The sequence below is a fragment of the Streptomyces sp. NPDC088400 genome, assembly GCF_044753355.1.
Lineage (GTDB): Bacteria > Actinomycetota > Actinomycetes > Streptomycetales > Streptomycetaceae > Streptomyces.
This window is the reverse complement of sequence record NZ_JBIVMZ010000006.1, coordinates 57,672-115,342: the sequence shown is the minus strand read 5'-3', so window position 1 is coordinate 115,342 and position 57,671 is coordinate 57,672. Positions and strand designations below refer to the sequence as shown.

The window sequence follows — 57,671 nt, the reverse complement described above, 5'->3', positions numbered from 1 at the left end:
TGATGTCCCGGCCGCCCACCGGCGGCTGCGCCAGATCGTGGAGGAATACGAGCCGATCGAAGTCCTGATCGGCCTGCCGCGCTCCCTCAACGGGGGCGAGGGACCGGCCGCCGCGAAGGTACGTCTGTTCGCACAGGAAGTGGCGCGGGGGATCGCGCCCCTGTCCGTACGACTGGTCGATGAGCGTATGAGCACAGTGACGGCGAGTCAGGGATTGCGCGCTTCGGGGGTGAAATCCAAGAAGGGCCGGTCCGTGATCGACCAAGTGGCGGCGGTCGTCATCCTCCAGAGTGCACTGGAGGCCGAAAGAGCCTCTGGCGAAGCCCCGGGCGAGGGCGTCTAAGTGGTCATCTGATCGCGATACGGTAACGTTCCGCGCGATGTGGTGTTCGAACAGCTACCGCACAGCAAAGAGGCGAAACGGAACCCGGCCCTCGCGATCGGTGCCCGCTGCCTCGCGGCCCAAGGGGATCGATGACTGACTATGGCCGGGGCCCCGGCTCCGAACCGTGGCACCCAGAAGACCCCTTGTACGGGGAGCAAGGGTGGGGAGCGCAGCAGGCCGTGGACGGCCACGCTCCCTACGGCGGGCAGCCACAGCAGCAGTACGCGCAGCAGCCGCAGACGCAGGCGCAGTACGGGGGTGTTCAGGACCCGTACCAGCAGCAGTACCAGCCGCAGCAGCCTCAGTACGGCGACCCGCAGCAGCAGTACGACGAGCAGCGGCACGGCGGTCAGCAGCTCGGCGGACAGGGGCAGTACGCCCCTCACCAGTACAGCGATTCCCAGTACGGCGATTCCCAGTACGGCGATCCCCGGTACGGCGATCCGCAGCAGCAGCCCCAGTACACCGATCCCCAGCAGCAGCCGCAGTACAACGACCCGCAGTACAACGGTGGTTGGGACACCGGCCAGCAGGCCACGATGCCGTACGCCGGGCAGCCCGCGCCCCCGTACGACGACGGCCGGCAGGGCGGTGCCTACGGAGAGAACCAGGACTTCTACGGCACGCCCGACGCGTATCCGCCGCCCCAGCCGCCCACCCAGCGCCGGGCCGAGCCCGAGCCGGAGCCGGCGAACGAGTGGGACGACGAGCCGCAGAAGGAGACCCACCCCTTCTTCACGGACGACGGCCGCGACGACGGCGAGGATGACGCGGACCCGGGTGAGGACGGCAAGGGCAACGGCCGGGACGGCCGGGGCAAGACCAAGAAAAAGAAGAAGAGCCGCAACGGCACCGCGTGTCTGATCCTTTCCGTGGTGCTCGTGGGTGGCGTCGGTGGCGTCGGCTATGTCGGCTACCAGTTCCTGGCGGAGCGGTTCGGCCCCGCCCCGGACTACGAGGGCGCCGGATCCGGCGAGGTCCAGGTGAAGATCCCGCAGGGGGCCGGCGGCTACGAGATCGCCGCGATCCTGGTGAAGAACGATGTGATCAAGAGCCAGCGCGCGTTCGTCGCCGCGCAGAAGGCCAACCCGCGGGGCAATGCGATCCAGGCGGGCGTCTACCTGCTCCGCAAGGAGATGTCCGCGGCGAATGCCGTAAAGAAGATGCTCAGCCCCAGCAGCCGCAACGCGCTGATCATCCCCGAGGGCACCCGCAACACGGACATCTACAAGTTGATCGACAAGCGGCTGGGGATCAAGAGCGGCGAGACCGCGGACGTCGCCAAGGCGCAGGCGAAGAATCTGGGTCTGCCGAGCTGGGCCAACGACAACAAGGCCATCAAGGATCCGCTGGAAGGTTTCCTGTACCCGGCGAGCTATCCGGTCCAGAAGGGCATGAAGCCGGAAGCCCTCCTCAAGGACATGGTGTCCCGGGCCAAGGCCGAGTACAGCAAGCAGGATCTCGAGGCGGAGGCCACGAAGCTGGGGCTGAAGTCCCCGCTCCAGCTCATCACCGTCGCGAGCCTGATCCAGAAGGAAGGCAAGTACAAGCACGACTTCGACAAGGTGTCGCGGGTCGTCTACAACCGCCTGAAGCCCGACAACACGGAGACCGTCGGACGCCTTGAGTTCGACTCCACCGTCAACTACATCAAGGCGACCAGCAGGCTGGACATCGGCGCGGTCGATGATCTGCGACGGCTCAAGGATCCGTACAACACGTACGACATCAAGGGACTCACCCCCGGGCCCATCTCCAATCCCGGATCGGAAGCCCTGCACTCGGCGCTCAATCCGACACCCGGTCCCTGGTACTACTTCGTCTCGGTGACCGAGGACAAGACGCTGTTCGCCGAGACCAACGAGGAGCACGAACTGAACCGGCAAGAGTATGAGAAGGAAAGCAAGAACAAGTGAGCGCACGCAGGCGAGCGGCGGTCCTCGGATCGCCGATCGCGCACTCCCTCTCCCCGGTGCTGCACCGTGCCGCGTACGGGGAACTCGGCCTCGGCCACTGGTCGTACGACCGCTTCGAAGTGGACGAGGCCGGGCTCCCCGGCTTCTTCGCCGGACTCGACGACTCGTGGGCCGGTCTGTCGTTGACCATGCCGCTCAAACGGGCCGTCATCCCGCTGCTCGACGAGGTCACGGACACCGCGGCCTCCGTCGAGGCGGTCAACACGGTCGTCTTCGGTGACGACGGACGGCGCACGGGAGACAACACCGACATCCCCGGCATGATCACGGCGCTGCGTGAGCGGGGGGTGGAGCGTGTCGAGTCCGCGGCGATCCTGGGCGCGGGCGCGACCGCGTCGTCCGCCGTCGCCGCGCTCGCCCGCGTCTGCACGGGGCCGGTCACCGCTTATGTGCGCAGCGAGGCGCGCGCGGACGAGATGCGCGGCTGGGGCGAACGGCTCGGCGTGGATGTCCGGATCGCCCGGTGGGAGACGGCGGAGCAGGCGCTGCGCGCCCCTCTCGTGATCGCCACCACCCCGGCCGGGACGACCGACGGCCTCGCCGCCGCCGTCCCGGACACGGTCGGCACACTCTTCGACGTGTTGTACGAGCCCTGGCCCACCACCCTTGCCGCCGCCTGGTCGGCCCGCGGCGGCGCGGTCGTCTCCGGCCTCGATCTGCTGGTGCACCAGGCGGTTCAGCAGGTCGAGCAGATGACGGGCCGCTCGCCCGCACCGCTCGCGGCGATGCGCAAGGCCGGGGAACAGGCCCTCGAAGCCCACTGAGATGTCTTGGACATCGTCCGCCCACTGGACCGGAGGCCGGTTCGCGGTGTCGGCCGTGGGAGGATCGGACATGGCGGGCCAGGGCCGCGCACCCGGTCGCGCCATTGCAGTTCCAGGCGCGAGTATCGAGGAGCACCGTTGAGCAGGTTGCGCTGGCTGACCGCGGGGGAGTCGCACGGACCCGCACTCGTGGCGACGCTGGAGGGTCTTCCCGCCGGTGTGCCCATCACCACGGAGATGGTGGCGGACCACTTGGCCCGGCGGCGTCTCGGCTACGGTCGCGGCGCGCGGATGAAGTTCGAGCGGGACGAGATCACCTTCCTCGGCGGCGTACGGCACGGCCTGACCATGGGATCGCCCGTCGCGATCATGGTGGGCAACACCGAGTGGCCCAAGTGGGAGCAGGTCATGGCGGCCGACCCGGTCGACCCCGCCGTCCTGGCCGAGCTGGCCCGTAACGCTCCGCTGACCCGGCCCCGGCCCGGTCACGCCGATCTCGCGGGGATGCAGAAGTACGGCTTCGACGAGGCACGGCCGGTCCTGGAGCGCGCCAGCGCCCGGGAGACCGCCGCGCGGGTCGCGCTCGGCGCCGTGGCGCGGTCGTACCTGAAGGAGACCGCCGGGATCGAGGTCGTGTCCCACGTGGTCGAACTGGCCGCGGCCAAGGCCCCGTACGGCGTGTACCCGACCCCGTCCGACGTGGCACGGCTCGACGCCGACCCGGTGCGCTGCCTGGACGCGGACGCGAGCGAGGCGATGGTCGCGGAGATCGACCAGGCCCACAAGGACGGCGACACGCTCGGTGGCGTGGTCGAGGTGCTGGCGTACGGCGTGCCGGTCGGGCTCGGCTCGCACGTCCACTGGGACCGCAGGCTCGACGCACGGCTCGCCGCCGCGTTGATGGGCATCCAGGCCATCAAGGGCGTCGAGGTCGGTGACGGCTTCGGTCTGGCGCGCGTCCCCGGTTCGCAGGCGCACGACGAGATCCTGGCGACCGACGAGGGAATCAAGCGCGCCTCCGGCCGCTCCGGCGGCACCGAGGGCGGGCTGACCACGGGCGAACTGCTGCGCGTACGGGCCGCGATGAAGCCGATCGCGACTGTGCCCCGCGCGCTGGCCACCGTGGATGTGGCCACCGGCGAGGCGGCGCAGGCGCACCACCAGCGCTCCGACGTGTGCGCCGTGCCGGCCGCCGGGATCGTCGCCGAGGCCATGGTCGCGCTGACTCTCGCGGACGCGGTCGCCGAGAAGTTCGGCGGCGACAGCGTCGCGGAGACGCGCCGCAACGTCCGCTCGTACCTCGACAACCTCTCGATCCGGTGAGCGGGCCGATGAGCGGGCCGATTCCGACGGACGGGCGGACGCTGTGAACGGACCCGTCGTCGTACTGATCGGCCCGATGGGCGTCGGCAAGACCACCGTGGGCGAGTTGCTCGCCGAGCGTCTCGGCACGGGCTTCCGCGACAGCGACGCCGATATCGTCGCCGCCCAGTCCAAGCCGATCGCGGACATCTTCGTGGACGAGGGCGAGCCGCACTTCCGCGCGCTGGAGCGGGAAGCGGTACGGGTGGCGGTCGCCGAGCATCCCGGCGTCCTGGCACTCGGCGGTGGCGCCGTCCTGGACGAGTCCACCCGCGAGCTGCTCACCGGGCTGCCCGTCGTGTTCCTGACCATGGAGGTCGGCGAGGCGGTCAGGCGTGTCGGGCTGAACACCGCCCGCCCGCTGCTGGCGGTCAACCCCCGCCAGCAGTGGAAGCTGCTGATGGAGGCCCGGCGCCATCACTACACGGATGTGGCCCGGGTGGTCGTCACGACCGACGACCGCACCCCGGAGCAGGTCGCCGAGGCCGTCCTCGACGCGCTGGGGCTGAAGCACGTCCCGGGTGCGGAACCCGAAGAAAATCCCGGCAAGGAGAACCTCGCATGACGGACCAGGCAGTCACCCGTATCCAGGTCGGCGGCACGGCCGGACACGACCCGTACGAGGTGCTGGTCGGCCGGCAGCTGCTGGGGGAGCTGCCCGCTCTCATCGGCCCGCAGGCCCGGCGCGTCGCCGTCGTACACCCGGAGGCCCTCGCCGGCACGGGTGAGGCGCTGCGCCAGGACCTCGCGGACCAGGGGTACGAGGCCGTGGTGATCCAGGTGCCCAACGCGGAGGAGGCCAAGACCGCCGAGGTCGCGGCCTACTGCTGGAAGGCGCTCGGCCAGACCGGTTTCACCCGCACCGACGTGATCATCGGGGTCGGCGGCGGAGCAACCACCGACCTGGCCGGATTCGTCGCGGCGAGCTGGCTGCGCGGAGTGCGCTGGATCGCCCTGCCGACGACCGTGCTCGCCATGGTCGACGCGGCGGTGGGCGGCAAGACGGGCATCAACACGGCCGAGGGCAAGAACCTCGTCGGCGCCTTCCACCCGCCCGCCGGGGTGCTCTGCGACCTCGCGGCGCTGGACTCGCTGGGTGTCCATGACTACGTCAGCGGTATGGCCGAGGTCATCAAGGCCGGGTTCATCGCGGACCCGGTCATCCTGGAACTGGTCGAGGCCGACCCCGAGGGCGCCCGTACGCCCTCCGGTCCGCACACCGCCGAGCTGATCGAGCGCTCCATCCGGGTCAAGGCCGAGGTCGTCTCCAACGACCTCAAGGAGTCCGGTCTGCGCGAGATCCTGAACTACGGCCACACCCTCGCGCACGCCATCGAGAAGAACGAGCGCTACAAGTGGCGGCACGGCGCGGCCGTCTCCGTCGGCATGGTCTTCGCCGCCGAACTGGGCCGTCTCGCCGGGCGACTTGACGACGCGACCGCCGACCGGCACCGTGCCGTCCTGGAGTCGGTCGGGCTGCCGTTGACCTACCGCGGCGACCAGTGGCCCAAGTTGCTGGAGACCATGAAGGTCGACAAGAAGTCGCGCGGCAACCTGCTGCGCTTCATCGTGCTGGACGGGCTCGCCAAGCCGACCGTGCTGGAGGGCCCCGACCCGGCCGTACTGCTCGCCGCGTACGGGGAGGTGTCGGCGTGACCCGACGGGTCTTCGTCCTCAACGGGCCCAATCTGGGCCGGCTGGGCTCGCGTGAGCCGGACGTCTACGGCGCGACCTCGTACGCCGGTCTGGTGGACGCCTGCCGGACGATCGGCAAGGAGCTCGGCTTCGACGTCGACGTACGCGAGACGAACGACGAGGGGGAGCTGATCCGCTGGCTCCACGAGGCCGCGGACAGTTCGATTCCGGTCGTTCTCAACCCGGGCGCGTTCACGCACTACTCGTACGGGATGCGGGACGCGGCGGCGCAGCGCACGGCGCCGCTGATCGAGGTGCACATCTCGAATCCGTACGCACGCGAGGAGTTCCGGCACACTTCGGTGGTCGCGGCCGTCGCCAGCGGCACGGTCGCGGGCTTCGGAATCGGTTCGTACCGGCTGGCACTGCGTGCCCTCGCGGAGGAACTGACTGGCTGACCGGGCACGCTGAGAGGTCCCCGGCCGTTCCCACTGTGGCGGCCGGGGGCGGTACCGTTCGGTAATGCGCGGCCCGGGTCGTGTCGCCGCGGGGGCATCGTCAGCGTGACGTCCCTTGCGACGACCGGCACTTGGGGCCGCGGACCAGCGTCAGTCGCACGAGACGGAGTGGCACCGGATGCAGCACGCAGTGGGGGCTCCGTTGCCGCCTTCCCAGGGATCCGGGCACGGGTCCGGCGGGTGGGCGCCACAGGGATCGCCGTCCGGCCCGCAGGGAGGCCCGGGGTCTCTTCAGGGACAAGGGCAGTCGGCCCCGATCTGGACCGGATCGTATCCGGCGCAAGGCCGGCATCCCGGACAAGGACCTGGTCACGGGCCCCAACACGGGCCTGCCCAGGGGCATTCGCAGGGGCCCGGTCCCGGGTCTCATCCGGCCCCTGGACCGCACCAGCCCTCTGGGCCGCCGCAGCACCAGCCTTCCGGGCCGCCTCCGTACCGGTCTCCAGGACCGTCTCAGCACCAGCCGCCGGGTTCGCACCAGCCTCCTCCCGGGCCGCACCCGGTGCCGCATCCCGCCGCCGGGCCGCCTCACCCGGGGTCCGCGCCCCGGCACGCGCCCGTGCCGCCGCCGGGGCCGCCGTCCGGGCCGCCGCCCGGGGATTCCACCGGGCACATCCAACTGCCGCCCGGCGGCCCGGTTCCCATACCCGCCCCGCCTCCTGCCGAAGGGGGCACCGGCGCGGCGACGCTCGCCGTCCTGCTGATCGGCCCGGCGGGCGCCGGGAAGACGACCGTGGCCCGCCACTGGGCGCAGAGCCGGTGTGTGCCCACCGCGCACATCAGTCTGGACGACGTCCGCGAATGGGTCTGCTCCGGGTTCGCGGACCCGCAGACCGGGTGGAACGAACACTCCGAGGCCCAGTACCGGCTGGCCCGCCGCACCTGTGGCTTCTCCGCGCGGAACTTCCTGGCCAACGGCATCTCCTGCATCCTGGACGACGCCGTCTTCCCCGACCGCCCGGTCGTCGGGCTCGGCGGCTGGAAGCGCCATGTCGGCCCCGGCCTGCTGCCGGTCGTGCTGCTGCCGGGGCTGGAGATCGTGCTGGAGCGCAACGCCGAGCGCAGCGGCAACCGCCGGCTCTCCGACGAGGAAGTGGCCAGTATCCACGGCCGGATGGCCGGCTGGTACGGCTCGGGGCTGCCGATTATCGACAATTCCAAGTACGACGTGGAGACCACCGCCCGGGTGCTCGACGAGGTACTGGCCCGCGCCCTCGCGAGCCCGCCGAGCTGGTAATCACCGCCCGGCCGTTGTCCTGCGCGCCCCCTGGGCGCGCTGTTCGGCGGCCCGCGCGCACACCCCGGTCGGACGCGCTGAACCGGCCGGGTGACTCCGCCGCTCATACGATCGGTTCATGTCAGACGTGTATGCGGCCCGCCGCGCGAGGCTGCGCGACCGGTGCTCCGCGGCGGGCGATGCGGCGGCCCTGGTCTCCCGCCCCGCCAACGTCCGCTACCTCGCCGGAGGCGCTCCGCCCGGCGCCGTACTGCTGCTCGGTCCCGACGAGGACACGCTGCTCTGCCTCCGTACGCCCATGGGCGACACCGACGGCGAACGGCTCGACGAACAGCTGCGGGTGACCGTGCTGTCCAGTACCACGGGCGACCCCGCGGTCGCCGCCGCCGGTGTCCTCGCCCCGTCGGCCGCCGAGTCGCTCGCCGTCGAGGAGCACCATCTGACCGTCGCCCGGCACCGGGCCATCGGCTCGGTCGCGCCCCGGCTGCGTCTGCGGGACCTGGGGTGCGCCGTGGAGCAGCAGCGGATCGTCAAGGACGAGGAGGAGATCGGCTGTCTGCGGATCGCGGCCGAGATCGCCGACCAGGCGCTGGGCGAACTGCTGGAATCGATCCTGGTCGGCCGGACCGAACGGCATCTCGCGCTGGAGCTGGAACGCCGGCTCGTCGACCACGGCGCGGGCGGCCCCGCCTTCCCGACCGTCGTCGCCACCGGGCCCAACGCGGGACGCCGCGGGCACCAGCCGTCGGACCGGCGGGTCGAGGAAGGCGATTTCCTCTCCGTCGGTCTCGGTGCCGACTATCGCGGATACCGGTGTCTCATCGGCCGTACGTTCGTCATCGGGACCTCGCCGTCGGACTGGCAGATCGAGCTGTACGAACTGGTCTTCGCGGCACAACGGGCAGGTCGGGAGGCGCTCGTGCCGGGCGCCGGGTACCGCGACGTGGACCGCGCGACCCGGCAGCCGCTGGAGGCCGCGGGGTACGCCGAAGGGCTCGCACCCCGTACGGGACACGGTGTCGGACTCGAAATCGACGAGGACCCGCAGCTCGCCCCCGCGGCCATGGGTAAACTGGACGCTTGTGTGCCGGTCACCGTCGGACCGGGGGTCCACCTCCCGGGCCGGGGCGGTGTCCGGATCGATGACACGCTCGTCGTCCGCCCCGAGGCGGACGGCGGACCCGAGCTACTCACCATCACGACCAAGGAACTGCTCGCGCTCTAGATCCTGTCCCACAGGAATCGGCGCGTACCCTCGGTCGTCCACCAGCTTCAGTCCAGGAGATTCCGCAACCGTGGCTTCCACGAACGACCTCAAGAACGGCCTGGTGCTCAAGCTCGACGGGGGCCAGCTCTGGTCCGTCGTCGAGTTCCAGCACGTCAAGCCCGGCAAGGGCCCGGCCTTTGTGCGCACCAAGCTGAAGAACGTGCTCTCCGGCAAGGTGGTCGACAAGACCTTCAACGCCGGCGTGAAGGTCGAGACGGCCACCGTTGACCGCCGCGACATGCAGTTCTCGTACATGGACGGCGAGTACTACGTCTTCATGGACATGCAGACGTACGACCAGCTCATGGTCGACCGCAAGGCCGTCGGTGACGCCGCCAACTACCTGATCGAGGGCTTCACGGCCAGCGTCGCCACCCACGAGGGCGAGGTTCTCTACGTCGAGCTGCCCGCCGCCGTGGAGCTGGTCATCCAGCACACCGACCCGGGCGTCCAGGGCGACCGCTCGACCGGTGGCTCCAAGCCGGCCACGCTGGAGACCGGTTACGAGATCGGTGTCCCGCTCTTCATCACCACCGGTGAGAAGATCAAGGTCGACACCCGCTCCGGCGAGTACCTCGGCCGGGTGAACAGCTAACCGTGGCTGCCCGGAACAAGGCCCGCAAGCGCGCCTTCCAGATTCTCTTCGAGGCCGACCAGCGCGGGGCGTCCGTGCAGACGGTCCTCGCGGACTGGATAAGGCATGCCCGGTCCGACGACCGTCAGCCGCCTGTCGGTGAGTTCACCATGGAGCTGGTCGAGGGGTACGCGGAGTACGCGGACCGGATCGACGACCTCATCACCACCTACTCGGTGGGCTGGACGCTCGACCGCATGCCGGTCGTCGACCGGAACATCGTGCGGCTCGGCGCGTACGAGCTGGTGTGGGTGGACGAGACCCCGGACGCCGTGGTGATCGACGAGGCCGTTCAGCTCGCCAAGGAGTTCTCCACCGACGACTCCCCGTCCTTCGTGAACGGCATGCTCGGCCGGTTCAAGGACCTCAAGCCGAGTCTGCGCCGCGGCTGACATCCCAGGGGCCCGCAGTGGGCCCCTCAGGCTCCCGAGGCCCGGCTCCGGCCGACGCTCGGCTCGCCAGGCCCGAGGCAGAAGACGAATGGTCTTCTGCCTCGGGCCTGGCGCGTTCCGGCGCGTTCACCCAGCGCCGACGGCCTGGGGTGAACGCAGCGGAGGGTGAACCCGTGTGCGACGGGTCCACCCTCCGAGGTGACGTTTCTGCTTGGTCCTCTGTGCTGCCGGGCCCTGCTCAGCCCTCGTCGTGCGAGACCGCACGGCGGGCGTCCGCGTCCAGGACGCCCCAGCTGATCAGCTGTTCGGTCAGGACCGACGGCGACTGGTCGTAGATGACGGCCAGGGTGCGCAGGTCGTCCTGGCGGATCGACAGCACCTTGCCGTTGTAGTCGCCGCGCTGGCTCTGGATCGTCGCCGCATAACGCTGGAGGGGGCCCGCCTTCTCCTGCGGCACATGGGCCAGCCGCTCCAGGTCGAGGACGAGCTTCGGCGGCGGCTCGGCGGCTCCGCCGGGCGTCGTGCCGGGAAGGAGCTCCTGCACGGGGACCCCGTAGAAGTCCGCCAGCTCGGCGAGGCGCTGCACCGTGACCGCACGGTCGCCGCGCTCGTACGAACCGACCACCACGGCCTTCCAACGCCCTTGGGACTTCTCCTCCACGCCATGGAGCGAGAGGCCCTGCTGGGTGCGGATGGCGCGGAGTTTGGCCCCGAGCTGCTTTGCGTATTCGCTGGACATATAGCTCCCCGGACGAAGTCTGGTAACTCACTGTGAGGTTACGCAGCGTTACGTGGATGCGTCAAGCCGAGGGGGTCGGACCGTGGCCGGGACGGCTTCCCACAGCGCCTCCATACCGCCTCCATGCCGCCTCCGTACGGATGCCGCGGCCCCGCCGGGACCGCCGCCGTTCGGCCTTCCGGCAAGGGCGGTGGCAAGCGGTCCGGTGAGCCCCTGCTAGCCTGGGCGGCGTAATCTCGACGTCCTTTAAGATCCGTCCCGTGAGGCGGAGAAGGAGGTCCGTTTCGTATGGACACAGGTAACGCAGGCAGCCTCGACCGTTCGGCAGCCGGCTCCGACGCGGCACGCCCCGTTCTGGAGGCTCCCGACATCGCGCGGGTTCTGACCCGTATCGCGCACGAGATCGTCGAACGCGCCAAGGGCGCCGACGATGTGGTGCTGCTCGGCATTCCCACCCGCGGTGTCTTCCTGGCCCGCAGGCTGGCCGGGAAACTCGCGGACATCACCGGCCGCTCGATCCCGGTCGGCTCTCTCGACATCACCATGTACCGCGACGACCTGCGCCTGCGGCCCGCCCGCGCGCTGGCCCGTACCGACATCCCGGCCGACGGCGTCGACGGACGTCTCGTGGTCCTCGTGGACGACGTGCTCTTCTCCGGCCGTACGATCCGGGCCGCCCTCGACGCGCTCGGCGACATCGGCCGCCCGCGGGCCGTGCAGCTCGCCGTCCTGGTCGACCGGGGCCACCGCGAGCTGCCGATCCGCGCCGACTACGTCGGCAAGAACCTCCCCACGTCCCTGCGCGAGACGGTCAAGGTCCAGCTCGCCGAGGAGGACGGCCGGGACACCGTGCTGCTCGGCCTCCAGCAGCCCGCCGCGTCCGGCGAGCAGTAGCGAGCACGTCCGTACGCCACCGAGCCCGTACGGACACGTCTGCGCGCCCGCACGCCCGCACCCTCACCACACCGGAGCACTCTCCAGATGCTGCGCCTCCCGGGGGCAAGCCCCCGCACACCCGGCCACCTCATCTCCGCCGCCGATCTCAGCCGAGACGAGGCCGTGCTGATCCTCGACACCGCCGAGGAGATGGCGCGGGTCGCCGACCGGCCCATCAAGAAGCTGCCGACGCTGCGCGGCCGTACCGTCGTGAATCTCTTCTTCGAGGACTCGACCCGGACCCGGATCTCCTTCGAGGCCGCCGCCAAGCGGCTCTCGGCCGATGTCATCAACTTCTCCGCCAAGGGTTCGTCCGTCTCCAAGGGCGAGTCGCTCAAGGACACCGCGCTGACCCTGGAGGCGATGGGCGCCGACGCCGTCGTGATCCGGCACGGCGCCTCCGGAGCCCCCTACCGGCTCGCCACCTCCGGCTGGATCGACGGCGCCGTCGTCAACGCCGGTGACGGCACCCACGAACACCCCACCCAGGCCCTGCTCGACGCCTTCACGCTGCGGCGCCGCCTGGTCGGCGCGGACGCGGGCATCGGGCGCGGGCTCGACGGACGGCGCGTCACGATCGTCGGTGACGTACTGCACAGCCGGGTCGCCCGCTCCAACGTCCTGCTGTTGCACACGCTCGGGGCCCAGGTCACGCTGGTGGCCCCGCCCACGCTCGTGCCGATCGGAGTCGAGCGGTGGCCGTGCGAGGTCAGCTACGACCTGGACCGGGTACTGCCCACGTCCGACGCCGTGATGATGCTGCGGGTCCAGCGCGAGCGGATGAACGCCGCGTTCTTCCCGACCGAGCGCGAGTACTCCCGCCGCTACGGGCTGAACGGCGACCGTATGGGCCGGATGCCCGAGGACTCCGTCGTGATGCACCCCGGCCCGATGAACCGGGGCATGGAGATCACCGCCGACGTCGCCGACTCCGACCGCTGCACGGCCGTCGAGCAGGTCGCCAACGGCGTCTCGACCCGCATGGCCGTGCTCTATCTGCTGCTGGGCGGCAACGAGCCCGCCGTCACCGCCCCGCGTACCGAAACCGGCCGCACCGAAACCGCGCGCACCGAATCCGCCCGCACCGAGGAGAACAAGTAACCATGAGCAAGATCCTTATCCGGGGCGCGAAGGTGCTCGGCGGCGAGGTGCGGGACGTCCTGATCGACGGGGAGGTCATCGAGGCGGTGGGCACCGGCCTGGAGGCGGGTGACGCCACCGTCGTGGAGGCCGCCGGCCAGGTCCTGCTGCCCGGTCTCGTCGATCTGCACACCCATCTGCGCGAGCCCGGCCGCGAGGACTCCGAGACCGTCCTGACCGGCACCAAGGCCGCCGCAGTGGGTGGCTTCACCGCCGTCCACGCCATGGCCAACACCTTCCCGGTGGCCGACACCGCCGGTGTGGTCGAGCAGGTCTGGCGGCTCGGCCGCGAGTCCGGCTACTGCGACGTACAGCCCGTCGGCGCCGTCACCGTCGGCCTGGAGGGCAAGCACCTCGCCGAGCTGGGCGCCATGCACGACTCAGCCGCGAAGGTGCGCGTCTTCTCCGACGACGGCAAGTGCGTGGACGACGCGGTGATCATGCGCAGGGCGCTGGAGTACGTGAAGGCGTTCGACGGAGTCGTCGCCCAGCACGCCCAGGAGCCCCGGCTCACCGAGGGTGCCCAGATGAACGAGGGCATCGTCTCGGCCGAACTGGGTCTCGGCGGCTGGCCGGCCGTCGCCGAGGAGTCGATCATCGCCCGCGATGTCCTCCTCGCCGCCCACGTCGGCTCGCGCGTCCACATCTGCCACCTCTCCACAGCCGGTTCCGTCGAGCTCGTGCGCTGGGCGAAGTCCAAGGGCTGGAACGTTACTGCTGAGGTCACCCCGCACCACCTGCTGCTCACGGACGAACTCGTACGGTCGTACAACCCCGTCTACAAGGTGAACCCGCCGCTGCGCACCGAGGCCGATGTGATGGCCCTGCGCGAGGCCCTGGCCGACGGCACGATCGACTGTGTCGCCACCGACCACGCGCCGCACCCGCACGAGGACAAGGACTGCGAGTGGGCCGCGGCGGCCATGGGCATGGTCGGCCTGGAGACGGCGCTCTCGGTCGTCCAGGACACGATGGTCGACACCGGGCTGCTGGACTGGGCGGGCGTCGCCGACCGGATGTCGTTCCGTCCGGCGCGTATCGGCCGGCTCGACGGCCATGGCCGTCCCGTCTCGGCAGGCGAGCCCGCCAACCTGACCCTGGTCGATCCGGCATACCGTGGAGCCGTGGACCCCGCGGGCTTCGCCTCCCGCAGCCGTAACACCCCCTACGAGGGGCGTGAGCTGCCGGGACGCGTGACCCATACCTTCCTGCGGGGCCGTGCCACGGTCGTCGACGGGATTCTGGCGTGACAAGTGCGAAGCTCTACCTCCCCCTGGCCGCCGAGCAGAAATCGGCGGATGTGACCGACTGGGCCGCCCGGATCGGCTGGGTGGTCGGTCTGCTGCTGTTCATCGCGTTCGTGTACTGGCTGATGCGCCAGGGCTGGAAGTGGCGCGGCTCCCTCCAGTCCGGCCTGCCCGAGCTGCCGACCGCGCCCGAGGCGCCCGGCGAGGCCAGGCTGAGCTTGGCGGGCCGCTACCACGGCTCCACGACCGCCGGACAGTGGCTCGACCGCATCGTGGCCCATGGCCTGGGTGCCCGCAGTAAGGCGGAGCTGACGCTCACCGACGCGGGCCTGGAGGTCGTACGCCCCGGAGCGAACGACTTCTTCATCCCGGCCGCTCAGCTGCGCGAGGCCCGGCTCGACAAGGGCATCGCCGGCAAGGTCCTCGCCGAGGGCGGGCTGCTGATCGTCACCTGGCAGCACGGAGACACGCTGCTCGACTCCGGTTTCCGCTCCGACCGCCACGCCGAGCACACCGCCTGGGTCGGAGCCATCAACGACATGACCCCATTGACCACGACGGAAGGCCCCGCACGATGACCACCTCCACCCGGGGAACCGCCCAGCACAAGGCGTCTCCCGCCGTACTGGTCCTGGAGGACGGCCGCAGCTTCCGCGGCCGTGCCTACGGGGCCGTGGGGGAGACCTTCGGCGAGGCCGTGTTCTCCACCGGTATGAGCGGCTACCAGGAGACCCTCACCGACCCGTCGTACCACCGCCAGGTCGTCGTGATGACCGCTCCGCACATCGGCAACACCGGCGTCAACGACGAGGACGCCGAGTCGCATCGGATCTGGGTCTCCGGCTATGTCGTACGCGACCCCGCGCGTACGCCGTCCAACTGGCGCTCCCGGCGTTCGCTGGACGACGAGCTGTCCTCGCAGGGCGTCGTCGGCATCAGCGGCATCGACACCCGCGCGCTCACCCGCCATCTGCGCGAGCGTGGCGCGATGCGGGTCGGCATCTTCTCCGGCGATGCGGTCGCGGACGACGCCACGCTGCTGACACGTGTCAGGCAGGCCCCCGAGATGTCCGGCGCCGACCTGTCCGCCGAGGTCGCCACCGAGCAGGCGTACGTCGTCCCCGCGATCGGCCCGAAGCGCTTCACCGTCGCCGCGCTCGACCTGGGCATCAAGGGAATGACCCCGCACCGGATGGCCGAGCGCGGCATCGAGGTGCATGTCCTGCCCGCCACCGCCACCCTCGACGAGGTGTACGCGGCCGGGCCCGACGGAGTCTTCCTCTCCAACGGCCCCGGCGACCCGGCCACCGCCGACCTCACCGTCGTCAAGGGCGTGCTGGAGCGCGGCACCCCGCTCTTCGGCATCTGCTTCGGCAACCAGCTCGTGGGCCGGGCCCTCGGCTTCGGCACGTACAAGCTGAAGTACGGCCACCGGGGCATCAACCAGCCCGTGCAGGACCGTACGACCGGCAAGGTCGAGGTCACCGCGCACAACCACGGATTCGCCGTCGACGCCCCGCTCGACCGGATCTCCGACACCCCCTACGGCCGCGCCGAGGTCTCCCACGTCTGTCTCAACGACAACGTGGTGGAAGGGCTCAGGCTGCTCGACCGGCCGGTCTTCAGCGTCCAGTACCACCCCGAGGCGGCCGCGGGCCCGCACGACGCCGCGTACCTGTTCGACCGCTTCGTAGAGCTCATGGAGGCCCAGCGTGCCTAAGCGCACCGATATCCAGTCCGTCCTGGTCATCGGTTCAGGACCGATCGTCATCGGCCAGGCCGCTGAATTCGACTATTCCGGTACCCAGGCCTGCCGCGTCCTCAAGTCCGAGGGCCTGCGCGTCATCCTGGTCAACTCCAACCCCGCCACGATCATGACGGACCCGGAGATCGCCGACGCCACCTACGTCGAGCCGATCACCCCCGACTTCGTCGAGAAGATCATCGCCAAGGAGCGCCCCGACGCGCTGCTGCCCACCCTGGGCGGCCAGACCGCGCTCAACACCGCGATCTCGCTCCATGACGCGGGCACCCTCGACAAGTACGGCGTCGAACTGATCGGCGCCAATGTCGAGGCGATCAACAAGGGCGAGGACCGCGACCTCTTCAAGGAGGTCGTCCGGGCCGTCCACGCCAAGATCGGCCACGGCGAGTCCGCGCGCTCGGTCATCTGCCACTCGATGGACGACATCCTGGCCGGGGTCGAGACGCTCGGCGGCTACCCCGTCGTCGTCCGGCCCTCCTTCACCATGGGCGGCGCGGGCTCCGGCTTCGCGCACAACGAGGAGGACCTGCGCCGGATCGCCGGCCAGGGCCTGATGCTCTCCCCGACCACCGAGGTGCTCCTGGAGGAGTCCATCCTCGGCTGGAAGGAGTACGAGCTGGAGCTGATGCGCGACAAGCACGACAACGTCGTGGTCGTCTGCTCCATCGAGAACTTCGACCCGATGGGCGTGCACACCGGTGACTCGATCACCGTCGCTCCCTCGATGACGCTCACCGACCGCGAGTACCAGACCCTGCGGGACATCGGCATCGCCGTGATCCGCGAGGTCGGCGTCGACACCGGCGGCTGCAACATCCAGTTCGCCGTCAACCCCGACGACGGCCGGATCATCGTCATCGAGATGAACCCGCGGGTCTCCCGCTCCTCCGCGCTCGCCTCCAAGGCCACCGGCTTCCCGATCGCCAAGATCGCCGCCCGGCTCGCCGTCGGCTACACGCTGGACGAGATCCCCAACGACATCACCGAGAAGACACCGGCGTCCTTCGAGCCCACGCTCGACTACGTCGTGGTCAAGGTGCCGCGCTTCGCCTTCGAGAAGTTCCCGGCCGCCGACGCCAGCCTCACCACCACCATGAAGTCGGTGGGCGAGGCCATGGCCATCGGCCGCAACTTCACCGAGGCGCTCCAGAAGGCGCTGCGCTCGCTGGAGAAGGCGGGCAGCCAGTTCGACTTCACCGGCGAGGCGGGCGGTGCGGCCGAGAAGGACGCGCTGCTGGCGACCGCCGCTGTCCCCACCGACGGCCGGATCAACACCGTCATGCGGGCCATCCGGGCGGGGGCCACCCCTCAGGAGGTCTTCGACGCGACGAAGATCGACCCCTGGTTCGTCGACCAGCTGTTCCTGATCAAGGAGTACGCGGACGAGCTGGCCGGCGCCGCCGAGCTCTCGCCCGACCTGCTCGCCGAGGCCAAGCGGCACGGCTTCTCCGACGCCCAGATCGGCGGCATCCGGGGGCTGCGCGAGGACGTCGTCCGCGAGGTCAGGCACGCCCTGGGGATCCGCCCGGTCTACAAGACGGTCGACACCTGCGCCGCCGAGTTCGCGGCGAAGACGCCGTACTTCTACTCCTCGTACGACGAGGAGAGCGAGGTCGCGCCGCGCGAGAAGCCCGCCGTGATCATCCTCGGCTCGGGGCCCAACCGGATCGGCCAGGGCATCGAGTTCGACTACTCCTGCGTCCACGCCTCCTTCGCGCTCAGCGACGCCGGCTACGAGACCGTGATGGTCAACTGCAACCCGGAGACCGTCTCCACCGACTACGACACCTCCGACCGGCTCTACTTCGAGCCGCTCACCCTGGAGGACGTCCTGGAGATCGTGCACGCCGAGACCCTGGCGGGACCGATCGCGGGCGTCATCGTGCAGCTCGGCGGGCAGACCCCGCTGGGCCTCGCGCAGGCGCTCAAGGACAACGGCGTACCGGTCGTCGGCACGCCCCCCGAGGCGATCCACGCCGCCGAGGACCGCGGCGCCTTCGGCCGCGTCCTCGCCGAGGCCGGTCTGCCCGCGCCCAAGCACGGCACCGCCACCACCTTCGCCGAGGCCAAGGCCATCGCCGACGAGATCGGCTACCCGGTGCTCGTACGGCCGTCGTACGTCCTCGGCGGACGCGGTATGGAGATCGTCTACGACGAGGTCAGGCTCTCCGCGTACATCGCCGAGTCCACCGAGATCAGCCCCAGCCGGCCGGTCCTGGTGGACCGTTTCCTCGACGACGCGATCGAGATCGACGTGGACGCGCTCTACGACGGTACGGAGCTGTACCTGGGCGGCGTCATGGAGCACATCGAGGAGGCCGGTATCCACTCCGGCGACTCGGCGTGCGCCCTGCCCCCCATCACGCTGGGCGGCTTCGACATCAAGCGGCTGCGCGCCTCGACCGAGGCGATCGCCAAGGGCGTCGGGGTCCGCGGCCTGATCAACATCCAGTTCGCGATGGCCGGGGACATCCTGTACGTCCTGGAGGCCAACCCCCGCGCCTCCCGTACGGTCCCCTTCACCTCCAAGGCGACCGCCGTACCGCTCGCCAAGGCCGCGGCCCGGATCTCCCTGGGCGCCACCGTCGCCGAACTGCGGGCCGAGGGCCTGCTGCCCGCCCGGGGCGACGGCGGCACCCTGCCGCTCGACGCGCCGATCTCCGTCAAGGAGGCCGTGATGCCGTGGTCGCGCTTCCGCGACATCCACGGCCGCGGGGTGGACACCGTCCTCGGCCCGGAGATGCGCTCCACCGGTGAGGTCATGGGCATCGACTCGGCCTTCGGCACGGCGTACGCCAAATCGCAGGCCGGGGCGTACGGCCCGCTGCCCACCAAGGGCCGCGCCTTCATCTCGGTGGCCAACCGTGACAAGCGTTCGATGATCTTCCCGGCGCGCGAGCTGGTCGCCCACGGCTTCGAGCTGTTCGCCACCTCCGGCACCGCCGAGGTCCTCAAGCGCAACGGCATCAACGCCACGCACGTACGGAAGAACAGCGAGGGCGAGGGCCCGAACGGCGAGAAGACCATCGTCCAGCTGATCCATGACGGCGGGGTCGACCTGATCGTCAACACTCCGTACGGCACCGGCGGCCGCCTCGACGGCTACGACATCCGTACGGCGGCCGTGGCGCGCGGCGTCCCGTGCCTGACGACGGTCCAGGCGCTGGCCGCCGCCGTCCAGGGCATCGACGCCCTCAACCACGGCGAGGTCGGGGTCCGTTCCCTCCAGGAACACGCGGAACATCTGACCGCGGCCCGCGAGGACTGAGCAGCCGAAGCCCGAAGGGGGACACCGAGACCGGTGTCCCCCTTCTCATGAGGAAAGCAATCAACTCCATGTACAGAATCTTCTTCAGGCTCGTCTTCCGGCGGATGGATCCGGAGCAGGCCCACCACCTGGCCTTCCGGTGGATCCGGCTCGCCGCCCGTATCCCCGTGCTGCGTACCTTCGCCGCCGCCGTCCTCGCCCCCCGGTACGAGGAACTGCGCACCGAGGCGTTCGGACTGCGCATGCACGGCCCCTTCGGCCTGGCCGCGGGCTTCGACAAGAACGCCGTGGCCATCGACGGCATGTCCATGCTCGGCTTCGACCACATCGAGATCGGCACGGTCACCGGCGAACCGCAGCCCGGCAACCCCAGGACGCGGCTCTTCCGGCTCGTGGCCGACCGCGCGCTGATCAACCGGATGGGGTTCAACAACGAGGGCTCCGCGTCCGTCGCGGCCCGCCTGGGCGCCCGCAGGCCGGTCTTCAGGACGACCGTCGGCGTCAACATCGGCAAGACCAAGGTCGTCCCGGAGAGCGAGGCGATCGGCGACTACGTCCTCTCGACGGAGCGGCTGGCCGGCCACGCCGACTACCTCGTGGTCAATGTCAGCTCGCCCAACACCCCGGGACTGCGCAGCCTCCAGGCCGTCGACCAGCTGCGACCGCTGCTGACCGCCGTACGGGAAGCCGCCGGCCGTACCGTCACGGACCGCCGCGTACCGCTCCTGGTCAAGATCGCGCCCGACCTCGCGGACGAGGACATCGACGCCGTCGCGGACCTCGCCGTCGAACTGGGCCTGGACGGCATCATCGCCACCAACACCACCATCGCCCGCGAGAGTCTCGGCCTGGCGTCGGACCCGGCCCTGACCGCCGAGACCGGCGGACTGTCGGGCGCGCCCCTGAAAGCGCGCTCGCTGGAGGTCCTGCGGCGGCTGTACGCGCGCGTCGGCGACCGGATCACCCTGGTCGGGGTCGGCGGCATCGAGAACGCCGAGGACGCCTGGCAGCGCATCCTCGCCGGCGCCACGCTGGTCCAGGGCTACAGCGCCTTCATCTACGAGGGGCCGTTCTGGAGCCGCGCGATCCACAAGGGGCTCGCGGCCCGGCTCGGCACGAGTCCGTACGCCACCCTCGCCGAGGCCGTCGGCGCCGACACCCGGAAGGTGACCTCATGACCACGCCCAGGAAGCCTCAGGAACCCTTCGGGGCCAGGCTGCGGCACGCCATGGACACCCGTGGTCCGCTCTGCGTGGGCATCGACCCGCACGGCTCGCTGCTCACGGACTGGGGCCTGGGCGACGACCTCGCGGGCCTGGAGCGTTTCACCCGTACGACGGTGGAGGCCCTGGCCGACCGGGTCGCCGTACTCAAACCGCAGTCGGCGTTCTTCGAACGCTTCGGGTCGCGCGGCATCGCCGTACTGGAGAAGGCCGTCGAAGAGGCGCGGGCGGCCGGGGCGCTGGTCCTGATGGACGCCAAGCGCGGCGACATCGGTTCGACGATGGGCGCGTACGCGGCGACCTACCTGGACCAGGACTCGCCGCTGTTCTCGGACGCGGTCACGCTCTCCCCGTACCTCGGCTTCGGATCGCTGCGCCCCGCGCTCGACGCGGCCGCCGCCTCCGGCTCGGGTGTCTTCGTCCTGGCCCTCACCTCCAACCCGGAGGGCGCCGAGGTGCAGCGTGCCACCGCGGCCGACGGCCGGTCGCTCGCCCAGCTGATGCTCGACCACATGGCCGCCGAGAACGCGGGCGCCACCCCGCTCGGTCCGGTCGGCGCGGTCGTCGGCGCCACCCTCGGCGACGCGGGCGTGGATCTCGCGATCAACGGGCCGCTGCTCGCCCCCGGCATCGGCGCGCAGGGCGCGACCCCGGCCGATCTGCCCGGGGTGTTCGGCGACGCGGTCGGCAACGTGGTTCCGAGCGTCAGCCGGGGTGTTCTCCGTCACGGTCCGGACATCAGTGCCCTCCGGGCGGCGGCGGAGCGCTTCGCGGACGAGGTGCGGACGGCGGTCGGCGGCGCGTAGGGAGCCATTCGCGGTGTCTCGCGGGGTTTCATGGTGCTTTTGCCGATGTGACAGGAGGGTTTCGGGGGTGCTTCGCGGGGAGTCCGCCGACGCGTCACGAGGCTTTCGGAGAGGCGTTTCGGCCCCGGAGATTGGACCGATGGCTGGGTTCCTGTCCAAAAACTTGGGCAAAATGACCAAAATGTCGTCCCTCAGCGATGCTGACCAGGACTTTTCGTCTGTTCTCGCTGACTCCGGCGGACTTGGCCGCTAGTCTCCGTCGAGAGCCAACGTGCAGTGCGTTGCCCGTTGCTCGCCTGGTGTGGGCCGTTCAGGTTCCTCACCGGTCCGTATCCGACAGATCGACATCCGAGGTGACGTAGGCGTGGCTCTTCCGCCCCTTACCCCTGAACAGCGCGCAGCCGCGCTCGAAAAGGCCGCCGCGGCTCGCCGGGAGCGGGCCGAGGTCAAGAATCGACTCAAGCACTCCGGCGCCTCCCTCCATGACGTCATCAAGCAGGGCCAGGAGAGCGACGTCATCGGGAAGATGAAGGTCTCCGCCCTGCTCGAGTCCCTGCCCGGCGTGGGCAAGGTCCGCGCCAAACAGATCATGGAACGGCTCGGGATCTCCGAGAGCCGGCGTGTGCGGGGCCTTGGCTCCAACCAGATCGCCTCCCTGGAGCGCGAGTTCGGCGGCAGCGGCGCCTGACGTTCCCGGGCACTCCCGGGAACCTGGATAATCGCTGCATGGCAGCAGAGGTACGACCGCGGCTGACCGTGCTCTCCGGCCCCTCCGGGGTCGGCAAGAGCACGGTCGTCGCGCATATGCGCAAGGTCCACCCCGAGGTATGGCTCTCGGTGTCGGCCACCACCAGAAAGCCGCGCCCCGGCGAGCGCCACGGCGTCCAGTATTTCTTCGTGACCGACGACGAGTTCGACAAACTGGTCGCCAACGGTGAACTGCTGGAATGGGCGGAGTTCGCGGGCAACCGCTACGGCACTCCGCGGCAGGCTGTTCTCGACCGCCTGGGGGCGGGCGAGCCCGTGCTGCTGGAGATCGATCTCCAGGGTGCCCGGCAGGTCAAGGAATCGATGTCCGATTCCAGGCTGGTCTTCCTGGCGCCCCCGAGCTGGGACGAGCTGGTGCGCCGGCTCACCGGCCGGGGCACCGAATCACCCGAGGTGATCGAGCGCCGGCTGGAGGCCGCGCGGGTGGAACTGGCAGCCGAGTCGGAGTTCGATACGACCCTGGTCAACACCTCGGTCGAGGACGTCGCGCGTGAGCTGCTAGCCTTGATGGCAGTTGCATGATCTTTTGTGGGTTATTTCTGAATCCAGAATCCCGCGATCCGTAGTTCGCAGTCTTCGTAGTTTTCGTAGTTTTCGTAGTTTTCCCTGAATTTTCTTCGGAAGGCCAGAGAGTGTCCTCTTCCATCACCACGCCCGAGGGCATCATCAACCCCCCGATCGATGAGCTGCTCGAGGCCACGGACTCGAAGTACAGCCTCGTGATCTACGCGGCCAAGCGCGCGCGGCAGATCAACGCGTACTACTCGCAGCTCGGTGAGGGCCTGCTCGAGTACGTCGGTCCGCTGGTGGACACCCACGTTCACGAGAAGCCGCTCTCGATCGCTCTGCGCGAGATCAACGCGGGTCTGCTGACCTCCGAGGCCATCGAGGGCCCGGCCCAGTAGGCGCTCCTCTCGTCGGCGCCTGCGTTCGTACGTAGGCGGGGCGTATGTTCCTCATCCAGGCCTGGCAGCGCGACTGCCGGGCCTGTGGTGTGTCATGGGTGATGTGCGAAACGTTCGATTCGAGACGTACAGAGACGTACAGAGACGTACTGAGATGTACGAGGGGGAGACGCGGTGGACAAGTCGGAGAAGTCTCAGAATCCGAAGCCGGAGAAGCCGAGGGTCGTGCTGGGGGTCGCGGGTGGGATCGCCGCGTACAAGGCGTGCGACCTGCTGCGACGGCTGACCGAGACCGGCCATGACGTACGGGTCGTACCGACCGCGTCGGCGCTTCAGTTCGTCGGAGCGGCCACCTGGTCGGCGCTCTCCGGGCACCCCGTCTCCACCGAGGTCTGGACCGACGTCCACGAGGTGCCGCACGTACGGATCGGGCAGTCCGCCGATCTGGTCGTCGTCGCCCCCGCCACCGCCGACCTGCTCGCCAAGGCGGCGCACGGACTTGCCGACGACCTGCTCACCAATACGCTCCTCACGGCCCGCTGTCCGGTCCTCTTCGCACCGGCCATGCACACCGAGATGTGGGAGCACCCCGCCACCCAGGAGAACGTCGCGACGCTGCGCCGCCGGGGAGCCGTTGTCATCGAGCCCGCCGTCGGCCGGCTCACCGGCGTCGACACCGGCAAGGGCCGGCTGCCGGACCCGGCGGAGATCTTCGAGGTCTGCCGCCGGGTGCTGGCGCGCGGTACGGCCGGGCCGGACCTGGCGGGCCGCCAGGTCGTGATCAGCGCGGGCGGCACACGCGAGCCGCTCGACCCGGTGCGCTATCTGGGAAACCGCTCCTCCGGGAAGCAGGGGTACGCCCTGGCCCGTACGGCGGCGGCCCGGGGCGCGCGGGTCACCCTGATCGAGGCCAATACGGGGATGACGGACCCCGCGGGCGTCGACGTGGTCCATGTGGGGACGGCCGTACAGCTGCGTGAAGCCGTGCTGAAGGCGGCGGCACGGGCCGACGCCGTGGTCATGGCGGCCGCGGTCGCCGACTTCCGGCCCGCGGTCTACGCGGAAGGCAAGATCAAGAAGCGGGACGGCGAGGAGCCCGCGCCCGTCGCACTGGTCCGCAACCCGGACATCCTCGCCGAGATCTCGGCCGAGCGGGCCCACCCCGAGCAGGTGGTCGTCGGCTTCGCGGCGGAGACGGACGACGTCCTCGCCAACGGCCGGCAGAAGCTTCGGCGCAAGGGATGCGATCTCCTGGTCGTCAACGAGGTGGGGGAGCGGAAGACCTTCGGCGAGGAGGAGAGCGAGGCGGTCGTGCTCACGGCGGACGGCGGCGAGACGCCGGTGGCGCACGGGCCCAAGGAGGCGCTCGCGGATGTCGTCTGGGATCTGGTGGTGCCGAGGCTCGGAGACGTGAATCCGGAGACGTGACCTCTGGGACGTGCACCCGGATACGTGCCCCCCGGGACCTGAACTCGGTGCCCCGGACTCCGGCACGTGAACGAGTGCACACGGTGCGATTCCCAACCGGCACGGTCGATCCGCGCGGCGCGGGTCTTGAACACCGGGCCGACCTGGTGTGAACAGTTCGTTACGCCCTGGTCCGCCCCTTCGGTACATTCCACCGGTCTCCGCCGCCCTGTCTCCTCGGGACGGCCGTCCCGCTGCCCTTGGGGCGACTGCTCCGGAGCCTCGGGGCAGCCGCCCCAGTCCCTCGGAGCAGCCGCTCCGGCGCCGGGCCGATCGCCGTCATTCGCTGTTATTCGGCGTGGGTGGGTTCTGGCCAGGGCGGATGCTCGTATCGCATAATGCAGGTCCGCGGGCGGCGGGACTCCCACAGATCGAGACACTTCGCCCCGTCACCGCGCACGACCGATAAAGTGGTCGAGGATCGTCGCGGGGCTGCAGCCCCCCGCCGGTCCGCCAATGATCAGCCAGCAGCCGCTGCAACCACAGGGAGCGATGTGTCCCGCCGTCTGTTCACCTCGGAGTCCGTGACCGAAGGTCACCCCGACAAGATCGCTGACCAGATCAGCGACACCATTCTTGACGCGCTCCTTCAGGAGGACCCGGCCTCCCGGGTCGCCGTCGAGACCTTGATCACCACTGGACTTGTGCATGTCGCCGGTGAGGTGACCACCAAGGCCTACGCACCCATCGCCCAGCTGGTGCGGAACAAGATCCTCGAGATCGGTTACGACTCTTCGAAGAAGGGCTTCGACGGCGCCTCCTGTGGCGTCTCGGTGTCCATCGGCGCGCAGTCCCCCGACATCGCGCAGGGCGTCGACACGGCGTACGAGAAGCGCGTCGAGGGCGACGAGGACGAGCTCGACAAGCAGGGCGCCGGCGACCAGGGCCTGATGTTCGGCTACGCCTGCGACGAGACGCCCGAGCTGATGCCCCTCCCGATCAACCTGGCGCACCGGCTCTCGCGCCGCCTCTCCGAGGTCCGCAAGAACGGGACCATCCCGTACCTGCGCCCGGACGGCAAGACCCAGGTCACCATCGAGTACGACGGTGACAAGGCCGTCCGCCTCGACACGGTCGTCGTGTCCTCGCAGCACGCCTCGGACATCGACCTGGACTCGCTGCTCGCCCCCGACGTGCGTGAGTTCGTCGTCGAGCACGTCCTCAAGGAGCTCGTCGACGAGGGCATCAAGCTGGAGACCGAGGGCTACCGCCTGCTCGTCAACCCGACCGGCCGCTTCGAGGTCGGCGGCCCGATGGGCGACGCGGGTCTGACCGGCCGCAAGATCATCATCGACACGTACGGCGGCATGGCCCGCCACGGCGGCGGCGCCTTCTCCGGCAAGGACCCGTCGAAGGTCGACCGCTCGGCGGCGTACGCGATGCGCTGGGTCGCCAAGAACGTCGTGGCCGCGGGCCTGGCCTCGCGCTGCGAGGTCCAGGTCGCGTACGCGATCGGCAAGGCCGAGCCGGTCGGTCTCTTCGTCGAGACCTTCGGCACCGCCACGGTCGACACCGACAAGATCGAGCAGGCCATCGCCCAGGTCTTCGACCTCCGCCCGGCCGCGATCATCCGCGACCTCGACCTGCTCCGCCCGATCTACGCCCAGACGGCCGCTTACGGCCACTTCGGCCGTGAGCTCCCGGAATTCACCTGGGAGCGCACGGACCGCGTGGAAGCGCTGCGCAAGGCCGCGGGGGTCTGAGCCACCCGGTTCTTCCCACGCATCGCGTCTCACTCAGGGCGCCGATCGCGTCGATCGCCATACGGAACGGCCCCGGACCGCACGACGGTCCGGGGCCGTTCCGTATGCGCCGGAGTCCGGTGGGTGGCCGGGGTGTCAGTGCGGTCTGGTAGTTATGAAGCTGTGAGCAGCGATGACAGGCAGCCCGAGGATCCCGCTGGTGGCGGGCCTGAGCAGCTTGCGCTGATTCGGGAGACCGTGCGGACGGCCAAGGTGCCGCGGGCGAAGCCGAGGACGTGGCGGGGGGCCGCGCTGGCCGGGGAGTTGCCGGTGGCGCGGGTGGTGGTGAACAAGGGGGTGCTGCATCTTGACCAGTTCTTCGACTACGCCGTGCCGGAGGAGCTGGACGAGGCGGCCCAGCCCGGGGTGCGGGTGCGGGTGCGGTTCGGGGCCGGGGCGCATCAGGTGCGGGGCGGGAGGCGCGAGGGCGGGCGGCTGATCGACGGGTTCGTTGTCGAGCGGCGGGCCGAGTCCGACTACGCGGGGCCGCTCGCCGCGCTGGCGGACGTGGTGTCGCCCGAGCCGGTGCTCAGCGCCGAGCTGCTGGGTCTCGCCCGTGCCGTCGCCGACCGGTACGCGGGCAGCCTGGCGGACGTCTTGCAGCTCGCGGTCCCGCCGAGGAACGCGCGCGCGGAGTCGAAGCCCTCTCCGGAGCCGCTGCCGCCCCCACCCGCACCCGAGGTGGGGACGTGGGAGCGGTACGGGAACGGGGCGGCGTTCCTGGCCGCGCTCGCCGGGGGCGGGGCGCCGCGGGCCGTGTGGACCGCCCTCCCCGGGCCGTACTGGGCGGGCGAGCTGGCAGCGGCGGTGGCGGCGACGCTGGCGTCGGGGCGGGGCGCGCTCGTCGTCGTACCGGACGGGCGGGTCGCCGCGCGGGTCGATACCGCGCTCACGGCGCTGCTGGGCGCGGGACGGCACGCGCTGCTCACGGCGGAAGCGGGCCCCGAGAAGCGGTACCGGCAGTGGCTCGCGGTACGGCGCGGTGCGGTGCGGGCGGTCGTCGGGACCCGCGCGGCCATGTTCGCGCCCGTCCAGGACCTGGGGCTCCTCGCCATCTGGGACGACGGCGACGGCAGCCACAGCGAGCTGCACGCACCCCAGCCGCACGCCCGCGAGGTGCTCCTGCTGCGTGCCGCGCACGACAAGTGCGCCTTCCTGCTGGGCAGTACGGGATGCACGGTCGAGGCGGCGCAGCTGGTCGGGACGGGCTGGGCGCTGCCGCTCGCCGCGGGCCGGGAGCAGGTGCGTACGGCCGCGCCGCTGGTACGTACCGTCGGCGACGGCGAGCTGGCGCGGGACGAGGCGGCGCGCGTGGCCCGGCTGCCCAGTCTGGCCTGGCAGGCCGTCAGGGAGGGGCTGAAGAGCGGACCGGTGCTGGTACAGGTGCCCCGGCGCGGCTATGTGCCCCGGCTGGCCTGCGAGCGCTGCCGTACGCCGGCCCGCTGCCGCCACTGCGCGGGACCGCTGGAGGCGCCCCGCGAACGCGACCTGCACTGTGCCTGGTGCGGTCGCGGCGAGCACAGCTGGCACTGCGCGGAGTGCGGGAACACCCGGCTGCGCGCACAGATCGTCGGGGCGCGGCGCACGGCCGAGGAACTGGGCCGGGCCTTCCCCGCCGTCCCGGTCCGTACGTCGGGAGGGGACCATGTGCTCGACTCCGTGCCGGACCGCCCCGCGCTCGTCGTCAGCACCCCCGGGGCCGAGCCGGTCGCCGAGGGCGGCTATGCGGCCGCGCTGCTGCTCGACGGCTGGGCGATGCTCGGGCGCCCCGACCTGCGCGCGGGGGAGGAGGCCCTGCGGCGCTGGATGCAGGCGGGCTCCCTGGTGCGCGGACAGAGCGAGGGCGGCACGGTGGTGGTAGTCGCCGAGCCGACTCTGCGGCCGGTCCAGGCACTGGTGCGCTGGGATCCGGTGGGCCACGCCCAGCGCGAGTTGGCCGAGCGGGCCGAGCTGGGATTCCCCCCGGTGTCCCGGATGGCGGCGGTGATGGGCCGCGCGGACGCGGTGAGTACGTTCCTGGCCGCCACCGAACTGCCGGGCGACGCCGAGGTGTTGGGGCCCGTACCCCTACCGGTCACGGACCCGGGCAGACCCCGCAGGCAGGGCGATCCACCACCGGGGGAGCGCTGGGAGCGGGCCCTGCTGCGGGTTCCACCGGGCAGCGGAGCGGCGCTGGCGGGTGCGCTGAAGGCGGCGCAGGCGGGGCGGCTGGCCCGGGGCGGCGGCGATCCGGTACGGGTGAGGATCGACCCGCCGGACATCGGCTAGGAGCATTCGGCTGGGAGTGTGCTGAGGATCTTGGCCGGATCAGCGAGCGGCCAAGGGGCCCGTCCCTCCCTCCCACCGGTGGGCCGCCCCCGTCCAGTTGGGTGGGAACGGCCCTCGTACCGACGGGGAAGCGGTCAGCCGCCCCGCGGACCCGGAAAGACCCCCGGGCGGGGTTCCTCGCGCAGGGAGTGCGGGTTCGCCGTCGGCTGCGGCGGCATGGACCGGGCGGCCGGGACCGCCGGGACGGCGCCGGGCATGGCGGACAGGGACGGGCGGGGCGTGGTGGTGTCGTGCGGGCGGTCCTGCGGGCGTTCCGAATCGGCCGCCGTGGGCTGCTGCGCGGCCCGCCGGGTACCGTAACGCCGGTGCACCGCCTGCTTGGTGACCCCCAGCGCCGAGCCCACCGCGTCCCACGAGAAGCCCAGCGAGCGGTCGAAGTCCACGGCCGCCGTCACCAGGGTCTCGACGCTGTCCCGGAGTTCCTGTGCGAGGCGTACGGTCGGAGCGGGGGCCCTGCCGTAGACGACGAAGCCCGTGGACGGGCCCGATCGGCGGGGGCGGTAGACGTTGCCCAACTGGGCGGTGAGGGTGCGCAGCGCATCCACCTGCCGCCGTACCCGCTCGATGTCCCGCACCAACAGGTGCAGACTTGCCCGGGCTTGTGCGTCGTGGGTTGCGTGGTCGGCCATGAACAAGCCTCTCGAACCGGCGTTGAAAGGGATCGGGCCGCACCGATGGCGCCCGTGTTGGTCAATCTCTCTTGACAACGCGCCACCCGGCGTTGTGGTCACGCTGCGGGGCGTATCCGTACCCGCGCGGGGCGCGCGGGCCGTCGTACGCCCCCTGCGGTGCCGCCCCATAGACTGGTGCGCTGCCTGATCACCGCACACGGCATCACCGTGCGCAGGAGCATCACAACGCGTACGTGCACCACAATCCGTACGCGCACCACAGCCGTACCCCGCACCACAGCCGTACCCGCATCACCGCACGTAGCGGCCCGAGATGTCACCAGCCCGAGAAGCACGCCACCAGTCCGAGAGGCAGTCAGTCACCGATGAAGCTCGTCTTCGCCGGCACCCCCGAGGTCGCCGTACCCGCCCTGGACGCACTGATCGCCTCCGACCGGCATGAGGTCGTCGCCGTCGTGACCCGGCCCGACGCGCCCTCGGGGCGTGGTCGCAGGCTCGTCGCGAGTCCGGTCGCCCAGCGCGCGGAGGAGGCCGGTATCGAGGTGCTCAAGCCGGCGAAGCCGCGCGAGGAGGACTTCCTGGCGCGGCTGCGCGAGATCGGGCCGGACTGCTGTCCGGTCGTCGCGTACGGTGCCCTGCTGCCGAAGGTCGCCCTCGACGTGCCGGCCCGTGGCTGGGTGAACCTGCACTTCTCGCTGCTGCCCGCCTGGCGCGGTGCCGCTCCCGTCCAGCACGCCGTCATGGCGGGCGACGAGATGACCGGCGCGGCCACCTTCCAGATCGAGGAAGGGCTGGACTCCGGTCCGGTGTACGGGGTCCTCACCGAGCATGTGCGGCCCACCGACACCAGCGGCGACCTGCTGACCCGGCTGGCCTTCGCGGGCGCGGGGCTGCTCGCCGCGACCATGGACGGGATCGAGGACGGCACTCTGCTCCCCGTACCGCAGCCCAGCGAGGGTATCTCCCTCGCACCCAAGATCAACGTCGAGGACGCGCAGGTGGACTGGGCGGCGCCCGCGTTGCGCGTCGACCGTGTCGTCCGCGCCTGCACCCCGGCGCCCGGTGCCTGGACCGTGTTCCGCGGGGAGCGGCTCAAGCTGGTCCAGCTGGCGCTGCTGCCCGACCGTACGGAGCTGGCGCCCGGCGAGCTGGCCGTCGGCAAGAACAATGTTTATGGCGGGACCGGTTCGCACGAGGTCGAGCTGCTCTGGGTCCAGCCGCAGGGCAAGAAGCCGATGCGCGCCGCCGACTGGGCCCGCGGGGTGCGGATCGCCCCGGGCGAACGGCTCGGCTCGGCGGACGTAGGCTGAGAAAGAACGACTCTTCTCACCGCGGAGCACCTTTGAACGAGCAGGCCCGTCGCCGTCCCGCCAAGCCGTACCGCCGCCCCAAGAAGGATCCCGTGCGGATCCTCGCCTTCGAGGCGCTCAGGGCCGTCGACGAGCGGGACGCGTACGCGAATCTCGTCCTGCCGCCGCTGCTCAAGAAGGCGCGCGAGAGCAGCGACTTCGAGGCACGGGACGCCGCCCTCGCCACCGAGCTGGTGTACGGGACGCTGCGCCGCCAGGGCACCTACGACGCGATCATCTCGGCGTGCATCGACCGGCCACTGCGCGAGGTCGATCCGCCGGTGCTCGATGTGATCGCCCTCGGCGCGCACCAGCTGCTGGGGACGCGGATCCCGACCCACGCCGCGGTTTCGGCGAGTGTGGAGCTGGCCCGGGTGGTGCTCGGCGACGGACGGGCCAGATTCGTCAACGCCGTCCTGCGGAAGATCGCCCAGGACGATCTGGACACCTGGGTGGAACGGGTCGCTCCGCCGTACGACGAGGACGCCGAGGACCATCTCGCGGTCGTCCACTCGCACCCCCGCTGGGTGGTCTCCGCGCTCTGGGACGCGCTGGGCGGCGGCCGCGCCGGTATCGAGGACCTCCTCGAAGCCGACAACGAACGGCCCGAGGTCACCCTGGTCGCCCGCCCCGGCCGCTCCACCACCGATGAGCTGATGGACGCCGTGGGCGAGGACTCCGGTCTGCCGGGCCGCTGGTCGCCCTATGCCGTACGGCTCGCCGAGGGCGGCGAACCGGGCGCGCTCGACGCCGTACGCGACGGGCGGGCCGGAGTCCAGGACGAGGGCAGCCAGCTCGTCGCGGTCGCCGTCGCCAACGCGCCGCTCGACGGGGCCGACGCCCGCTGGCTCGACGGATGTGCGGGGCCCGGCGGCAAGGCGGCGCTGATGGCCGCGCTGGCCGCCGGACGCGGCGCCTCCCTGCTCGCCGCCGAGAAGCAGCCGCACCGGGCCCGGCTCGTCGAACGCGCGCTGGCCGGCAACCCCGGCCCGTACCAGGTGATCGCCGCCGACGGCACCCGGCCGCCCTGGGCCCCCGGCTCCTTCGACCGGGTCCTGGTCGACGTCCCCTGCTCGGGTCTCGGCGCGCTCCGGCGCAGGCCGGAGGCGCGCTGGCGGCGGCGGCCCGAGGACCTGGAGGGCTTCGCGCCGCTTCAGCGAGGCCTGCTGCGCGAGGCGTTCGACGCCGTACGGATCGGTGGCATCGTCGGGTACGCGACCTGTTCGCCGCACCTCGCCGAGACCAGAGTGGTCGTGGAGGACGTCCTCCAGGGACGCGGCGGCCCGGCGGTCGAGGCGGAATGGGTCGACGCCAGGCCGCTGATGCCGGGCGTACCGGCGCTGGGGGACGGGCCGGACGTCCAGCTGTGGCCGCATCTGCACGGTACGGACGCCATGTATCTGGCGCTGCTGCGCCGTACCGCCTGACTCCCGCCCCCGGGTTGCCCGGCCCTCGCCCAGGCAAGTCGAGGGCCGTGAAAACGCGCGGATCGCACGAAGGAAACGCGCGGATTGCACGAACTGTTCCGTTCCCGCGCGGCATTGGTACGTACCGAGAGCAGCTCGGCGGTCAGGAACGGTCAGGAAGTGGCCCCGAGCATGGCAGGCTTGGCACATGGCTCAGATCAACCCCAGCATCCTGTCCGCCGACTTCTCCCGACTCGCCGAGGAGGCGAAGGCGGTCGACGGCGCGGACTGGCTCCATGTCGATGTCATGGACAACCACTTCGTGCCCAATCTGACTCTGGGTGTGCCGGTGGTCGAGGCGCTCGGACGGGCGACGGACACCCCGCTGGACTGCCATCTGATGATCGAGGACCCGGACCGCTGGGCCCCGCAGTACGTGGAGGCGGGCGCCGGTTCCGTGACCTTCCATGTGGAGGCCGCGGCGGCGCCCGTACGGCTCGCGCGGGAGATCCGGGCCAAGGGCGCCAAGGCGTCCATGGCGCTGAAGCCCGCGACGCCCATCGAGCCGTACGAGGACCTGCTCCCCGAGCTGGACATGCTGCTGATCATGACGGTGGAGCCGGGCTTCGGAGGCCAGGCCTTCCTGGACATCATGCTGCCCAAGATCCGGCGTACCCGGGAGATGATCTCCAAGCACGGTCTTGAGCTGTGGCTCCAGGTCGACGGCGGGGTCTCGGCCACCACCATCGAGCGGTGCGCGGAGGCCGGCGCCGATGTCTTCGTCGCCGGTTCCGCGGTGTACGGAACGGACGATCCGGCCGCCGCGGTACGGATGTTGCGCAACCAGGCGACCGAGGCCACCGCCTCGGCCTCCTGGGCCTGCGGTCACTGAGCCGAGAGGCCCGCTGGCCACCGAGTCGAGGCCGGCGCCGGTGAGCGCCGACAGGGCGGGGCACCGGCTCGGTGACGGGATGGCCGGAGAGTCGGCCGCCCGGCCGGTCGGAGAGTCGGCCGGTCGGCGAGTCGGCGGCCCGGCGGCGACCGGGCCGGCCGCCGAGACGCACAGTGCGCCACAGGAACATGAACGGGGCCCAACCGGGCTGATCAAGGACCGCCGCATCTGACAGGATGAACAGCGAGTCCAGAGTGTGAACAGAAGTGAGGAGATCGCGGTGTCTGGTATGTCGGCAGGTCGGCCAGCCCTGCGGATGGGACCCGCGGAGCTGGTGCAGGCGGCGGCCATGGCCCGCCGCTTCTACCTTGAGGGAAAATCCAAGATCCAGATCGCCGAGGAGTTCGGCGTCAGCCGCTTCAAGGTGGCCCGGGTCCTGGAGACAGCGCTGGAACGTGACCTCGTGAGGATCGAGATCCGGGTCCCCGCCGAACTGGACGCGGAGCGTTCGGACGCGCTGCGTGCCCGTTACGGCCTGCGGCACGCGGTCGTCGTCGAGTCGCCCGCCGAGGGCGCGGACGAGTCGCCCGACCCGGAGAACCTCGGCGAGGTCGCCGCCGATCTGCTCGGTGAGCTGGTCGTCGAGGGCGATGTGCTGGGACTGGCCTGGGGCCGCTCCACCATCCACATGGCGGCCGCGCTCGACCGGCTGCCGCCCTGCACGGTCGTCCAGCTCACGGGCGTGTACGACGCCGGCACCGCCGAGCGCGGCTCGGTCGAGGCGGTACGGCGTGCCGCCCAGGTGTCCGGGGGAGAGGCGCACCCCATCTACGCCCCGATGCTGCTGCCCGACCCGGCGACCGCCGCCGCGCTGCGCAACCAGACCGGTATCGCGCGCGCCTTCGAGTACTTCGACAAGGTCACCGTCGCCGCCGTCTCCATCGGTTCGTGGGAGGCGGGTATCTCCACGGTGCACGACATGATCACCGAGGAGGAGCGGACCCACTACGCCTCGCTCGGCGTCGCGGCCGAGATGTCCGCGCATCTCTTCGACGCCGAGGGCCGGCGGGTGGGCCGCGATCTGGGCGAACGGTGCATCACGGTCGAGGCCGACCGGCTGCGCCGTATCCCGGAGGTCGTGGCGATCGCGGGCGGGCTGCGCAAGGCGGAGGCTATCGGGGCCGTCCTGCGCTCCGGACTCGTCACCAGCCTGGTCACCGACACCGCGGCGGCGGACTTCCTGCTGACGGAGTTCACCCCGGGACCCCGGCCCGCGCTGGAACGGTGCGACCCGGACGCGGTCTGAACCGTCGTCAGCGGTGTGAACGGGATGCCGACCGACTGACCGACCGTCGTACCGTCCCGGCGGGGGCGGTCCGTCGGTCTTGGAGTATCGCACCAGGGCACCCCTCCTGAGCTGGAGGTTTCTCCCGGGGCGGGTTCCAGGCAGGGCATGGGACACTGAAGTACGTGCGGTTTCCCCGGCTCCACCGACCGGGGCCAACTCCGATCGACTGGGAAGTTCAGCACGTGCGTTTCCTCAATGACTTGCAGCCCCCGTACGACTTGACGTACGACGACGTGTTCATGGTGCCGAGCCGCTCGGCCGTGGGTTCGCGCCAGGGCGTGGACCTCTGCGCCGGCGACGGCACCGGCACCACCATTCCGCTCGTCGTCGCGAACATGACCGCGATCGCGGGCCGCCGGATGGCCGAGACCGTCGCCCGGCGCGGCGGGCTCGTCGTCATCCCGCAGGACATCCCGATCGAGGTCGTCGCCGAGGTCGTCTCGTGGGTCAAGACACGCCACCTCGTACTCGACACCCCGATCGTGCTCGCCCCCACCCAGACCGTCGGTGACGCGCTGTCCCTGCTGCCCAAGCGGGCGCACGGCGCGGGTGTCGTGGTCGACGGTGACCACCGGCCCGTCGGTATCGTCACCGACCACGACCTGACCGGCGTCGACCGCTTCACCCAGCTCTCCGAGGTCATGTCGAAGGACCTGCTGCTGATCTCCGCGGACATGGACCCGGGGGAGGCGTTCAACACGCTCGACAACGCCAACCGCAAGCTCGCCCCGGCCATCGGCACCGACGGCAGCCTGGTCGGCGTCCTCACCAGGAAGGGCGCCCTGCGCGCCACCCTCTACACGCCCGCCACCGACGCGGACGGCAAGCTGCGGATCGCCGCCGCCGTCGGGATCAACGGCAATGTCGCGGACAAGGCCCGGCAGCTTCTGGACGCGGGCGTCGACACGCTCGTCGTCGACACGGCGCACGGGCACCAGGAGTCGATGATCGCCGCGGTCAAGGCGGTCCGCGGGCTCGACCCGAAGGTGCCGATCGTCGCGGGCAACGTCGTCGCCGCCGAGGGCGTACGCGATCTCGTCGAAGCCGGTGCGGACATCGTCAAGGTCGGTGTCGGACCCGGTGCCATGTGCACCACGCGCATGATGACCGGGGTAGGACGCCCGCAGTTCTCGGCCGTCATGGAGTGTGCCGCCGAGGCGAAGAAGTACGGCAAGAACGTGTGGGCCGACGGCGGGGTCCGGCACCCGCGCGATGTCGCCATGGCGCTCGCCGCGGGCGCGTCCAACGTCATGATCGGCTCCTGGTTCGCCGGTACGTACGAGTCCCCCGGCGACCTCCAGCAGGCAGCCGACGGACGGCTGTACAAGGAGTCCTTCGGCATGGCCTCGGCCCGCGCCGTACGCAACCGTACGAGCGAGGAGTCGGCCTACGACCGGGCCCGCAAGGCGCTCTTCGAGGAGGGCATCTCCACCTCGCGGATGTTCCTCGACCCGGCCCGCCCGGGCGTCGAGGATCTGATCGACCAGATCATCGCGGGGGTGCGGTCGTCCTGCACCTACGCCGGGGCGAACTCGCTGGAGGAGTTCGCCCAGAAGGCGATCGTCGGCGTCCAGAGCGCCGCCGGATACGCCGAGGGCCAGCCGCTGCACGCCAGTTGGAGCTAGGCAGTGTTTGAGAAGTCCTGTCTCTCACTGCCGTCTGCCGCACAGCGGACGGCAGTGTGGCGACAGAACTCGGGATGACATATTCCGATCTGAAAAGAAGCAGGCATGAGTGCGTCAGGACGGGGTACACGCTCCCCGCACTGACAATGAAGCAGGGGAGGCCGAAGTGTCCACGGCGAGCACGGTCCCGACCGACAGAACGCGGTACGGAAACCAGCAGCGGGCCGAGGCGGCGGAGCTGGAGCTTCCGTATGTCGAGTGCCCGGCGGAAATGGCACCCAAGGACGCGCGGGAGATCTCGAAGCTCTTCTTCGCCCGGCTGACCGAACTGGAAGAAGGCACGCACGAGCACCAGTACGTGCGTAACACCCTGATCGAGCTGAACCTGGCTCTGGTCCGCTACGCGGCCACGCGGTTCCGGAACCGCGCCGACCAGATGGAGGACATCGTCCAGGTCGGCACCATCGGCCTGATCAAGGCGATCGACCGCTTCGAGCTCAGCCGCGAGGTGGAGTTCGCGACCTTCGCCGTCCCGTACATCGTCGGCGAGATCAAGCGTTTCTTCCGGGACACCAGCTGGGCCGTGCACGTGCCCCGCCGGCTCCAGGAGCTGCGGATCGACCTGGCCAAGGCGACCGACGAGCTGTCCCAGCGGCTGGACCGCGCGCCGACCACCGCCGAACTGGCCGAACATCTCGGTCTGGACGAGGACGAGGTCATCGAGGGCGTCGTCGCGAGCAACGGCTACACGGCCGGTTCGATCGACATGCCGACGGACGACACGGCACAGTCCCCGGCGCCGCTCGCCGACCGGCTCGGCGCACCGGACGCGGGCATGGAGGCGGCGGAGAACGTCCAGGCTCTGAAGCCGCTCATCGAGGAACTCGACGAGCGTGAGCGGCGGATCCTGCGGATGCGCTTCGGCGACGAGATGACCCAGTCGGAGATCGGCGCCGAACTGGGCGTGTCCCAGATGCATGTATCCCGGCTGCTGTCACGGATCACCGGGCGGCTGCGGGAAGGGCTGCTGGTGGTGGAGTGACACCGGCGACGGAGTAGGACCGAGACGTACGCCGAGACGTATGGAGCCGTACACCTACGGTGATGGACGGAGGGGGCGGACCGCATTGCGCGGTACGCCCCCTCCGTAGGTCGTTACGCCCGTCGTCCGTACGGAAGCTGTTTGTACGGAAGTTGAGCCCGCCCGCGCCACCGTGCTTCATACGCTTCACACCGGGGCAGGCACGGAGGCCGTCGACCGCTGCCAGACCGCGCGCACCCGTTTGCCGTCCGGCAGTGGTCCGACCTCGACATGACCGGCCAGCCTCAGCACCAGTGGCCAGCCGAATCCGCCGCCGCCATCGAAGTCGGGCGTGCGTGCGACCGGCAGTTCGGGACTGGCGTCGTCCATCTCCACCGCCAAGGTCTCGTTCTCCGCGGTGAGCCGGAGCCGCCACCATCCCGGCGTGTGCCGGATGGCGTTGGTGACGAGTTCGGAGACGACGAGCAGCACTGCGTCCAGGTCGGCCCAAGGACAGTGCTGCGAGAGGAAGTCGGCGGCGGCTCCGCGGGCTGCCGCACTATTTCCGTACGGCGAGTCCACGACCACCACGTGCGGTTCGTTGCTCATCACTGGCTCGTTTACCCCGTTGTCCGACTTCCATCGGCTTTCAGCATCAGCCATCGGTATCGGCCTCATCGTGCTGTTGGACGTACCCGCGCATGACACCGGGCCGGCCCCCGTCACCGGCCGGCCGTGGTCTTCGGTACGGTCGGCTGGATTGACGGATTGGTGTCAGTCCCCGCTGGGCAGTGAGCAGGGAAAGTCGTGTCATGAGCACGACTATCTCTCCCGTAAGGAGGTCGACCATGCACGTCCGTCAGTTGACCAGCGGGCTCGCCGCCGCCCTGGCTGTGACGTTCTCGCTGATGAGTGGCCAGGCCGTGGCTGCTCCGTCCGCGCACGCGGACGCCGACAGAGCATTGGCCGCTCGGGTGGTCACCTACGATGCCGGCGGTTCCGCGGAGTTCAAGTCCGCGGTCGACCGGGGCGCGGAGATCTGGAACGAGAGCGTCGACGCTGTCGAACTGCGCCCGGCCGCGGCCGGGCAACGCGCCAACATCCGGGTCCTGGCGGACGACGGCTGGCCCCGCGCCATCACCACCTCGCTGGGCAACGGAACCGTCTACATCGGACGGCAGGCGGTGGACGAGGGCCACAACACGATCCGCATATCGTCCCACGAACTGGGCCACATCCTGGGCCTGCCGGACCGCAAGCCCGGCCCCTGCTCAAGCCTGATGTCCGGTTCCAGCGCGGGCACCTCATGCACGAACCCCTACCCGAACACGGTCGAGAAGGCCGAGGTCGAGGGGTACTTCGATGCCGCTTCCGCGCGGACGACCGGAGCAGCGCCGCTCAACGCCATGATCGTGCACTGACACGCGGCGCAGGCCCGAGCGGGAGTTGACCGTACGCCCCGGAACGCGGATCGCGTTCCGGGGCGTACGCGGCTCCGACCGGGGCCGGGCACGGGTGGACGCGTCGCGGCCGGTCCCCGTACGGTCAGACGCCCGCCGCCCGCGCCGCCACGAACACCTCGGCCGCCACATCGGCCAGTTCGGCGGCATCGCGCGTGTGGCTCTGGAGATCCAGCAGGAACTCCGGCACACCCGACTCGACATGCGCCACGAGGTCCTCGACGATCTGCGCCACGCTGCCCTGGAAGGGCTGTCGGCCCTCGCCCTCGTACGGCTTGGCGCTGTACTGCGCGTTGACGCGAGCACAGGCGTGGAGCGGCCGGTCGCGACCGCGTTCGGCCGCCAGGTCCTGGATCCGCCGCCACTGTTCGGTCAGCTGCGCGGCGCCCATGGCCACCGGCATCCAGCCGTCCGCCCGGTCCACCAGGCGACGGGTGGCGCGCGGGCTGTTGGCGGGCAGATAGACCGGGATGGGGCGGGCCGGCTTGGGGCCGACCGCGGCAGCGGTGATGGTGGTCAGCTCGCCCTCGTACGAGACGGGGTCGGGGCCCCAGACGGCCGCGCAGACGTCCAGCAGCTCGTCCAGGACCGCGCCGCGCTTCTCGAACGGGGCGACGGAGGCGGCGGCGTACTCGTCCAGCGACCAGCCCGTGCCGAGGCCGGCGATCACCCGGCCGCCGCTCGCCGCGTCCAACGAGGCCAGCGAACGGGCCAGTTGGAACGGTACGTGCAGCGGCGCGACCAGGACGCTGGTGCCGAGCCGGGCCCGCTCGGTGGCCGCGGCGGCGAGCGTGAGTGTCACCAGCGGGTCGGCGACACCGCGGTACTGCTCGGGCCAGGCCAGCCCCGGTACGCCGTAGAGACCCTGGGTGGGGGCCTCGGGGAAGAGAATGCGTTCGAAGACCCACAGGCTCTCGTATCCGGCCTCCTCCGCGGCCCGCGCCACGGTGGCGACATCGCGGCCGATGTCGTGATGCTTCATCTGCGGAAGACCGAGCCCGAGTGTGACCGACATGCGTGCACTCCTTCGTGCGGACGGATGAGAGTACGTGCGGAACGGTGGGGGAGGCGGAACGGTGGGGGAGTAGCCGAGCAACTACCCTATGCCTACTGGTTGTTGATTGCTCAACTGCCCTGGTCGTGTCGGGCGCGGATCCGGCCGCCACGGCTGATTCACGTCGGCCGGCCTCCCGGCGGTCCGGTCGCTGTCGGGCCGACCGCCGTGTCGGCGGACGGGAGTGGCGCGATCCGGTCGCCCGGGCGCTACCGTCCTGCCCTCTCGCGGCGCTACCGTCTCTGCCCCCCCCTCGCGCTAACGCCCCTGTTCCTCGTTCTTGTCGTACGCGGAGGTACCGGAGTCCAGCAGCGGCTCCTGCCCGTCCTTCATGTGCGCCGGCGCGAACGCGCGCAGCACGTGATAGCCGGTGATCACCACGATCGTGCCGAGCGCGATACCGCTGAGCTCGAAGTTGTCGGTGATCTTCAGGCTCACGCCGCCGATCCCGATGATGATGCCCGCGGCCGTCGGCACCAGATTCAGCGGATTGCGCAGATCCACCCCGGCGTTGGTCCAGATCTGCGCGCCGAGCAGGCCGATCATGCCGTACAGGATGACGGTGATCCCGCCCAGGACTCCGCCGGGTACAGCGGCCACGATCGCCCCGAACTTGGGGCAGACGCCGAAGAGCAGGGCGAAGCCCGCGGCGGCCCAGTAGGCGGCGGTGGAGTAGACGCGGGTCGCGGCCATGACGCCGATGTTCTCGGAGTACGTGGTGTTGGGCGGGCCGCCCACGGCGGTGGAGAGCATCGAGGCCGCGCCGTCGGCCGCGATCGCGGTACCCAGCCGGTCGTCCAGCGATTCGCCGGTCATCTCGCCGACGGCCTTCACATGCCCGGCGTTCTCCGCGATCAGCGCGATGACGACCGGCAGCGCGACCAGGATCGCCGACCACTCGAAACTCGGGGCGTGGAAGTCCGGCAGACCGATCCACTCCGCCTTGCCGACGCCCGACAGATTCAGCCGCCAGTGATCGACCGCTTCGGCGCCGCCCGCCGGCGAGTGGATCCGGCCGAAGAGCCGGTCGAAGAGCCAGGAGATCCCGTAACCGAAGATCAGCCCGAGGAAGATCGCGATCCGCGACCAGAAACCACGCAGGCAGACCACGGCGAGCCCGGTGAAGGCCATCACCAGCAGGGCCGTCCACTGGTCCTGCGGCCAGTACGTCGAAGCCGTCACCGGCGCCAGGTTGAACCCGATCAGCATGACGACCGCGCCCGTGACCACGGGTGGCATCGCGGCGTGGATGATCCGGGCGCCGAAGCGCTGGACCGCGAGTCCCACCAGGAAGAGCGCGAGGCCGACGACCAGTACCGCGCCGGTGACCGTCGCGCTGTCACCGCCGGAGGCCCGGATAGTGGCGGCCACGCCGACGAAGGAGAGCGAACAGCCCAGGTAGCTGGGCACCCGGCCGCGGGTCGCCAACAGGAAGATCACTGTCGCGACGCCGGACATCATGATCGCGAGGTTGGGGTCCAGGCCCATCAGGACCGGGGCGACGAACGACGCCCCGAACATTGCCACCACATGCTGGGCGCCGAGGCCGATGGTACGGGGCCAGGACAGCCGCTCGTCGGGGCGGACGACGGCGCCTGGGGCGGGGGTACGCCCGTCGCCGTGCAGAGTCCAGCGCACGCCGAGCTTCATGAGGGGGCTCCACTTCTGGGGTTGCCGCCGGGGAGGGACCGGCGCTGCCACAACCGGTGCCGTCACCATCCGCGCCATCACGGCTGGTGCCACGAAGACCGGATCGACAGGGCTCCGTGGCCGAGGCTCCTTGGCCGAAAAAGATCAGCGCAATCGTAGGTGGCCCCGACGGCCACGCGTCGAGCCGGGTCCCGGTCCCGTGCCGTGAGGTCTCGTCCGTGCCCCCACCACGCCGCCGGAGGTCATGCCTCCGGTGCTGGCGCCGGCGTGCTCCGCGCCTCGGATTCGGCGGGCCTCCTGTCGCCCGTACGCAGCACCCCGGCGCCCACCATCAGGCCGCAGGCGAGCAGCGTCACCAGCCCGAAGGACACCACCAGCGAGGTCGCGTCGGCGACCGCGCCGATCGCCGAGGGGGCGATCAGCCCCGAGGTGTACGTGATGGTGGCGACACCCGCGATGGCCTGGCTCGGGTTCGGCCCGGCCCGGCCCGCCGCCGCGAAGGCGAGCGGTACGACCACGGCCACGCCGAGGCCGAGGAACCCGAAGCCGCCCATGGCGACCGCCGGATGGGGCGCGGCGACGACCAGTATTCCGCCCAGCACGGCCAGCACTCCGCCCGTCCGTACGGTCCGTACGGCACCGAACCGGTCGATCACCCGGTCACCCGCCAGCCGGGCGATGGCCATGGTGAGCGCGAAGGCGGTGGTCGACGCGGCGGCGAGACCGGGCGAGGTGTGCAGGACATCCCGCAGATAGACCGCCGACCAGTCGAGGCTCGCGCCCTCCGCGAAGACCGCGCAGAATCCGACGGCCCCGATGACCAGCGCGGACTTCGGCGGCAGCGCGAACCGGGGCGGCGCTTCCTCCTCGGGTGCGCTGCGCAGGTCCAGGACGCCCTGGCAGGCGATCAGGCCCAGCACCGTGAGTACCGCGGCCGCGAGCAGATGGTGCAGCCGCGCGTCACTGCCCAGATGCGCGGCCAGGGTGCCGGCGGCCGATCCGATCAGCGCGCCCGTACTCCACATGCCGTGCAGGCTGGACATGATCGACTTGTCGAGGCGGTTCTCGATCTCCACCCCGAGGGCGTTCATCGCCACGTCCGCCATGCCCGAGGTGGCCCCGTACACGAACAGCGCGGCGCACAGTGTGGCGAGATTCGGCGCCAGGGAGGGCAGAGTCAGCGCGAGGGTCCACAGGGCGAGCAGGCCGCGCAGCGCGGTGCGCGCCCCGAAGCGGTGGCTGATGGCGCCGGCCAGCGGCATCGCCACCGAGGCGCCGATCGCGGGGAAGGCCAGCGCGAGCCCGAGCTGTCCGGCGCTGACCCCGGCGTGGTCCTGGATCCAGGGGATACGGGTCGCGAAGCTGCCGGTCACCGCTCCATGCACACAGAAGACGGTGGCGACGGCGATCCGGGCGCCGCGCAACCTCCGCTTGTCGTAGCTCACTTCAGCCGACATCCCGTCCCGTCCTCCCCGAAACCCCGAAGTCCGCACCCCGGACTCCGCACCCTTGGCGCGCCCTTGCGCGGCGCTGGAGTAAATTATCAGGAACCCTGCCTGATAAATAGACCGCAAGGTTGTCGAAGGCGCCAAGAGTGATCTGGAAGGATTCCGGTATGGCCGCATCCCCGAGCACCGCCCGGGCCATCAACGACCGGCTGGCCCTCGGGTTCCTCCAGAGCGAAGGCCCGTTGACGGCAGGGCAGTTGAAGTCCCTGACCGGGCTCTCCCGCCCCACTGTCGCCGATCTGGTGGAACGGCTCCAGGGATCGGGGCTGGTCCGGGTCGTCGGAGCGGCGGGCGACCGGCGCCGCGGCCCCAACGCCCGGCTGTACGGGATCGTCGCGGACCGTGCCCACCTCGCCGCCCTCGATGTGCGTACCCACAGCGTCTCCGTCGTCGTCGCGGACCTGCTCGGCGCCACGCTCGCCGAGGCCGCTCTGCCCATCGGGAGCGACACCGCCACGGAGGCCGCCGTCGAACAGGCCGTGGCCCTGCTGGAGCGGACGGCCCGGACGGTCGGAGCGGTGCCGCTGCACAGCGTGGGCGTGGGCGCGCCCGGTCTGGTCGATCCGGTCACGGGTGAACTCCGCGCAACCGCCGGACTGCCCGCCTGGCACCGGCGGCTCGTCGCCGCGCTCCAGGAACGGCTGCCCGCCGCCGTCCTGGTGGAGAACGAGACCAACCTCGCGGCCCTCGCGGAACAGCGCCTCGGCGCGGCCCGGGGCCAGGACACCTTCGTCCTGCTCTGGCTCGGCCATGGTGTCGGCGCGGCTGTCGTGCTCGACGGCAGACTCCGCCGGGGCGCCTCGGGCGGCGCGGGCGAGATCGGCTTCCTGCCGGTGCCGGGTACCTCGCGGCTGCCGTCGGCGGTGTCCTGCGACGGCGGTCTCCATACCCTGGTGGGCTCGGTCGCCGTCGGTGAACTCGCGGAGGAGTACGGCCTTTCGGCGACACCTGTGGCGCAGGAACCGCCCTCGGCGGCCCTCGTGCGCGCCGCCGTCTCGAAGGTGACCGCCGTCCCCGGGGCAGAGGCGGCGGAGGTCCTCGGCGAGGACGGGCGAGACGGTCAGGGGGCGCAGGCCGGAGCCTTTCTCGATGCCCTCGCCGACAGGCTGGCCATAGGCACGGCGGCGGTCAGCGCCGTACTGGACCCCGGCCGGATCGTGCTGGCGGGCGAACTCGGACACGCGGGCGGCGAGGTGCTGGCCCGCCGCGTCGAGGACCGGCTGGCCGCGATGTCACCGCTGCGTACGGAGGTCAGGGCCGGGACGCTGGGCGGCGCGGCCGTCCTGCGGGGCGCGCTCCTGACCGCGCGGGAGGCGGCGCAGGACGAGCTGTTCGCTCCGGAGACGTGAGACGTGAGACGTGAGACGTGAGGCATGAGGCGTGACGCGTGAGGGGCCCGTACCATCCGCCCGGCGCCCGTACCGCTCGCCCCTCCTCGCCGGCCCTGTGAGACAGGCCACACCCCCCACTCGGATGGCCGACGATCAGCCGTGGCACACTGGGCGGGTACCAGAAGCAGCGCACTCCGGGGTCGGTGTAATTCCGAACCGGCGGTTATAGTCCGCGACCCGTCCACCTCCAGTGGCCGGTTGACCAGGTGAGATTCCTGGACCGACGGTGAAAGTCCGGATGGGAGGCAGTGCGCGGCGGGCCGTCATCGGTACGCCGCCGTGGATGGATCGTCCTTCGACGATCCGGATCTTCGGCCTCGGCGTCCCCTTGTGCGTTCCCGTTTTCTCTGTCGTCATCGACAGGCCCCGGAGTCCGTGCCCGAAGAGGCAGGAGGACCCGGTGGCCACCGAAGCGGAAGTCGTAACCGACGCCGACGCCATGCGCCGAGCCGTCGCGCTGGCCGCTCGCGGACTCGGCTCCACCAGCCCCAACCCGGTCGTCGGATGCGTGATCCTCGACGCCGCGGGCCGGCCCGCCGGAGAAGGATTCCACCAGCGCGCGGGCGGCCCCCACGCCGAGATCCACGCCCTGCGCGCGGCCGGCGAACGGGCCCGTGGCGGCACGGCGTACGTCACCCTCGAACCCTGCGACCACACCGGCCGTACCGGCCCCTGCTCCCAGGCGCTCGTCGACGCCGGCCTCGCCCGGGTCGTGTACGCCGTCGCCGATCCGACCCCGCAGGCCACCGGCGGCGCCGGCACGCTGCGCGCGGCCGGAATCACCGTCGAGCAGGGCCTGCTCGCCGCGGAGGCCGACGCGGGCAACACCGCCTGGCTCACCTCCGTACGGCGCGGCCGCCCCCACGTCCTGTGGAAGTACGCGGCCACCCTCGACGGCCGGGTCGCCGCCGCCGACTCCACCAGCCGCTGGATCACCTCCGCCGAGGCCCGCGCCGATGTCCACCGGCTGCGCGCCGAGGCCGACGCGGTCGTGGTCGGTTCCGGCACCGCGCGTACCGACGATCCGCATCTCGCCGTACGCGGTGTCGAGGGCGCCGTCCAGCCGCTGCGCGTCGTGGTCGACACCGAGGCCACGGCGGTACGGGCCGGCGCCCGGATCCTGGACGACGCCGCGCCCACCCTGATCGCCGTCGCCGAGGACGCCGACGCGGGCCATCTGGACGATGTCGTACGGCCGCCTCGTACCGATGTCGTACGACTGCCCCGCGCGGCCCGCGGCCTGGACATCCCCGCCCTGCTGGCCGCCCTGCACGAGCGCGGCGTCCGCTCCGTACTCCTCGAAGGCGGCCCGGCGCTGGCCGGTTCCTTCGTCGCCGCGGGAGCCGTCGACAAGGTCGTCGGCTATCTCGCCCCCGTCCTGCTCGGCGCCGGCCCCGCGGCTCTCGCCGACGCCGGAATCACCACGATCGGCGAGGCGTTGCGGCTCCGTATGACGGAGACCGTCCGGATCGGCGCGGACCTGCGGATCACCGCGACCCCCGAACCCGCCGCGTCCGGCTCGGCTGCCGAAGCCGCGTCCGAACCCGGCACGCACGTCCCTGCCACGCATATCTCTGCCACGCATGTCCCTGCCACGAAGGAGCGTTGAGTGTTCACCGGAATCGTCGAAGAACTGGGTGAGGTCACCGCCGTCGAGGACCTCGGTGACTCCTCCCGCTTCCGCCTCCGCGGGCCCGTCGTCACCGAGAACGCCAAGCACGGCGACTCGATCGCCGTCAACGGTGTCTGTCTCACGGTCGTGGACTTCGCGGACGGTGAGTTCACCGCGGACGTGATGGCCGAGACGCTCGACCGCTCCAGCCTCGGCGCGCTGGAGACCGGCTCCCGGGTCAACCTGGAGCGGCCCATGGCCGTAGGCGGCCGGCTCGGCGGACATATCGTCCAGGGCCATGTCGACGGCACCGGCACCATCGTGGAGCGCAAGCCGTCCGAGCACTGGGAGATCGTCAGGATCTCGCTCCCCGCCGCGCTGACCCGCTATGTCGTGGAGAAGGGCTCGATCACCGTGGACGGTGTCAGCCTCACGGTCGTCGACGCCGGGCCGGACTACTTCACCATCAGCCTCATCCCCACCACCCTCGGGCTGACCACCCTCGGTATCAAGGGCCCCGGCGACCCGGTCAACCTCGAAGTCGACGTCATCGCGAAGTATGTCGAGCGGCTGCTCGGCGCCCGAGCCGAGGAGTCCGCCCAGTGACTGCCCTGACCTGGCTGAACGGTGAGGCCTTCACCGCCTTCGGTCAGCACATCCTGTGGTCCGACATGATCGGCAACATCATCGGTCTGGCCGCCCTCGCCCTCGGCTGGCGGCGCTCCATCCTGACCTGGCCCGCCCAGCTCCTGTCCGGCGTCATCCTGGTCGGCGCCTATGCCTCCGCCCAGCTCAGCGGCGGCGTCGGCAAGCAACTGCTGGTCATCGGCGTGGCCCTGTGGGGCTGGCGCCAGTGGCAGCGCGGCAGGCAGCAGGCCCAGGACGGCTCGATCGCCGTACGGTTCGCCAGCCGGCAGGAGCGCGGGGTGCTCCTCGGCGGTACGGTCCTGGGCACCCTGGCCGTCGGCGGCCTGTTCACCGCCGTCCCCGAACTGTCCTGGAACCCCTGGCCCGACGCCTACATCTTCGTCGGCACGCTCGCCGCGATGGTCGCCCAGGCCCGGGGCCTGGTCGAGTTCTGGTTCGCCTGGCTGCTGGTCGACCTCGTCGGCGTACCGCTCGCGTTCAGCAGCGGCCTCGTCTTCTCCGGCTTCGTGTACGTGATCTACCTCGCCCTCGTCCTGTGGGGGATGCGCGACTGGTGGCTGCGGTCCCGCGCCGCCGCCGTGCCCCTGGAAGGAGCAGCAGCATGACCGCACTGCCCACGTGGTACTCCACCGACAACGTCGAGGACCTCTCCCTCGACCCCGTCGAACAAGCCATCCGTGACATCGCCGCAGGCCGCCCGGTCGTCGTCGTGGACGACGAGGACCGGGAGAACGAGGGCGACCTCGTCGTCGCCGCCGAAAAGGCCACCCCCGAGATCATCGCCTTCATGATGAGCGAGTGCCGCGGACTGATCTGCGCCCCGATGGAGGGCGCGGAGCTGGACCGGCTCGAACTCCCGCAGATGGTCGACCGCAACACCGAGTCGATGCGCACCGCCTTCACGGTCTCCGTCGACGCGGCGCCCGACCACGGCGTCACCACCGGAATCTCCGCCGCCGACCGGGCCACCACGCTCCGGCTGCTCGCGGCGGGCGACGCGGGGCCGGGCGATTTCGTCCGGCCGGGACATGTCTTTCCGCTGCGTGCCAAGCCCGGCGGTGTGCTCGTACGCAACGGTCACACCGAAGCGGCGGTCGACCTGGCGAGGCTCGCCGGTCTGCGCCCGGCCGGCACGATCGTGGAGATCGCCGGCGAGGACGGCGTGATGCTGCGACTGCCCGAACTGATCCCGTTCGCCCGCAAGCACGGCCTGACGATCATCTCGATCGAGGATCTGATCGCCTACCGCCGCGGCTCCGAGCCGACCGTCCGCCGCGAGGCCGAGGTCCGGCTCCCCACGGCCCACGGGGAGTTCACGGCGTACGGCTACCGCTCCACGGTCGACGGCGTCGAGCATGTCGCCCTCGTCCACGGGGACATCGGTGACGGAGAGGACCTGCTGGTGCGGGTCCACTCCGAGTGCCTCACCGGCGACATCTTCAGCTCGCAGCGCTGCGACTGCGGGCCCCAGCTCCAGGCATCCATGGAACGCGTCACCGAGGAGGGCCGCGGCGTCGTGGTCTATCTGCGGGGCCACGAGGGCCGCGGCATCGGGCTGCTGTCCAAGCTGCGCGCGTACGAACTCCAGGAGCGCGGCCACGACACCCTGGACGCCAACCTGGAGCTCGGCCTGCCCGCCGACGCCCGCGACTACGCGGCCGGCGCGCGCATCCTCGACGACCTCGGCGTGCACAGCCTCCGGCTGATGACCAACAACCCCGACAAGACCACGGCGCTCGTCCGGCACGGCCTCCGGGTCACCGGGCGTGAGCCGATGCCGGTCAAGGCGGGGGAGCACAACCTCCGCTACCTGCGCACCAAGCGCGACCGGATGGGCCACGACCTGCCCTGGCTCGACGCGGCCGTCGGCGTGTCCGCCTGCGGCAACCAGTAGGAGCCGTACGGCCGGTGAGGGCCGTACGACGAGCAGGAACCGTACGACCAGTTACACGGGCCGGCCCCGTACCCCGTACGACCAGCACCACCCGTAAGCAATACCGGACGAGAACAGCAAGGCGAGGACTGACGTGAGCGGCAAGGGCGCACCCGAACTGACCGTGAAGAACTGCGGAGACCTCCGGGTCGCCGTCGTCGCGGCACAGTGGCACGAGAAGATCATGGACGGTCTGGTCGACGGCGCTCTGCGCGCCCTGCGGGAGCTCGGCATCGACGAGCCGACCCTGCTGCGCGTGCCCGGCAGCTTCGAGCTCCCGGTCGTCGCCAAGGTGCTGGCGGGACGCGGCTACGACGCCGTCGTCGCCCTCGGCGTCGTCATCCGGGGCGGCACCCCGCACTTCGAGTATGTGTGCCAGGGCGTCACCCAGGGACTCACCCAGGTCTCGGTCGACACCGGCGTCCCGGTCGGCTTCGGCGTGCTGACCTGTGACACCGAGCAGCAGGCCCTGGACCGGGCCGGTATCGAGGGCTCGCACGAGGACAAGGGCCACGAGGCGGTCACCGCCGCGGTCGCCACCGCGACCACCCTGCGCACCATCGCCGAACCCTGGCGCTGAAGCCTGCCCACCGTCACCCTCCGCCCACCGTCACCCATCGCGGGAGGCGCTTCGCGCCCCCGTGACACCGCCGCGTAAAGTGAGCGCCACCATGTCCAAGAAGACGTTCGAGGAGCTCTTCACCGAGCTCCAGCAGAAGGCCGCCAACGGCGACCCCGCCACCTCCCGTACCGCCGAGCTGGTGGACAAGGGTGTGCATGCCATCGGCAAGAAGGTCGTCGAAGAGGCGGCCGAGGTGTGGATGGCCGCCGAGTACGAAGGCAAGGAAGCCGCCGCCGAGGAGATCTCCCAGCTCCTCTACCACCTCCAGGTGATGATGGTCGCGCGCGGAATCTCCCTCGACGACGTGTACGCCCATCTCTGAGCCCGCCCGTACGCCTTCGTACATCCGCCGTGGACACACTCCCCGCGACACCCGAATCCGTGCCGCCGCCGACGCGTCGGCACGCATCAACACCCCTACGCACACCTCACCCCTACGCACAAAGGAATCCGCCCTCATGCTGCGCATCGCCGTTCCCAACAAGGGTTCACTGTCCGGACCTGCGTCGGCGATGCTCCATGAGGCCGGTTACCAGCAGCGCAAGGAGTCCAAGGAACTCGTCCTGGTCGACCCGGACAACGAGGTCGAGTTCTTCTACCTCCGCCCCCGCGACATCGCGATCTACGTGAGTTCCGGCAAGCTCGACATCGGCATCACCGGCCGCGACCTCCTGCTGGACTCCGAGGCCGAGGCCGAGGAGATCCTCCCGCTCGGCTTCGCCCGCTCCACCTTCCGATACGCCACCAAGCCGGGCACCGCCGGCGGCGTCGAGGAGTTCGACGGCATGACCGTCGCCACCTCCTACGAGGGCATCGTCGCCCAGCACCTCGCGGACAACGGCGTCAACGCCTCCGTCGTCCACCTGGACGGCGCCGTCGAGACCGCCATCGAGCTGGGGGTCGCCCAGGTCATCGCCGATGTGGTGGAGACCGGCACCTCTCTGCGCAACGCGGGCCTCGAAGTCATCGGTGAGCCGATCATGAAGTCCGAAGCGGTCGTCATCCGCCGCACCGGCGCCGGCACCGACGAGCCGAAGGTGCAGCAGTTCCTGCGCAGGCTCCAGGGCGTCCTCGTCGCCCGTACGTACGTGATGATGGACTACGACTGCCGCGCCGAGCACCTGGAGCGCGCCGTCGCCCTCACCCCGGGGCTGGAGTCGCCGACCGTCTCCCCGCTGCACGACAAGGGCTGGGTCGCCGTCCGCGCGATGGTCCCGTCCAAGGAGGCGCAGCGGATCATGGACGATCTGTACGAGCTGGGCGCCCGCGCCATCCTCACCACGGCCATCCACGCCTGCCGCCTCTGACGCCCTCCGCCGACGTCCCGAGAGACCGAGAACTCATGTCTGCCCCCGCGCCTCAGCCCGGACCGCCCGCGCTTCCGGTCACCTTCCGGCCGACCCGTACCCGGATCGTGCTGCTGACCGTCGGCTCGGTCATGTTCGTCGTCATCACAGCCGTCGCCCTGATGCTGGACAAGCTGAACGCGGGGGAGCGGACGAGCTTCGTCTTCACGGCCCTGCTCTTCCTCGGTGTGCTGGTGATGCTCGCGCGTCCCAAGGTCGTCGCCGACGACACCGGGGTGACCGTGGTCAATATCACCCGGAGCCGGCGGCTGGACTGGGCCGAGATCCTGGGGGTCAATCTGCGCTCCGGCGATCCCTGGGTCTTTCTCGATCTCAGCGACGGCAGCAGCCTGCCGGCCCTGGGAATCCAGCCGGGTATCGCCAGGGCGCAGGCCATCCGGGACGCCCGCGCCCTGCGCGCGCTCATGGAATCGCGCGGCACCGGTGACGCCGCCCGCGACCGTGCCGACGGCGTCTGACCGCCCGTGACGACGGTGCCCGACCGACCGTTCCGTATGCCCTTCTGTGCGGCAACTGCCGCACAGGGCACTGCCCTGTCCGCCGTGTCTTGATTACTCTGGTGGCGGAGGCGCCGAGAGCGCCCCGCTCCGCATGCGATGGCCGGTACCGGCCCGCGGGGCACACTGCGACCCAAGGAGTGACTCCCTCCAGCAATGGACGGATCGTCCGGTAGTACCTGCGCCGCCCCCTTCGAAGAGGCGGCGGCATGACCATCCCCCTTCTGCTGCTCGCCGCAGCGTTCCTTCTGATCCTCGCCAACGGCTTTTTCGTGGCAGCCGAATTCGGCCTGGTCACCGTGGACCGTCCGGACGCCGAGCGGGCCGCCGCGGCGGGTGACCGCCGCGCCCGTACCGTCGTCAAGTCACTGCGGGAACTGTCCTTCCAGCTCTCCGGCACCCAGCTGGGCATCACCATCACCTCGCTCGTGGTCGGCATGCTCGCCGAACCCGCGCTCGCCCAGCTGCTGGACGGCCCGCTGTCCGCGACCGGGATGCCCGAAGGGGTCGTCTCCGGAATCGCGGTCGTGATCGGCATGCTGCTCGCGTCCGCCGTCCAGATGGTGATCGGCGAACTCGTCCCCAAGAACTGGGCGGTCTCGCGGCCGCTCCAGGTCGCCCGCTTCGTGGCGGGCCCGCAGCATCTCTTCGCCACCGTGTTCCGGCCGGTGATCACGCTGCTCAACACCGTCGCCAACCGGCTCGTACGGCTCTTCGGCGTGGAACCGACCGACGAGCTCGCCTCCGCCCGTACCCCCGGTGAACTCGTCTCCCTGGCACGCCACTCCGCGCGGGCGGGCACCCTCGAACAGGACACGGCGGATCTGTTCGTACGGACCCTCTCGCTCGGCCGGCTCACCGCGCAGCACATCATGACCCCCCGGGTGAAGGTGAGCGCCCTCCAGTCCGCCGCGACCGCCGCGGACGTCCTCAACCTCACCCGGGCCACCGGCCTGTCCCGCTTCCCCGTCTACCGGGAGCGCATCGACGAGATCATCGGCATGGTGCACCTCAAGGACGCGCTCTCGGTACCCGTGCAGGAGCGGCTGCGCACCCCGGCCGGACGGATCGCCGTCCCTGCTCTGCTGGTGCCCGAGACGCTGCCCGTACAGCAACTGCTGGAGCGACTGCGCAGCGAGCAGCCCATAGCCGTCGTGGTCGACGAGTACGGCGGTACGGCCGGGGTCGTCACCCTGGAGGACATCATCGAGGAGCTGGTCGGCGAGGTACGCGACGAGCACGACGCCGAGGGCGACGGACGGCCGGAACTGGCCCCCGGAGCGCCCGAGGACGGCAGGCCCGCGTGGGAGGCCGACGGCAGCTGCCGGGTCCCCACCCTGCGGCGGATCGGACTCGACGTCCCCGACGGCCCTTACGAGACGCTGGCGGGCCTGGTGGCCGATCTGCTGGGCCGTATCCCGGCCCCCGGGGACAAGGCGGAACTGCCCGGCTGGCGGCTGTCCGTGCGCCAGGTGGACCGCTATCGGGCCGAGCGGGTCCGGCTGGTGCGCACGGCCGACGGGCCGTGCGGTGCCGCGGCCGACGCGCCTTCAGGCGCTGCCACGGCGGCCGAGGTGCCGTGCGGTGTCGCGGCCGAGGCGTCCCCGGCCGAGGGGGCGTCCGCCGCCCCGGCCGGTACGGCGGCTGACGTCACGGCGGCCCCGGCGATGGCGGAGGGCACCCGATGAGCGCCCTGCAACTCGCCCTCGCCCTCCTGCTCGTCCTGGCCAACGGCTTCTTCGTCGGCGCGGAGTTCGCCCTCGTCTCCGTACGCCGCAGCCAGATCGAGCCACACGCCGCACGCGGCTCGGCACGGGCCAGGCAGGCGCTGTACGGCCTGGAGAATCTGCCGCAGATGATGGCGGCCGCGCAGTTCGGCATCACCATCTGCTCCCTGACGCTCGGCGCGGTGGCCGAACCCACGGTGGCCGCTCTGCTGGAGCCCGTCTTCCACGCGGCTCATGTGCCCGAGGGCCTGATCCACCCGCTGGGCTACGTCATAGCCCTGGCCCTCGTCGTCTTCCTGCATCTGGTCATCGGCGAGATGGTCCCCAAGAACCTCGCCATGGCCGCCCCCGAGAAGACCGCGCTCTGGCTCAGCCCCGGCCTGGTCGGCTTCGCCCGGCTGTGCCGCCCGGTGACGGCCGGCCTCGGCGCCTGCGCGCGGCTGGTGCTGCGGGCCTTCCGCGTCGAGCCCAAGGACGAGGTGGAGGCGGTCTTCACCAGCGAGCAGCTCAACCGGCTCGTCGAGGACTCGGGCCAGGCGGGACTGCTGGAACCCGAGGCGCAGGAACGTCTGGAGGACGCGCTGGAGCTGGGCAGCCGTCCGGTCACCGACGTACTGCTCTCCCATGCCTCCCTGGTAACGGTGAACCCGTCCGTCACTCCGCGCGAGATCGAGGAGCTGACCGTACGCACCGGCTACTCCCGTTTCCCGCTCTGCGCGGAGAACGGCGGGGCCTTCATGGGATTCCTCCACGTCAAGGACGTTCTCGACCTGGAGGCCCGGGAACGGGCGGTACCGCAGCACGTCTGGCGGCCGATGGCCACCCTGCGGGCGGAACTTCCGCTGGACGACGCGCTCACCGTGATGCGCCGCGCGGCCACCCACCTCGCCCAGGTCGCGGACGCGTCCGGGCGGGTGCTGGGCCTGGTGGCGCTGGAGGACGTACTGGAAATGCTGGTCGGTGAGGTACGGGACCCGTCCCACCGGGAGACCGCGCCCCAGGCGGCCGTGCTCGGCGAGCAGCGTCACGGTCGGTCCGACCAGGTCCTGGCGCGCTGACGGGAGCGACCGAAGCGGTGACAGTGCCCCTTCGGCCACCGGCGAACGAGCCGGTGAGCCGAAGGGGCACAGTTGCAGGGGGCACGGTCGTAGGGCACTGCTGCCCTGCCTGAACCGAGTCTCGACCGAGTCCCGGAAGGACCCCGGAGGGACTCCCGGAAGCAAGGCGCCCTCCGGCCCTCACATCTCCGTCGGGTCCTGCGGGCGGCGGCCCGCGGGACCCCGGCCCGACAGCACCTCGCCGTACGCCTGCATCAGATCCGGCAGCCGCAGCGTGGCCAGGTCGTCACGGGTGGGCGCACCGCTGTAGCCGGAGAGCCGCAGGTCGCGGTACGCGCAGCTCTTCTCGTACAGCGTGCGGACGAAGCGGCCGTTGCCCAGTTCGTCGATCCAGCTCTGGTCGACCACATGTCCGCTGATCGAACGCAGCTCGTCCATGGACTCCTCGTCCCAGACATCGCCGTTCTCGGCGGCCAGCACGCCGCCGATGGCGGTGAGTTCGAGCGGGCGGTAGCTGGGGAAGTCGACCCTGCTGGTGAAGCGCGAGGACAGCCCGGGGTTGGTGGCGAGCAGCCGGTCCATGCCTTCGGGGTAGCCGGCCAGGATGACCACGAGATGGTCGCGGTTGTCCTCGGCGCGCTTCAACAGCACCTGAAGTGCCTCGTCGCCGTACGCGTCGCCCTTGCTGTAGCCGGAGTTGGAGAGGCTGTACGCCTCGTCGACGAAGAGCACTCCGCCGATCGCCGAGTCGATCAGTTCATTCGCCTTCACCGCGGTCTGGCCGAGGAACTCGCCCACCAGATCGGCCCGTTGGGCCTCCACCAGATGATCGCCGCCGAGCAGTCCGAGCGCGTAGAAGATCCGCCCGAGGATGCGCGCGACGGTCGTCTTTCCGGTGCCGGAGGGGCCGGAGAAGACAAAGTGACGTTTCGGCGGCTGGACGGGCAGCCCTTCACCGGCCCGTAGCCGGGCCATGTTCAGCTGTGCGGAGATCGCCTTGACCTGCCGCTTCACCGGTTCCAGGCCGACCATGCGCTCCAGCTCGGTGAGGGCCTCGGCGAGCAGCTCGGGGTCGGTGGGACCTTCCGGGAACCTGGAGGGCGGGGCCTTCGCGGGCGGCGGGGCCTTCTGCCGTACGGCCTCGGGAACGGGGGGCGGGACACCGCCGCCGAGCGGGGCCGGCCCCGGCCCCTCGCCGCCGAGCAGGACGTCGGACCCGGGCGGGACCTCCGGTTCGCTCTGCGTCTCCACGGCGTCCACCGCGTCCTGGCCGAAGCCGGTCAGTGCCACCGAGGCGAGTCCCACCGGATCGTCCGGTCCCTCGTATCCGTCGGAGTCGGTGATCGCGGCGAGCCGGGCCGCCGTGTCCATGAACGTCGGATCGAGGCGGTGCACGGCCCGGTAGAGGGGGAGCGCGGCGGCGCTGCGCCCGGTGCCCTCGTGGGCGCGCGCCAGCCAGTACCGCAGCTCCTTGCGCTGCGGCTGCTCGCTGCGGCAGCGCATCAGCGCGGTGGACAGGAGCGGCAGGGCCTGCCCGTACATCTCCAGCCGGACCCGGGCCATCCCGCCGAACAGGCCCGACTCGATGCCGAGCAGCGAGTCGTTGGCGAGCGGCTCGGTGTGACGTACCAACTGGTCCCAGTCCTTGACCAGATAGGCGCGGCAGGCGTGCAGGAAGCGCACCTGCGGATCGGCGTCCACCGGCGGCAGACCCGCCAACGCCCGGTCCAGGTCCGGCACATGACGGCCGTCCAGCCAGTGCGAGGCGTGCGCGAGCAGCAGATCGCGCCCGCTCTCCAGCAGCGGCTGGACCCACCAGCCCAGCCAGTACCAGGAGTTGAGGGTGCGACGGTGGCGGGAGCGCTGCTCACCGAAGCGGTCGCGGTGCCGGTACATGTGCAGCAGGGCGGTGGTGGTGTCGACGCGCAGCGCGTGCAGTCCGAGCCAGCCGTCGGCCATCCCGGGGTCGAGCTCCACCGCGGTCCTGAACTCCTCCTCCGCCTGGGGGTACGCCCCCATGGTGTAGGCGTCCACACCGCGCACCCAGGCGAGGTCGGCCGGGGCTCCCGTGCCCTGCGTGCCGAAATCCATCAGGTCCCCCACAAACCGTGCCCCCGTGATGTCCCGCCGGGCGGGCGCCCGTCGGCAGTGTGCTGAACCACCTTTTCGCGGAGGGGAATTGACCGCACCGAGAGGCATCGTACCTGCGCAGAGGGTGTGCGACTAAGAGCGCTACGCATGGGCCAGGGCGGTGACCCAGGGTGAGCGAAGCGGGGTGCGCGGCGGCGGAAACGCGGCGAAGAGGGCAGAACGAAGCCCCCGATCACGGGGGAACAACCGGGGGCCTCGCGTCTGCGGCGGCTCCGAAATGCCGCACATTGAGAACGTAAGACCTGTCCGGCCCCTTGGTCAAGCCGAGTTGAGCCTTTCCTGTGCCGAATCCCGACTGCCCGGTATGGAGGTCACAAACCGTCACGGTGAGTGATGGCCTGGTCCGGACTTGCTGTCATCAGAGGACCCGGGAGTACCGCGTACCCCTCGCATCCCTCACGTACCAGAGCATCCGCGAACGGCCGGGACGGGTCCGACCCGAAATGGCGGATCTCCGCCGGTATCCAGCCGTCCCAGAAAGCGGACTGACCGGGTCCGTCCCGCTCGCGCCCGCGCCGCCACGACTCCTCCGCGCCCCGGTCCATCCAGAGCAGCCACGCGAGACACGGCCGCAGCGCCCGCCGCCCGGCCCCCACGCCCTCGACGATGACGACGGGGGAGGGAGGCAGGGACCGGGGCGCGGTGAAGCGCCGCAGCGTCCAGTCGTACGGCGTGTAGCGCGCGGTCGCGCCGTGCGAGAGCGGGTCGATGACCTGCTCCGTCAGCCGCCCCGTCCACTCGAAGAGTTCTTCATGGGTCGCCAGGTCGTCCAGGCGCAGTACGGGAGCGCCGTCCAGCTCCGCCGCGAGCCGTGTCGCGAAGGTGCTCTTTCCGGAGCCCGCGTGCCCGTCGACGCCGATCAGCCGGACGGGCCCGCAGGAGGGCGGCAGCGCGCGCAGGGCGGCGGCCACCGACGGCAGGTCGTTCATCGGTCCCACCTTACGAGCCCCCGGGGCTGCCGACCCCGCGCGCGGGTTTCACGCCCGCCGCACCTCCGCAGGTCACGTCACTGGTGAAGACCAATGTTGTTCGGCCGACGCGGTCCGAATCACTGGCAGAAACCCGCCGGGAGCGGCGATAGTGGACGACTGCCGAGCAATAGTCATCTCTTCGTATCCAGTCTTCGTTTTCAGCCGCTCTTCGTATCTCTCCGCGCTCTTCGCTCTCCCAGCTTTCGACCGGAGGTTCATATGACCAGCCCGACGTCGCGCAGAACCGTGCTCGCCGCCGCTCTCGCGGTCGCGGCAGGTGCCGGTACGGTGTCGGCCGTTCCGGCGGCCGCCGCCCCATCGGCCCCCACGGAACCCGATGCCCCCGCCGCCCCCGCCGATCGCGCCGGGAAACCTCTCGTGGACAACGCCTTCTGGACCTCGTACGCCGACTGGCGCGCCGGTACGGCCAAGGGCACCCGGGCCGTCCCCGGCCTCCGGCCCTCGCTGGTCATCGGTACCCCCGTGGGCCGTACCGACTACGCCGATCCGCACACCGGCAGGACCACCACCTGGGAGTACGCGACCTGGACCTCGCCCACGCACCGCTCGAAGGTCCCCGCCACCGAGGTGATCGCCTCCTGGAACGCGCGGACCCCGGCCGGCACCTGGCTCCAGATCGAACTGCGCGGCCGCTACGGCGACGGCACCGACACCCCCTGGTACGTGATGGGCCGCTGGACCGCGGGAGACGGCGACGGTGACATCCGGCGCACGTCCCTCGACGACCAGACCGACGGGCGCAGCACTGTCTGGACCGACACCTTCTCGGTGGACGACGCGGCGAGCGGGCTGCGTCTGGACTCGTACCGGCTGCGGCTCACGCTCTACCGCAAGCCCGGCAGCGGACTCACCCCCGCCGTCCACCGGGTCGGGGCGATGGCCTCGGACGTCCCGGACCGGTTCACGGTGCCGGCCTCCACGCCGGGGCTCGCACACGAGCTGACCGTGCCGCGCTACTCGCAGAACATCCACACCGGGCAGTACCCCGAGTACGACAACGGCGGCGAGGCCTGGTGCAGCCCCACCTCCTCGCAGATGATCATCGAGTACTGGGGGCGCGCCCCCTCCGCCGAGGATCTCGCCTGGGTCAACCCGGACTTCGCCGACCCGCAGGTCTGCCACGCGGCCCGGTTCACCTACGACTACCAGTACGAGGGCTGCGGCAACTGGCCCTTCAACGCCGCGTATGCCGCCACCTACCGGGACATGAGCTCCGCCGTCACC

At 70.9% G+C, this 57,671-nt stretch carries 52 protein-coding genes and 1 riboswitch (2 of these 53 cut by a window edge); of the genes, 44 read left to right on the top strand and 8 right to left on the bottom strand.

Features of this window, described 5'->3' with window-relative positions; genetic code table 11:
- The 11 genes from ruvX to nusB form a co-directional block, all read left to right on the top strand.
- Window positions 1–343 carry the 3' portion of a Holliday junction resolvase RuvX gene (gene ruvX, locus ACIQD6_RS16950; RefSeq protein ID WP_401883150.1) on the top strand. It extends 110 nt beyond the left edge of the window, so the window shows 343 of its 453 coding nt (coding positions 111–453); its start codon lies off the left edge, out of view; its stop codon occupies window positions 341–343.
- A 131-nt stretch (window positions 344–474) separates the two neighbouring features.
- Complete coding sequence (mltG, locus tag ACIQD6_RS16945; RefSeq protein WP_401883148.1) at window positions 475–2,301, top strand: endolytic transglycosylase MltG; 1,827 nt, start codon at window positions 475–477, stop codon at window positions 2,299–2,301.
- The gene (locus tag ACIQD6_RS16940) at window positions 2,298–3,125 is read left to right on the top strand and encodes a shikimate dehydrogenase (protein ID WP_401883146.1); all 828 of its coding nucleotides are present in this window, start codon (window positions 2,298–2,300) and stop codon (window positions 3,123–3,125) included. The genes mltG and ACIQD6_RS16940 overlap by 4 nt, the downstream gene beginning before the upstream one ends.
- A 138-nt stretch (window positions 3,126–3,263) precedes the next feature.
- Window positions 3,264–4,448: a chorismate synthase gene (gene aroC, locus ACIQD6_RS16935; protein WP_401883144.1), complete on the top strand. Its 1,185-nt coding sequence runs from the start codon at window positions 3,264–3,266 to the stop codon at window positions 4,446–4,448.
- A 43-nt stretch (window positions 4,449–4,491) separates the two neighbouring features.
- Window positions 4,492–5,052 (top strand): shikimate kinase, encoded by a 561-nt coding sequence (locus ACIQD6_RS16930; RefSeq protein WP_401883142.1) that lies wholly within the window; start codon window positions 4,492–4,494, stop codon window positions 5,050–5,052.
- The gene (aroB, locus tag ACIQD6_RS16925) at window positions 5,049–6,143 is read left to right on the top strand and encodes a 3-dehydroquinate synthase (protein WP_401883139.1); all 1,095 of its coding nucleotides are present in this window, start codon (window positions 5,049–5,051) and stop codon (window positions 6,141–6,143) included. The genes ACIQD6_RS16930 and aroB overlap by 4 nt, the downstream gene beginning before the upstream one ends.
- Window positions 6,140–6,580 (top strand): type II 3-dehydroquinate dehydratase, encoded by a 441-nt coding sequence (gene aroQ / locus ACIQD6_RS16920; RefSeq protein WP_401883138.1) that lies wholly within the window; start codon window positions 6,140–6,142, stop codon window positions 6,578–6,580. Before aroB ends, aroQ begins: the two co-directional genes overlap by 4 nt.
- 316 nt (window positions 6,581–6,896) lie before the next feature.
- Window positions 6,897–7,877, top strand: coding sequence for an AAA family ATPase (locus ACIQD6_RS16915; protein WP_401883784.1), 981 nt, complete (start codon window positions 6,897–6,899; stop codon window positions 7,875–7,877).
- Window positions 7,878–7,995: 118 nt separating this feature from the next.
- Window positions 7,996–9,102 carry a M24 family metallopeptidase gene (locus tag ACIQD6_RS16910; RefSeq protein ID WP_401883135.1) on the top strand — a complete coding sequence of 369 codons (1,107 nt, stop codon included), beginning with the start codon at window positions 7,996–7,998 and terminating at the stop codon, window positions 9,100–9,102.
- Window positions 9,103–9,172: 70 nt separating this feature from the next.
- Window positions 9,173–9,739 carry an elongation factor P gene (efp, locus tag ACIQD6_RS16905; RefSeq protein ID WP_384189986.1) on the top strand — a complete coding sequence of 189 codons (567 nt, stop codon included), beginning with the start codon at window positions 9,173–9,175 and terminating at the stop codon, window positions 9,737–9,739.
- A 2-nt stretch (window positions 9,740–9,741) separates the two neighbouring features.
- On the top strand, window positions 9,742–10,170 hold the full coding sequence (nusB, locus tag ACIQD6_RS16900) for a transcription antitermination factor NusB (RefSeq protein WP_401883132.1): 429 nt from the start codon (window positions 9,742–9,744) through the stop codon (window positions 10,168–10,170).
- 238 nt (window positions 10,171–10,408) lie between these two features.
- Here nusB and bldD read toward each other — a convergent pair whose 3' ends face one another.
- Window positions 10,409–10,909, bottom strand: a complete 501-nt coding sequence (gene bldD, locus ACIQD6_RS16895) for a transcriptional regulator BldD (protein ID WP_401883130.1) — start codon at window positions 10,907–10,909, stop codon at window positions 10,409–10,411.
- A 288-nt stretch (window positions 10,910–11,197) separates the two neighbouring features.
- Here bldD and pyrR point away from each other — a divergent pair, with 288 nt between their 5' ends.
- From pyrR to ACIQD6_RS16825, 14 genes are all read left to right on the top strand, one after another.
- Complete coding sequence (pyrR, locus tag ACIQD6_RS16890) at window positions 11,198–11,803, top strand: bifunctional pyr operon transcriptional regulator/uracil phosphoribosyltransferase PyrR (RefSeq protein WP_401883128.1); 606 nt, start codon at window positions 11,198–11,200, stop codon at window positions 11,801–11,803.
- An 87-nt stretch (window positions 11,804–11,890) separates the two neighbouring features.
- Complete coding sequence (locus ACIQD6_RS16885; RefSeq protein ID WP_401883126.1) at window positions 11,891–12,946, top strand: aspartate carbamoyltransferase catalytic subunit; 1,056 nt, start codon at window positions 11,891–11,893, stop codon at window positions 12,944–12,946.
- A gap of 2 nt (window positions 12,947–12,948) precedes the next feature.
- Window positions 12,949–14,235, top strand: a complete 1,287-nt coding sequence (locus ACIQD6_RS16880) for a dihydroorotase (protein ID WP_401883124.1) — start codon at window positions 12,949–12,951, stop codon at window positions 14,233–14,235.
- Window positions 14,232–14,810: a hypothetical protein gene (locus ACIQD6_RS16875; protein WP_401883123.1), complete on the top strand. Its 579-nt coding sequence runs from the start codon at window positions 14,232–14,234 to the stop codon at window positions 14,808–14,810. Before ACIQD6_RS16880 ends, ACIQD6_RS16875 begins: the two co-directional genes overlap by 4 nt.
- Window positions 14,807–15,952 (top strand): glutamine-hydrolyzing carbamoyl-phosphate synthase small subunit, encoded by a 1,146-nt coding sequence (gene carA / locus ACIQD6_RS16870; protein ID WP_401883120.1) that lies wholly within the window; start codon window positions 14,807–14,809, stop codon window positions 15,950–15,952. Before ACIQD6_RS16875 ends, carA begins: the two co-directional genes overlap by 4 nt.
- On the top strand, window positions 15,945–19,265 hold the full coding sequence (gene carB, locus ACIQD6_RS16865; RefSeq protein WP_401883117.1) for a carbamoyl-phosphate synthase large subunit: 3,321 nt from the start codon (window positions 15,945–15,947) through the stop codon (window positions 19,263–19,265). Before carA ends, carB begins: the two co-directional genes overlap by 8 nt.
- Before the next feature lie 68 nt (window positions 19,266–19,333).
- Window positions 19,334–20,443 carry a quinone-dependent dihydroorotate dehydrogenase gene (locus ACIQD6_RS16860; protein ID WP_401883114.1) on the top strand — a complete coding sequence of 370 codons (1,110 nt, stop codon included), beginning with the start codon at window positions 19,334–19,336 and terminating at the stop codon, window positions 20,441–20,443.
- Window positions 20,440–21,294: an orotidine-5'-phosphate decarboxylase gene (gene pyrF / locus ACIQD6_RS16855; RefSeq protein ID WP_401883111.1), complete on the top strand. Its 855-nt coding sequence runs from the start codon at window positions 20,440–20,442 to the stop codon at window positions 21,292–21,294. Before ACIQD6_RS16860 ends, pyrF begins: the two co-directional genes overlap by 4 nt.
- Before the next feature lie 364 nt (window positions 21,295–21,658).
- Window positions 21,659–21,982: an integration host factor gene (locus ACIQD6_RS16850; protein ID WP_401883108.1), complete on the top strand. Its 324-nt coding sequence runs from the start codon at window positions 21,659–21,661 to the stop codon at window positions 21,980–21,982.
- A gap of 38 nt (window positions 21,983–22,020) precedes the next feature.
- Complete coding sequence (gmk, locus tag ACIQD6_RS16845; protein WP_401883107.1) at window positions 22,021–22,584, top strand: guanylate kinase; 564 nt, start codon at window positions 22,021–22,023, stop codon at window positions 22,582–22,584.
- A 110-nt stretch (window positions 22,585–22,694) separates the two neighbouring features.
- Complete coding sequence (rpoZ, locus tag ACIQD6_RS16840) at window positions 22,695–22,967, top strand: DNA-directed RNA polymerase subunit omega (RefSeq protein WP_003970369.1); 273 nt, start codon at window positions 22,695–22,697, stop codon at window positions 22,965–22,967.
- Window positions 22,968–23,141: 174 nt separating this feature from the next.
- On the top strand, window positions 23,142–24,395 hold the full coding sequence (gene coaBC, locus ACIQD6_RS16835; RefSeq protein WP_401883105.1) for a bifunctional phosphopantothenoylcysteine decarboxylase/phosphopantothenate--cysteine ligase CoaBC: 1,254 nt from the start codon (window positions 23,142–23,144) through the stop codon (window positions 24,393–24,395).
- A 533-nt stretch (window positions 24,396–24,928) separates the two neighbouring features.
- Window positions 24,929–26,137: a methionine adenosyltransferase gene (metK, locus tag ACIQD6_RS16830; RefSeq protein WP_401883103.1), complete on the top strand. Its 1,209-nt coding sequence runs from the start codon at window positions 24,929–24,931 to the stop codon at window positions 26,135–26,137.
- Window positions 26,138–26,299: 162 nt separating this feature from the next.
- On the top strand, window positions 26,300–28,444 hold the full coding sequence (locus tag ACIQD6_RS16825; RefSeq protein ID WP_401883101.1) for a primosomal protein N': 2,145 nt from the start codon (window positions 26,300–26,302) through the stop codon (window positions 28,442–28,444).
- Between the two features lie 134 nt (window positions 28,445–28,578).
- On the opposite strand, the gene ACIQD6_RS16820 is transcribed toward ACIQD6_RS16825, so the two are convergent.
- Window positions 28,579–29,133, bottom strand: coding sequence for a hypothetical protein (locus ACIQD6_RS16820; protein ID WP_401883098.1), 555 nt, complete (start codon window positions 29,131–29,133; stop codon window positions 28,579–28,581).
- A 368-nt stretch (window positions 29,134–29,501) separates the two neighbouring features.
- Here ACIQD6_RS16820 and fmt point away from each other — a divergent pair, with 368 nt between their 5' ends.
- From fmt to ACIQD6_RS16790, 6 genes are all read left to right on the top strand, one after another.
- A complete protein-coding gene (gene fmt, locus ACIQD6_RS16815; protein ID WP_401883095.1) occupies window positions 29,502–30,446 on the top strand; it encodes a methionyl-tRNA formyltransferase in 945 nt (314 codons plus the stop codon).
- Between the two features lie 32 nt (window positions 30,447–30,478).
- Window positions 30,479–31,912 carry an RsmB/NOP family class I SAM-dependent RNA methyltransferase gene (locus ACIQD6_RS16810; protein WP_401883092.1) on the top strand — a complete coding sequence of 478 codons (1,434 nt, stop codon included), beginning with the start codon at window positions 30,479–30,481 and terminating at the stop codon, window positions 31,910–31,912.
- 187 nt (window positions 31,913–32,099) lie between these two features.
- Window positions 32,100–32,783 carry a ribulose-phosphate 3-epimerase gene (rpe, locus tag ACIQD6_RS16805; RefSeq protein ID WP_401883089.1) on the top strand — a complete coding sequence of 228 codons (684 nt, stop codon included), beginning with the start codon at window positions 32,100–32,102 and terminating at the stop codon, window positions 32,781–32,783.
- A 256-nt stretch (window positions 32,784–33,039) separates the two neighbouring features.
- Window positions 33,040–34,089: a sugar-binding transcriptional regulator gene (locus ACIQD6_RS16800; protein WP_401883088.1), complete on the top strand. Its 1,050-nt coding sequence runs from the start codon at window positions 33,040–33,042 to the stop codon at window positions 34,087–34,089.
- A 224-nt stretch (window positions 34,090–34,313) separates the two neighbouring features.
- A complete protein-coding gene (locus ACIQD6_RS16795; protein ID WP_401883085.1) occupies window positions 34,314–35,756 on the top strand; it encodes a GuaB1 family IMP dehydrogenase-related protein in 1,443 nt (480 codons plus the stop codon).
- 166 nt (window positions 35,757–35,922) lie between these two features.
- A complete protein-coding gene (locus ACIQD6_RS16790; RefSeq protein WP_401883082.1) occupies window positions 35,923–36,798 on the top strand; it encodes an RNA polymerase sigma factor SigF in 876 nt (291 codons plus the stop codon).
- 186 nt (window positions 36,799–36,984) lie between these two features.
- Here ACIQD6_RS16790 and ACIQD6_RS16785 read toward each other — a convergent pair whose 3' ends face one another.
- Window positions 36,985–37,386, bottom strand: a complete 402-nt coding sequence (locus ACIQD6_RS16785) for an ATP-binding protein (RefSeq protein WP_401883080.1) — start codon at window positions 37,384–37,386, stop codon at window positions 36,985–36,987.
- A gap of 239 nt (window positions 37,387–37,625) precedes the next feature.
- Between ACIQD6_RS16785 and ACIQD6_RS16780 the strand changes: the two genes are divergently transcribed.
- Window positions 37,626–38,198, top strand: a complete 573-nt coding sequence (locus ACIQD6_RS16780) for a snapalysin family zinc-dependent metalloprotease (RefSeq protein WP_401883078.1) — start codon at window positions 37,626–37,628, stop codon at window positions 38,196–38,198.
- 124 nt (window positions 38,199–38,322) lie between these two features.
- On the opposite strand, the gene ACIQD6_RS16775 is transcribed toward ACIQD6_RS16780, so the two are convergent.
- From ACIQD6_RS16775 to ACIQD6_RS16765, 3 genes are all read right to left on the bottom strand, one after another.
- On the bottom strand, window positions 38,323–39,252 hold the full coding sequence (locus ACIQD6_RS16775; protein WP_401883076.1) for an LLM class F420-dependent oxidoreductase: 930 nt from the start codon (window positions 39,250–39,252) through the stop codon (window positions 38,323–38,325).
- A gap of 297 nt (window positions 39,253–39,549) precedes the next feature.
- Window positions 39,550–40,941, bottom strand: coding sequence for a uracil-xanthine permease family protein (locus tag ACIQD6_RS16770; protein WP_401883074.1), 1,392 nt, complete (start codon window positions 40,939–40,941; stop codon window positions 39,550–39,552).
- 242 nt (window positions 40,942–41,183) lie between these two features.
- Window positions 41,184–42,398, bottom strand: coding sequence for an MFS transporter (locus ACIQD6_RS16765; RefSeq protein ID WP_401883072.1), 1,215 nt, complete (start codon window positions 42,396–42,398; stop codon window positions 41,184–41,186).
- 158 nt (window positions 42,399–42,556) lie between these two features.
- Here ACIQD6_RS16765 and ACIQD6_RS16760 point away from each other — a divergent pair, with 158 nt between their 5' ends.
- The 11 genes from ACIQD6_RS16760 to ACIQD6_RS16710 all read left to right on the top strand — a co-directional run bounded on the left by ACIQD6_RS16760 (window position 42,557) and on the right by ACIQD6_RS16710 (window position 53,304).
- On the top strand, window positions 42,557–43,798 hold the full coding sequence (locus tag ACIQD6_RS16760) for an ROK family transcriptional regulator (protein ID WP_401883069.1): 1,242 nt from the start codon (window positions 42,557–42,559) through the stop codon (window positions 43,796–43,798).
- Window positions 43,799–43,965: 167 nt separating this feature from the next.
- Window positions 43,966–44,096: riboswitch (FMN riboswitch) on the top strand.
- A 183-nt stretch (window positions 44,097–44,279) separates the two neighbouring features.
- Complete coding sequence (gene ribD / locus ACIQD6_RS16755; RefSeq protein WP_401883782.1) at window positions 44,280–45,449, top strand: bifunctional diaminohydroxyphosphoribosylaminopyrimidine deaminase/5-amino-6-(5-phosphoribosylamino)uracil reductase RibD; 1,170 nt, start codon at window positions 44,280–44,282, stop codon at window positions 45,447–45,449.
- Complete coding sequence (locus ACIQD6_RS16750; protein WP_401883066.1) at window positions 45,450–46,058, top strand: riboflavin synthase; 609 nt, start codon at window positions 45,450–45,452, stop codon at window positions 46,056–46,058. It begins immediately after the preceding gene.
- Window positions 46,055–46,705 carry a nicotinamide riboside transporter PnuC gene (locus ACIQD6_RS16745; RefSeq protein ID WP_401883064.1) on the top strand — a complete coding sequence of 217 codons (651 nt, stop codon included), beginning with the start codon at window positions 46,055–46,057 and terminating at the stop codon, window positions 46,703–46,705. Before ACIQD6_RS16750 ends, ACIQD6_RS16745 begins: the two co-directional genes overlap by 4 nt.
- Window positions 46,702–47,994 (top strand): bifunctional 3,4-dihydroxy-2-butanone-4-phosphate synthase/GTP cyclohydrolase II, encoded by a 1,293-nt coding sequence (locus tag ACIQD6_RS16740; RefSeq protein WP_401883061.1) that lies wholly within the window; start codon window positions 46,702–46,704, stop codon window positions 47,992–47,994. Before ACIQD6_RS16745 ends, ACIQD6_RS16740 begins: the two co-directional genes overlap by 4 nt.
- Before the next feature lie 133 nt (window positions 47,995–48,127).
- Window positions 48,128–48,613, top strand: coding sequence for a 6,7-dimethyl-8-ribityllumazine synthase (ribH, locus tag ACIQD6_RS16735; RefSeq protein ID WP_401883058.1), 486 nt, complete (start codon window positions 48,128–48,130; stop codon window positions 48,611–48,613).
- Window positions 48,614–48,704: 91 nt separating this feature from the next.
- Window positions 48,705–48,977, top strand: coding sequence for a phosphoribosyl-ATP diphosphatase (locus ACIQD6_RS16730; protein ID WP_401883055.1), 273 nt, complete (start codon window positions 48,705–48,707; stop codon window positions 48,975–48,977).
- A gap of 136 nt (window positions 48,978–49,113) precedes the next feature.
- Complete coding sequence (hisG, locus tag ACIQD6_RS16725) at window positions 49,114–49,962, top strand: ATP phosphoribosyltransferase (protein WP_401883053.1); 849 nt, start codon at window positions 49,114–49,116, stop codon at window positions 49,960–49,962.
- Window positions 49,963–49,997: 35 nt separating this feature from the next.
- Complete coding sequence (locus tag ACIQD6_RS16720) at window positions 49,998–50,480, top strand: PH domain-containing protein (RefSeq protein ID WP_401883050.1); 483 nt, start codon at window positions 49,998–50,000, stop codon at window positions 50,478–50,480.
- A 248-nt stretch (window positions 50,481–50,728) separates the two neighbouring features.
- A complete protein-coding gene (locus ACIQD6_RS16715) occupies window positions 50,729–52,207 on the top strand; it encodes a hemolysin family protein (protein WP_401883047.1) in 1,479 nt (492 codons plus the stop codon).
- On the top strand, window positions 52,204–53,304 hold the full coding sequence (locus ACIQD6_RS16710; RefSeq protein WP_401883044.1) for a hemolysin family protein: 1,101 nt from the start codon (window positions 52,204–52,206) through the stop codon (window positions 53,302–53,304). Before ACIQD6_RS16715 ends, ACIQD6_RS16710 begins: the two co-directional genes overlap by 4 nt.
- Window positions 53,305–53,484: 180 nt before the next feature.
- Here ACIQD6_RS16710 and ACIQD6_RS16705 read toward each other — a convergent pair whose 3' ends face one another.
- Together ACIQD6_RS16705 and ACIQD6_RS16700 are read right to left on the bottom strand one after the other, a co-directional pair.
- Entirely contained in the window at window positions 53,485–55,395 is a 1,911-nt protein-coding gene (locus ACIQD6_RS16705) for an AAA family ATPase (protein WP_401883042.1), read from the bottom strand.
- 371 nt (window positions 55,396–55,766) lie between these two features.
- The gene (locus tag ACIQD6_RS16700) at window positions 55,767–56,384 is read right to left on the bottom strand and encodes a uridine kinase (RefSeq protein ID WP_401883039.1); all 618 of its coding nucleotides are present in this window, start codon (window positions 56,382–56,384) and stop codon (window positions 55,767–55,769) included.
- 261 nt (window positions 56,385–56,645) lie between these two features.
- Between ACIQD6_RS16700 and ACIQD6_RS16695 the strand changes: the two genes are divergently transcribed.
- Window positions 56,646–57,671 carry the 5' portion of a peptidase C39 family protein gene (locus ACIQD6_RS16695; RefSeq protein ID WP_401883037.1) on the top strand. It continues 363 nt past the right edge of the window, so the window shows 1,026 of its 1,389 coding nt (coding positions 1–1,026); its start codon is at window positions 56,646–56,648; its stop codon lies off the right edge, out of view.

What these genes read in the sequence shown, in the direction of transcription:
- bldD (WP_401883130.1), bottom strand. Translation starts at nt 10,909, where the DNA reads ATGTCCAGCGAATACGCAAAGCAGCTCGGGGCCAAACTCCGCGCCATC.
- ACIQD6_RS16785 (WP_401883080.1), bottom strand. Translation starts at nt 37,386, where the DNA reads ATGAGCAACGAACCGCACGTGGTGGTCGTGGACTCGCCGTACGGAAAT.
- ACIQD6_RS16910 (WP_401883135.1), top strand. Translation starts at nt 7,996, where the DNA reads ATGTCAGACGTGTATGCGGCCCGCCGCGCGAGGCTGCGCGACCGGTGC.
- ACIQD6_RS16715 (WP_401883047.1), top strand. Translation starts at nt 50,729, where the DNA reads ATGACCATCCCCCTTCTGCTGCTCGCCGCAGCGTTCCTTCTGATCCTC.
- ACIQD6_RS16860 (WP_401883114.1), top strand. Translation starts at nt 19,334, where the DNA reads ATGTACAGAATCTTCTTCAGGCTCGTCTTCCGGCGGATGGATCCGGAG.
- ACIQD6_RS16770 (WP_401883074.1), bottom strand. Translation starts at nt 40,941, where the DNA reads ATGAAGCTCGGCGTGCGCTGGACTCTGCACGGCGACGGGCGTACCCCC.
- ACIQD6_RS16760 (WP_401883069.1), top strand. Translation starts at nt 42,557, where the DNA reads ATGGCCGCATCCCCGAGCACCGCCCGGGCCATCAACGACCGGCTGGCC.
- mltG (WP_401883148.1), top strand. Translation starts at nt 475, where the DNA reads ATGACTGACTATGGCCGGGGCCCCGGCTCCGAACCGTGGCACCCAGAA.
- gmk (WP_401883107.1), top strand. Translation starts at nt 22,021, where the DNA reads ATGGCAGCAGAGGTACGACCGCGGCTGACCGTGCTCTCCGGCCCCTCC.
- ACIQD6_RS16885 (WP_401883126.1), top strand. Translation starts at nt 11,891, where the DNA reads ATGCTGCGCCTCCCGGGGGCAAGCCCCCGCACACCCGGCCACCTCATC.
- pyrF (WP_401883111.1), top strand. Translation starts at nt 20,440, where the DNA reads ATGACCACGCCCAGGAAGCCTCAGGAACCCTTCGGGGCCAGGCTGCGG.
- ACIQD6_RS16880 (WP_401883124.1), top strand. Translation starts at nt 12,949, where the DNA reads ATGAGCAAGATCCTTATCCGGGGCGCGAAGGTGCTCGGCGGCGAGGTG.
- fmt (WP_401883095.1), top strand. Translation starts at nt 29,502, where the DNA reads ATGAAGCTCGTCTTCGCCGGCACCCCCGAGGTCGCCGTACCCGCCCTG.
- ACIQD6_RS16765 (WP_401883072.1), bottom strand. Translation starts at nt 42,398, where the DNA reads ATGTCGGCTGAAGTGAGCTACGACAAGCGGAGGTTGCGCGGCGCCCGG.
- carA (WP_401883120.1), top strand. Translation starts at nt 14,807, where the DNA reads ATGACCACCTCCACCCGGGGAACCGCCCAGCACAAGGCGTCTCCCGCC.
- ACIQD6_RS16705 (WP_401883042.1), bottom strand. Translation starts at nt 55,395, where the DNA reads ATGGATTTCGGCACGCAGGGCACGGGAGCCCCGGCCGACCTCGCCTGG.
- ACIQD6_RS16720 (WP_401883050.1), top strand. Translation starts at nt 49,998, where the DNA reads ATGTCTGCCCCCGCGCCTCAGCCCGGACCGCCCGCGCTTCCGGTCACC.
- rpe (WP_401883089.1), top strand. Translation starts at nt 32,100, where the DNA reads ATGGCTCAGATCAACCCCAGCATCCTGTCCGCCGACTTCTCCCGACTC.
- ACIQD6_RS16820 (WP_401883098.1), bottom strand. Translation starts at nt 29,133, where the DNA reads ATGGCCGACCACGCAACCCACGACGCACAAGCCCGGGCAAGTCTGCAC.
- hisG (WP_401883053.1), top strand. Translation starts at nt 49,114, where the DNA reads ATGCTGCGCATCGCCGTTCCCAACAAGGGTTCACTGTCCGGACCTGCG.
- ACIQD6_RS16740 (WP_401883061.1), top strand. Translation starts at nt 46,702, where the DNA reads ATGACCGCACTGCCCACGTGGTACTCCACCGACAACGTCGAGGACCTC.
- ribD (WP_401883782.1), top strand. Translation starts at nt 44,280, where the DNA reads ATGCGCCGAGCCGTCGCGCTGGCCGCTCGCGGACTCGGCTCCACCAGC.
- ACIQD6_RS16710 (WP_401883044.1), top strand. Translation starts at nt 52,204, where the DNA reads ATGAGCGCCCTGCAACTCGCCCTCGCCCTCCTGCTCGTCCTGGCCAAC.
- aroB (WP_401883139.1), top strand. Translation starts at nt 5,049, where the DNA reads ATGACGGACCAGGCAGTCACCCGTATCCAGGTCGGCGGCACGGCCGGA.
- ACIQD6_RS16780 (WP_401883078.1), top strand. Translation starts at nt 37,626, where the DNA reads ATGCACGTCCGTCAGTTGACCAGCGGGCTCGCCGCCGCCCTGGCTGTG.
- ACIQD6_RS16730 (WP_401883055.1), top strand. Translation starts at nt 48,705, where the DNA reads ATGTCCAAGAAGACGTTCGAGGAGCTCTTCACCGAGCTCCAGCAGAAG.
- ACIQD6_RS16775 (WP_401883076.1), bottom strand. Translation starts at nt 39,252, where the DNA reads ATGTCGGTCACACTCGGGCTCGGTCTTCCGCAGATGAAGCATCACGAC.
- ACIQD6_RS16700 (WP_401883039.1), bottom strand. Translation starts at nt 56,384, where the DNA reads ATGAACGACCTGCCGTCGGTGGCCGCCGCCCTGCGCGCGCTGCCGCCC.
- pyrR (WP_401883128.1), top strand. Translation starts at nt 11,198, where the DNA reads ATGGACACAGGTAACGCAGGCAGCCTCGACCGTTCGGCAGCCGGCTCC.